The organism is Nostoc sp. (assembly GCF_036917395.1).
Classification (GTDB): Bacteria; Cyanobacteriota; Cyanobacteriia; order Cyanobacteriales; family Nostocaceae; genus Nostoc.
Genome location: NZ_JBALDI010000077.1, coordinates 115,218 through 172,888, shown reverse-complemented (window position 1 = coordinate 172,888; position 57,671 = coordinate 115,218). Strand labels below are relative to the sequence as shown.

At 42.8% G+C, this 57,671-nt stretch carries 37 protein-coding genes and 2 pseudogenes (1 of these 39 only partly in view); 21 read left to right on the top strand and 18 right to left on the bottom strand.

What is annotated here, in order from left to right; genetic code table 11:
- Nucleotides 1-726: the 3' portion of a hypothetical protein gene (locus V7K46_RS26325; protein ID WP_335118415.1), read on the top strand. It extends 21 nt beyond the left edge of the window; 726 of the gene's 747 nt are visible here — the last part of the coding sequence; the start codon falls outside the window, past its left edge; its stop codon occupies nt 724-726.
- Between the two features lie 213 nt (nt 727-939).
- Complete coding sequence (locus V7K46_RS26320; protein ID WP_335118413.1) at nt 940-1,176, top strand: hypothetical protein; 237 nt, start codon at nt 940-942, stop codon at nt 1,174-1,176.
- A 341-nt stretch (nt 1,177-1,517) separates the two neighbouring features.
- Here the strand turns inward: V7K46_RS26320 and V7K46_RS26315 are convergent, their stop codons facing one another.
- Nucleotides 1,518-1,922, bottom strand: a complete 405-nt coding sequence (locus V7K46_RS26315; protein ID WP_335118492.1) for a hypothetical protein — start codon at nt 1,920-1,922, stop codon at nt 1,518-1,520.
- 187 nt (nt 1,923-2,109) lie between these two features.
- Between V7K46_RS26315 and ppsA the strand changes: the two genes are divergently transcribed.
- From ppsA to V7K46_RS26300, 3 genes are all read left to right on the top strand, one after another.
- Nucleotides 2,110-4,605 carry a phosphoenolpyruvate synthase gene (gene ppsA / locus V7K46_RS26310; RefSeq protein WP_335118411.1) on the top strand — a complete coding sequence of 832 codons (2,496 nt, stop codon included), beginning with the start codon at nt 2,110-2,112 and terminating at the stop codon, nt 4,603-4,605.
- Between the two features lie 48 nt (nt 4,606-4,653).
- A complete protein-coding gene (locus V7K46_RS26305) occupies nt 4,654-6,396 on the top strand; it encodes an ABC transporter ATP-binding protein/permease (RefSeq protein ID WP_335118409.1) in 1,743 nt (580 codons plus the stop codon).
- Nucleotides 6,397-6,575: 179 nt separating this feature from the next.
- Nucleotides 6,576-8,084 carry a dolichyl-phosphate-mannose--protein mannosyltransferase gene (locus tag V7K46_RS26300; RefSeq protein ID WP_335118407.1) on the top strand — a complete coding sequence of 503 codons (1,509 nt, stop codon included), beginning with the start codon at nt 6,576-6,578 and terminating at the stop codon, nt 8,082-8,084.
- A gap of 298 nt (nt 8,085-8,382) precedes the next feature.
- On the opposite strand, the gene V7K46_RS26295 is transcribed toward V7K46_RS26300, so the two are convergent.
- Complete coding sequence (locus tag V7K46_RS26295; RefSeq protein ID WP_335118405.1) at nt 8,383-9,546, bottom strand: calcium-binding protein; 1,164 nt, start codon at nt 9,544-9,546, stop codon at nt 8,383-8,385.
- Nucleotides 9,547-9,850: 304 nt separating this feature from the next.
- Between V7K46_RS26295 and V7K46_RS26290 the strand changes: the two genes are divergently transcribed.
- Nucleotides 9,851-9,988, top strand: a complete 138-nt coding sequence (locus tag V7K46_RS26290; RefSeq protein ID WP_335118403.1) for a hypothetical protein — start codon at nt 9,851-9,853, stop codon at nt 9,986-9,988.
- Nucleotides 9,989-10,192: 204 nt separating this feature from the next.
- On the opposite strand, the gene trmB is transcribed toward V7K46_RS26290, so the two are convergent.
- Complete coding sequence (trmB, locus tag V7K46_RS26285; protein WP_335118401.1) at nt 10,193-10,846, bottom strand: tRNA (guanosine(46)-N7)-methyltransferase TrmB; 654 nt, start codon at nt 10,844-10,846, stop codon at nt 10,193-10,195.
- A gap of 740 nt (nt 10,847-11,586) precedes the next feature.
- Between trmB and gyrA the strand changes: the two genes are divergently transcribed.
- Both gyrA and lnt read left to right on the top strand, forming a co-directional pair.
- Nucleotides 11,587-14,193 (top strand): DNA topoisomerase (ATP-hydrolyzing) subunit A, encoded by a 2,607-nt coding sequence (gene gyrA / locus V7K46_RS26280; RefSeq protein ID WP_335118399.1) that lies wholly within the window; start codon nt 11,587-11,589, stop codon nt 14,191-14,193.
- On the top strand, nt 14,174-15,826 hold the full coding sequence (lnt, locus tag V7K46_RS26275) for an apolipoprotein N-acyltransferase (protein ID WP_335118397.1): 1,653 nt from the start codon (nt 14,174-14,176) through the stop codon (nt 15,824-15,826). The genes gyrA and lnt overlap by 20 nt, the downstream gene beginning before the upstream one ends.
- Before the next feature lie 117 nt (nt 15,827-15,943).
- Here lnt and V7K46_RS26270 read toward each other — a convergent pair whose 3' ends face one another.
- Nucleotides 15,944-16,465, bottom strand: a complete 522-nt coding sequence (locus V7K46_RS26270) for a GAF domain-containing protein (protein ID WP_335118395.1) — start codon at nt 16,463-16,465, stop codon at nt 15,944-15,946.
- Between the two features lie 777 nt (nt 16,466-17,242).
- Between V7K46_RS26270 and V7K46_RS26265 the strand changes: the two genes are divergently transcribed.
- The 8 genes from V7K46_RS26265 (at nt 17,243) to V7K46_RS26230 (ending at nt 33,056) form a co-directional block, all read left to right on the top strand.
- Entirely contained in the window at nt 17,243-18,997 is a 1,755-nt protein-coding gene (locus V7K46_RS26265) for a ShlB/FhaC/HecB family hemolysin secretion/activation protein (RefSeq protein ID WP_335118393.1), read from the top strand.
- 132 nt (nt 18,998-19,129) lie between these two features.
- The gene (locus tag V7K46_RS26260; protein WP_335118391.1) at nt 19,130-21,607 is read left to right on the top strand and encodes an S-layer family protein; all 2,478 of its coding nucleotides are present in this window, start codon (nt 19,130-19,132) and stop codon (nt 21,605-21,607) included.
- A gap of 71 nt (nt 21,608-21,678) precedes the next feature.
- On the top strand, nt 21,679-24,114 hold the full coding sequence (locus V7K46_RS26255) for an S-layer family protein (RefSeq protein ID WP_335118389.1): 2,436 nt from the start codon (nt 21,679-21,681) through the stop codon (nt 24,112-24,114).
- 254 nt (nt 24,115-24,368) lie between these two features.
- Nucleotides 24,369-26,915, top strand: a complete 2,547-nt coding sequence (locus V7K46_RS26250) for a CHAT domain-containing protein (RefSeq protein ID WP_335118387.1) — start codon at nt 24,369-24,371, stop codon at nt 26,913-26,915.
- 188 nt (nt 26,916-27,103) lie between these two features.
- Complete coding sequence (locus V7K46_RS26245) at nt 27,104-28,012, top strand: DUF928 domain-containing protein (RefSeq protein ID WP_335118384.1); 909 nt, start codon at nt 27,104-27,106, stop codon at nt 28,010-28,012.
- 256 nt (nt 28,013-28,268) lie between these two features.
- Nucleotides 28,269-31,043, top strand: a complete 2,775-nt coding sequence (locus V7K46_RS26240; protein ID WP_335118382.1) for a CHASE2 domain-containing protein — start codon at nt 28,269-28,271, stop codon at nt 31,041-31,043.
- Nucleotides 31,040-32,341 carry a hybrid sensor histidine kinase/response regulator gene (locus V7K46_RS26235; RefSeq protein ID WP_335118380.1) on the top strand — a complete coding sequence of 434 codons (1,302 nt, stop codon included), beginning with the start codon at nt 31,040-31,042 and terminating at the stop codon, nt 32,339-32,341. The genes V7K46_RS26240 and V7K46_RS26235 overlap by 4 nt, the downstream gene beginning before the upstream one ends.
- A 373-nt stretch (nt 32,342-32,714) precedes the next feature.
- Complete coding sequence (locus tag V7K46_RS26230) at nt 32,715-33,056, top strand: hypothetical protein (RefSeq protein WP_335118378.1); 342 nt, start codon at nt 32,715-32,717, stop codon at nt 33,054-33,056.
- 87 nt (nt 33,057-33,143) lie between these two features.
- On the opposite strand, the gene V7K46_RS26225 is transcribed toward V7K46_RS26230, so the two are convergent.
- From V7K46_RS26225 to V7K46_RS26205, 5 genes are all read right to left on the bottom strand, one after another.
- Entirely contained in the window at nt 33,144-34,148 is a 1,005-nt protein-coding gene (locus V7K46_RS26225) for a transaldolase (RefSeq protein ID WP_335118376.1), read from the bottom strand.
- 156 nt (nt 34,149-34,304) lie between these two features.
- Complete coding sequence (gene pyk, locus V7K46_RS26220; protein WP_335118490.1) at nt 34,305-35,735, bottom strand: pyruvate kinase; 1,431 nt, start codon at nt 35,733-35,735, stop codon at nt 34,305-34,307.
- A 267-nt stretch (nt 35,736-36,002) separates the two neighbouring features.
- Complete coding sequence (gap, locus tag V7K46_RS26215; RefSeq protein ID WP_335118374.1) at nt 36,003-37,046, bottom strand: type I glyceraldehyde-3-phosphate dehydrogenase; 1,044 nt, start codon at nt 37,044-37,046, stop codon at nt 36,003-36,005.
- A 251-nt stretch (nt 37,047-37,297) separates the two neighbouring features.
- Nucleotides 37,298-38,338: a DUF2891 domain-containing protein gene (locus tag V7K46_RS26210; RefSeq protein ID WP_335118372.1), complete on the bottom strand. Its 1,041-nt coding sequence runs from the start codon at nt 38,336-38,338 to the stop codon at nt 37,298-37,300.
- A 975-nt stretch (nt 38,339-39,313) separates the two neighbouring features.
- A complete protein-coding gene (locus V7K46_RS26205) occupies nt 39,314-40,297 on the bottom strand; it encodes a CHAD domain-containing protein (protein ID WP_335118370.1) in 984 nt (327 codons plus the stop codon).
- 287 nt (nt 40,298-40,584) lie between these two features.
- Here V7K46_RS26205 and V7K46_RS26200 point away from each other — a divergent pair.
- Nucleotides 40,585-41,193: pseudogene (locus V7K46_RS26200) on the top strand (DUF3616 domain-containing protein).
- A gap of 21 nt (nt 41,194-41,214) precedes the next feature.
- Here the strand turns inward: V7K46_RS26200 and V7K46_RS26195 are convergent.
- From V7K46_RS26195 to V7K46_RS26170, 6 genes and pseudogenes are all read right to left on the bottom strand, one after another.
- On the bottom strand, nt 41,215-41,619 hold the full coding sequence (locus V7K46_RS26195) for an NIL domain-containing protein (RefSeq protein WP_273768657.1): 405 nt from the start codon (nt 41,617-41,619) through the stop codon (nt 41,215-41,217).
- A gap of 322 nt (nt 41,620-41,941) precedes the next feature.
- Nucleotides 41,942-42,340: a CVNH domain-containing protein gene (locus V7K46_RS26190; protein ID WP_335118368.1), complete on the bottom strand. Its 399-nt coding sequence runs from the start codon at nt 42,338-42,340 to the stop codon at nt 41,942-41,944.
- A gap of 285 nt (nt 42,341-42,625) precedes the next feature.
- A pseudogene (locus V7K46_RS26185) lies at nt 42,626-43,282 on the bottom strand (actin-binding WH2 domain-containing protein); the annotation flags it as partial.
- A 120-nt stretch (nt 43,283-43,402) separates the two neighbouring features.
- Entirely contained in the window at nt 43,403-44,107 is a 705-nt protein-coding gene (locus V7K46_RS26180; RefSeq protein WP_335118366.1) for an actin-binding WH2 domain-containing protein, read from the bottom strand.
- 23 nt (nt 44,108-44,130) lie between these two features.
- Nucleotides 44,131-45,678, bottom strand: coding sequence for an FAD-binding oxidoreductase (locus V7K46_RS26175; protein ID WP_335118363.1), 1,548 nt, complete (start codon nt 45,676-45,678; stop codon nt 44,131-44,133).
- A gap of 171 nt (nt 45,679-45,849) precedes the next feature.
- Nucleotides 45,850-47,901, bottom strand: coding sequence for a pentapeptide repeat-containing protein (locus V7K46_RS26170; protein WP_335118361.1), 2,052 nt, complete (start codon nt 47,899-47,901; stop codon nt 45,850-45,852).
- 66 nt (nt 47,902-47,967) lie between these two features.
- Here V7K46_RS26170 and V7K46_RS26165 point away from each other — a divergent pair, with 66 nt between their 5' ends.
- Nucleotides 47,968-48,252, top strand: a complete 285-nt coding sequence (locus tag V7K46_RS26165; RefSeq protein ID WP_335118488.1) for a hypothetical protein — start codon at nt 47,968-47,970, stop codon at nt 48,250-48,252.
- A 526-nt stretch (nt 48,253-48,778) separates the two neighbouring features.
- On the opposite strand, the gene V7K46_RS26160 is transcribed toward V7K46_RS26165, so the two are convergent.
- Nucleotides 48,779-50,995 (bottom strand): hypothetical protein, encoded by a 2,217-nt coding sequence (locus V7K46_RS26160; RefSeq protein ID WP_335118359.1) that lies wholly within the window; start codon nt 50,993-50,995, stop codon nt 48,779-48,781.
- A gap of 542 nt (nt 50,996-51,537) precedes the next feature.
- Between V7K46_RS26160 and V7K46_RS26155 the strand changes: the two genes are divergently transcribed.
- Together V7K46_RS26155 and V7K46_RS26150 are read left to right on the top strand one after the other, a co-directional pair.
- Nucleotides 51,538-52,710, top strand: a complete 1,173-nt coding sequence (locus tag V7K46_RS26155) for a glycosyltransferase family 4 protein (protein WP_335118357.1) — start codon at nt 51,538-51,540, stop codon at nt 52,708-52,710.
- 63 nt (nt 52,711-52,773) lie between these two features.
- Nucleotides 52,774-53,931, top strand: a complete 1,158-nt coding sequence (locus tag V7K46_RS26150; protein ID WP_335118355.1) for a glycosyltransferase family 4 protein — start codon at nt 52,774-52,776, stop codon at nt 53,929-53,931.
- A gap of 392 nt (nt 53,932-54,323) precedes the next feature.
- Here V7K46_RS26150 and V7K46_RS26145 read toward each other — a convergent pair whose 3' ends face one another.
- The gene (locus V7K46_RS26145; protein ID WP_335118353.1) at nt 54,324-54,695 is read right to left on the bottom strand and encodes a hypothetical protein; all 372 of its coding nucleotides are present in this window, start codon (nt 54,693-54,695) and stop codon (nt 54,324-54,326) included.
- Nucleotides 54,696-55,301: 606 nt separating this feature from the next.
- Between V7K46_RS26145 and V7K46_RS26140 the strand changes: the two genes are divergently transcribed.
- The gene (locus V7K46_RS26140) at nt 55,302-57,143 is read left to right on the top strand and encodes a choice-of-anchor Q domain-containing protein (protein WP_335118351.1); all 1,842 of its coding nucleotides are present in this window, start codon (nt 55,302-55,304) and stop codon (nt 57,141-57,143) included.
- A 209-nt stretch (nt 57,144-57,352) separates the two neighbouring features.
- Here the strand turns inward: V7K46_RS26140 and V7K46_RS26135 are convergent, their stop codons facing one another.
- The gene (locus tag V7K46_RS26135; protein ID WP_069069307.1) at nt 57,353-57,622 is read right to left on the bottom strand and encodes a hypothetical protein; all 270 of its coding nucleotides are present in this window, start codon (nt 57,620-57,622) and stop codon (nt 57,353-57,355) included.
- Between the last annotated feature and the right edge of the window lie 49 nt (nt 57,623-57,671).

Sequence of the window (57,671 nt, the reverse complement as noted above, 5' to 3'; positions counted from 1 at the left end):
CAAAAAAATCAATTAAGTATTACAAAAACACTAAAAGTTAAAAATGAAATTTTGGCACGAGTTCAAGATAGAAAGCCAGAAACTTTAAATGCCGAAATGAAATTTTATAAAACTGAATTACTTCCCTATTTTATAAAGTTGAGCCAACATAATCCTGTTTTGAGTGTAACAGAACAATTACGGCTCTTAGTGGGTGTTTGGACACCAATCTGGTCTACCATATCGTTTCATGAAAGTTTACCAAAAAGAATACAAGATCAGTCCTTCCAAATTTTCCAGCGTGATGGTTACTGTGCCAGTATAGCTCGCTATATACTAGGAAAAGAGTCATCTTTATCCCAGAATTTTGAATCAAATTTACCAGCTTATGATTTCATGGTGATCCAAAAATATGGAGTTAAAAATGGTAAATGGCGTCTTCAAAATATTGATAGATTTCAGGCTTTTAAAAATAGAGAAATTCCTCTAACTTTAGAATCAGTCTATAGCTGGTTTACTAATGTAGTTAACACTAAAGTCAAATTGAATGCGTCAAAACTGGCTTTGCCTAAAGCTGTCGAATTAGAAAATCTAGAGATAAATCATGCTAATGAATTTCAAAAAACATCTTTAGCAACTTCTCAAGTGTTTGAGAATTTATATATAGATAATGACTGGCGACTTGTGAAAACTCAAACAGATGCCTCACATCTACCTAATTACACAATTGCTGTAAGGAGGCGATAAAGATAATAATTTCTGCAAATCGAAAAGTTTTTGGGAGATGCCAAGTAAAATACTCAATCTAAAAACAAGCAAAACTAAAAATCCTCCTCTTAGTTGAAAAAATACTTTATTGAAGCTGTAAAAGATGAGCTTTCTGAGTTAGGCAGTTAGGCTTTATTCCTTGGGATTTGTTAGAATGACGCCCAGAGGCTTGATAGCAAAAAAACCGAGTCTATGTCTATCCTCATTTCTCTTAGTCCAGAAGTAGAAGCACAACTTTATGAAAAAGCTGCACACGAGGGGCAAAATATAAGTGTTGTTGCTGTTGAACTGCTAACTTGTATTCTGGAGTGGGAGTTGCAAGACTCGGAAGAAGTTTTTGCAGGTATCCAGCCTAATTTGGATAATTTTGAGGCGAGAAGTTCCTGTTCATTTCAGGTAGTTTACCAAGGAACAACGCCACAAGGGTAATCTACCAAATACATTTGGCGAAAATATGGGAAAGTTTCTGTGACTTTGCTTTCAAATCCCCTTTTGGGCAAACCATCTGAATAAATACCTGATCTCAAATTTAATATCTAATTTTTTTGCTATGGTGATCCCAAAGGGATTATTAAGTACTTACGAGGTGTCAATCAGTTGATTTTTTGGTATATATATTAGACTTTAAGTATATACAGATAATTTATCTATAGCAATCAGAATTGAAACGTGAGAAAATACGAAGATTAAAAGTACCTATTTATAAGCATTTCAGCGATTTTATCTCTCACGAATGATTTAGGATTGCTATATAAAGTGCATCTGTTTTGTTACTTATTGGGTTGGGCAATACGCATTTCGATATCCTCCAAGGTTTGTAATAATAAACGAGTTGCCTGCAATTTCCAACCCCATTTCTGAATTCTGTAAGCTAATACAGTCCCAACTACAGATGCTAACAAGCCTATGGGTTGATTTAAAGAAATTCCCAGTAACAAACCCAATCCAGCAATTCCCCAAAATGGTAAGGCTACCGCTTGTCTTTGTTCTTTGACAATTTGGGTAATTATATTAGATTTCATAGTAGCAAGTAATGCTTCTTTGACTTGCTGCTGTTCTGTTGCTGATACTGTTAAACCTATTTTACGGCGCAGTTTTTCAATTTTACGGGCATCAGTGCTGTACTCAGTTAACTCATCTTCTGCCATTTTCAGCAGTCGTTCTAGTTGCACCATTGTGGATTGCTTCAGGTATTCAGATATAGCCATTATCTCGAATAATTGTTATTTCTAGACTATAGTTTGCAATTTAATCGCACAATCCAAAATCACCTCGCTGGCTGCAAAATCTAAAATTGAAGATAGGAAAAATATACTAGTGATTACGCACTGATCAAATTGAGTATAAACTTAAAAGGTAATTATGGCTACTGTATCTAAAAGCACTTTATCTCTATCTGCAAAAGAGCGATCGCTGATTCTGTGGTTTGATGAAGTTGGCATTGCTGATATCCCTGTAGTTGGTGGTAAAAATGCCTCACTGGGGGAAATGATTCAACAGCTAACGCCCAAAGGTATTAACGTTCCCACTGGATTTGCTACCACCGCCTATGCTTATCGTCATTTCATCCAATCAGCAGGTTTAGAAGCAAAGCTACGCCAACTCTTTGCTGACTTGGATGTTGAGGATGTCAAAAATTTACGAGAACGGGGAAAAAAAGCGCGATCGCTATTAATCCATACCCCATTTCCTGTAGAATTGCGAGAGGCGATCGCTAAAGCTTATCACAGTCTGGGTGAACGATACAACGCAGAGACAGATGTTGCAGTCCGTTCCAGCGCCACCGCCGAAGACCTCCCCGATGCTAGTTTTGCAGGACAACAGGAAACTTACCTCAACGTCGTTGGTGCTGAAGGAGTTTTAGCAGCTTGTCATAAATGCTTTGCTTCCCTATTTACCGATCGTGCTATTTCTTATCGCCACACCAAGGGATTTGACCACTTTAGCATTGCTCTAGCTGTGGGCGTGCAAAAAATGGTGCGCTCTGACTTAGCAACCTCTGGGGTGATGTTCTCCATTGACACGGAAACCGGTTTTAAGGATGCTGCACTGATTACAGCCGCCTACGGTTTAGGGGAAAATGTTGTTCAAGGGTCTGTAAATCCTGATGAATATTATGTTTTTAAACCAACTTTAAAAGCTGGTTTTCGCCCAATTATTGATAAAAAATTGGGCAGTAAAGAACTGAAAATGATTTATGATGACGGCTCAAAATTTACGAAAAATGTGTCTGTTTCGTCCAGCGAAAGAGGCAAATTTGCCCTAAGTGATCAAGAGATTTTACAACTAGCAAATTGGGCGTGTTTAATTGAAGACCATTATTCCAAAGTCCACGGCATTTTCACTCCAATGGATATCGAGTGGGCAAAAGATGGAATTACTAACCAACTTTTTATTGTGCAAGCACGTCCCGAAACTGTCCAGTCACAGAAGACGGGAAATGTGTTGCGGAGTTATCGGTTGGTATTGGGGAATAGGGAATGGGGAATAGGGAATGGGGAAAAATCTTCTCTCCCTGATTCCCAATCCCCAATCTCTCTTATTACGGGACGGGCGATTGGGGAAGCAATTAGTCAAGGGAAAGCACGCCTAATTTTAGATGTTCAGAAGCTCGAACAGTTCCAACCTGGGGAAGTTTTAGTGACAGAAAGAACTGACCCCGATTGGGAACCGATTATGAAACGCGCCAGTGCAATTGTCACCAATTCTGGTGGCCGCACATGTCATGCAGCGATCATTGCGCGAGAATTGGGTGTACCTGCGATCGTGGGATGCGGCAATGCTACAGAAATTTTGAAACCTGGTCAAGAGGTAACAATTTCTTGCGCTGAAGGGGAAGAAGGAAAAGTTTATGCAGGCTTATTACCTTTTGAAGTGAAAGAAGTCCCTTTAGAGAACTTACCCCGCACCCGCACTCAAATTTTAATGAATGTTGGTAATCCCCAAGAAGCATTAAGTTTATCGGCAATTCCTAACGATGGAGTCGGTTTAGCGCGGACAGAATTTATCATCGCTAACCAAATCCAAATTCATCCGATGGCGTTAATTCACTATGACTTATTAAAAGATGAATTTGTCAAAGCTAAAATTGCTAATATTACTGCACTTTACGACGAAAAATCCCAGTATTTTGTTGATAAATTAGCTCAAGGTATAGGTAGAATTGCGGCGGCATTTTATCCCAAACCAGTGATTGTCCGAACCTCAGATTTCAAAAGTAATGAATATGCCAATTTGTTAGGTGGGCGACAGTTTGAACCCCACGAAGAAAACCCAATGCTGGGTTGGCGGGGGGCGGCACGTTACTATGATCAAGGTTACAGGGAAGCTTTTGCCCTAGAATGCCATGCCATCAAGCGGGTAAGGGAAGAAATGGGTTTAACGAATGTTATCCCGATGATTCCCTTTTGTCGTACTCCCGATGAAGGGCGTTTGGTTTTGGCAGAGATGGCAAAAAATGGTTTGAAGCAGGGTGTTAACGACTTGCAGGTTTATGTGATGTGTGAGTTGCCCAGTAATGTTATTCTGGCTGAAGACTTTGCTGAGGTATTTGATGGCTTCTCGATTGGTTCTAATGATTTAACTCAGTTAACACTGGGGATAGACAGGGATTCAGCGTTAGTAGCGAGGTTGTTTGATGAGCGCAGTCCTGCTGTCAAGCAAATGGTGAAAATGGCTATAAAAGCTGCAAAAAAACATAACTGCAAAATCGGCATTTGTGGGCAAGCACCCAGCGATTACCCAGAATTTGCTCAGTTTTTGGTTGAACAAGGAATTGACTCAATCAGTCTGAATCCAGATTCGGTTTTAAAGACAATGCTGGAAGTGGCAAAAGTCGAGGGTGTTGAGTCAGTTTAATCGCCAGTATACTTCTAAAAAGAGTGAAAACTTCCCCCGTTATTCGCAATGAGTACAACGACCACTAAGCCGAAACAATTCAATCCTCAGCTATGGCAGCAATTTGTGAAAGTTGCTAAACCTTACTGGTTTTCTGAACAAAAGTGGAAAGCTAGAGGACTACTACTACTATTGCTAGTGCTGGCATTAGCGGTAAATGCCATTAATGTCAGTATTAGCTTTATTTTCCGAAATATTAATACTTCATTGGCAAATTATCCTCAAAGTCGAGATGCGACCATCTTTTGGAAATTCATCGCTATTTATGCTGGACTTTTAGTGATTGCAACTCCGATAATTGTGATGTTTGGCTATCTCCAAGACAAGTTGGGATTGCAATGGCGGGAGTGGTTAACAAATCATTTTTTGGATAAATATTTCCAAAATCGTGCTTATTATCGGATTAATTTTAATGATAAAATTGATAACCCAGACCAACGAATTTCTGAAGATATCAGGGCATTTACTCGCACTAGCCTGTCATTTTCACTGCTGATTCTGACATCAATTATCACTTTAATTTCATTCACTGGAGTTTTATTATCTATCTCAGTTTCTTTATCAATTGCCCTTGTGACATATGCAATTGTTGGGACGATTATCACTGCCTGGGTTGGTCAACGATTAATTGGAATTAACTTCAATCAGCTTAAACGAGAGGCTGACTTTCGTTATAGTCTGGTTCATGTTCGTGATAATGCAGAATCCATCGCTTTTTACCAAGGTGAAGCAGAGGAAACAGTTCAGCTAAAAGAGCGTTTACTGCGAACAATCCGCAACTTTGATTTGTTGATTAGCTGGCAGCGAAATTTAGGTTTCTTTACTCAAAGCTATAGTTACTTTGTTGCAGCTCTACCCTACCTGGTAATCGCACCTATTTACTTTGCAGGCAAAACTGAATTTGGGACATTTACTCAAGCAGCGATCGCCTTCCAACAAATTTTCAGCGCCTTATCTGTTGTAGTCAACCAGTTTGAAAGTCTGACAGCTTTTGCAGCAGGAGTTGAGCGGATGGGTGGCCTAGCTGATGCCTTGGAAAAGCCATCCCCAAAGTCCTCAGAAATGACAACTATCGCCGTGACAGAAGATTCGCAGCTAGCATTACGTCATGTCACCTTGCTGACTCCCAACTATCAACGCACCTTGGTTAGGGATTTACCATTCAGCTTGCAGCCAGGAGAGGGTTTGGTAATTGTCGGTAACAGTGGTAGTGGTAAGAGTTCTTTATTAAGAGCGATCGCTGGATTATGGAATGCGGGTACTGGTCAAATTATTCGTCCTCCGCTCTCGGAAATGATGTTTTTACCGCAACGTCCATATATGGTATTGGGTTCTTTGCGAAGTCAGTTGCTCTATCCCAACACCAATAGTGATATCAGTGAAACCAAGATGCGCCATGTCTTAGCACAGGTAAACTTAGCAGATTTACCAGAACGATTTGGAGGTTTTGACATAGAGCTAGATTGGGCAAATGTACTCTCATTGGGAGAGCAACAGCGCCTTGCTTTTGCGCGACTTCTGCTGAATACACCAAGTTATGTCATCCTAGATGAAGCTACAAGTGCGCTGGATCTTGCTAATGAAAAGAACCTTTATCAACAACTCAAAGCTAAACAAACTACATTAATCAGCGTCGGACACCGCCCTAGCTTATTACAGTACCATGAGTACGTATTAGAGCTAGATGGCAATTCTAACTGGAAGTTGATACCCACTGAGGAATATACTGTTAACCTCAATGCCTTTAACTAATGCTCAAAGCCTTCGATTAATCATCTCTCGTCATTAGAATGGTTGCTAGTTATTACTAATAAAACCAGCAGGAGTGATATGATTTCTGTCTAATTAATAGCCTAATCTCAAAAAACTACCTATGAGAGAAGAGAAGCAGGGGGAGCAGGGGAAAATTCTTAATTGTTGACTTTTGACTAATGAATAAAAAGTGGTTCCGAATTGGCATGGTGAGTATATTTATTCTCTCAGTTGCCTTACGATTTTGGGGACTGGAGAGATTCAACACTCTGGTGTTTGATGAAGTTTACTTTGCGAAATTCGGTAATAATTATCTCACGCATACGCCATTTTTTAATGCCCATCCGCCGCTAAGTCAATATATGATCGGCATCGGCATTTGGATTGGCAGTCACATTCCTTTTTGGCACGATACTGTCAATGGGCTGACAGGTTCAATGCGATCGCCTTGGACTTATCGGTGGTTAAATGCCCTCACAGGCTCATTTATTCCTTTAGTTGTGGCTGCGATCGCTTATCAATTGAGTTATCGTCGTAGCTTTGCAATCCTAGCAGGTTTGTTCACAGCTTGTGATGGTATCTTTCTGGTTGAGTCTCGCTACGCTTTAAGTAATATTTATATCGTCATCTTTGGTTTGTTAGGGCACTGGTTTTTCTTATTGGCATTAGATAACCAAAATCGGCGACGTTCATTTTGGTTAATTTTTGCTGGTATTACTTTTGGTGCGTCAGTCGGTACTAAGTGGAATGGTTTATGGTTTCTGTCAGGTGCTTATCTTATTTGGATAGCAGCTTGGGTAATTCGGGAAATGCATTCTTTTCCTAACTCCAAACTTTTTTTTACATCCCCCTCATTGAAAGAGGTAGAAAACAGGAGTCAGGAAGCAGAAGTTAGTACTTATTCTCCCTCATTTCAGACACCACTACAAAACTTGACTCAGCTAAATATTTTCCAGATGCTATTTTATCTAGGAATTGTCCCAGCTTTTATCTACAGCATCATCTGGATTCCTCACCTTCAACTAGATAAAACATATGGATTTATTGCAGTACATCAGCAAATTTTGAATTTTCACTTACATTTAGGTGGCAATAGTCCTAACGTGCATCCTTACTGTGCTGCCTGGTACAAATGGCCTTTGATGACTCGACCAATGGCATATTATTATCAAACGGCTGAAAGGATCACCGAACCATTACCTGTAATGGGGCCACCTTTACCAGCTGGTGCTGGACAAGTTATTTATGATGTCCATGCAATGGGCAATCCATTTTTATGGTGGTTTGGTGTCGCTGCTATATTGTTTTTAGTAGGGATGCTGGTGTCACAATTAGTGATTTTTGGGGTGAAGGAAAAGCGTTTTTCTCTGCCTGCAACTCTTAGTGTTGATACTTGGATTGCCTTGTATTTAGTTATAAATTATGCTGCTAACTTATTACCTTGGGTGAAGGTGACGAGGTGCGTTTTTATCTACCACTATATGTGTGCAGTAGTGTTTGTATTTTTAGCGATCGCTTGGTTTGTTGATCAGTGTCTTCGCAGTTATTATCAACAACTCCGGGCGGTAGGTGTCACCATTACTTTTATCATTCTGGTTGCTTTTATTTTCTGGATGCCCGTTTATTTGGGTTTACCTCTCTCCCCTAACGGTTATAAGCTGCGAATGTGGTTCAACTCTTGGATTTAATTAAAGGGGCATTGGCTAAACAGGGTATGGGGCATAAGGCATGGAAAGAATAATAACTCCTAACACCTAATCCCTTCCCGCGATAAGATTAACAGTAAACCAAAAAGTTTTTCCCAAAAGAGCTTTGACTGGTCGAAAACAAGGGGAAGAGAAACTGGGGAAGCTGAAGGAGTAAAGAAAATGATTCAGTTCTGGCTAAATTGGCAAAAATATTGCTTGCTCAATTGCCATCCAATTCCTCCCCTACCGAATATCTCTAAAAGTTACACCAAATGCTTTATTTTAGTGCTATTGGTTTTTAAACCAGTTGAATGTCTAGATTAGTTTGGAAACCAATAGGCTTATTTTCAATGATGGCAAATCTAGAATCTTGGAAGAACAGAGAACCATTTAGGGGATCATAACTGAAGTCGCTGATGGAAGTAGCGCCAAACCCTGCTTGAGAAATTTGGATTTTGTCACCTTCAGCAGCCTTAAAGTCTTTGATAATGTCAACACCCTCTAATACGTTGGTAAAAATAAATTTATCTGCACCTAATCCACCAGTCAGAGTATCGTTGCCGTTTCCACCAGTGAGTATGTCATTGCCATTCCCGCCAGAAATTATATCGTTACCGCCATTGCCAAATAACAGATTATTTTGCCTATCTCCAACAATGGTGTCACTTTGATTTGTACCTTTGACATTATCAAAGTTTATGAATGTGAACTTAGCTGTATTTCCGTCAGGAAGATTATTCACTACGAAACTTTGAGTTTCAAGGTTAGCGTTGACTGATGCATCTCCAATTAGAAAGGGTGCTGAAGGAGCAATTGAGGCGTCTATAGTGTTACTTTCAGCACTAGCATCAACAACAAGCTTTTCAAATTGACCAAGTAAATCTGTACCTAGTCCGCCACCTTTTTTAAGAGTTCCATCAATGAAAATGGTAGAGCTTACACCTATTTTGCTGTAATCAGCCGTATCAATTCCATCTCCACCAAGTAAGGTATCGTTGCCTGCGCTGCCTCTAATAATGTCATTGCCGCCACTACCAGATAATTGATTATCCTGATTATCACCAATAATGGTATCATTTTGACTTGTACCAATTACATTTACAAAATTCTTCACCTTAACTACTATTGGCGACGAACCTACAACTCTGATTTCTAGTCTTTCTTTAGATAAGTCAGCTACTATTGATACATTTGTGCTGTCAGAAATAGCATCAATACTGTTAATCTGTCCAGTGGCCCCAATCACGCCTTCAATAAAATCTTTAAAGGAGTCAGTTCCAATAGCACCTTTTTGAATAACTACTGGTTGGATTGTTATAGGTTGTCCTAAACTGCTGTAGTCAACAACATCGTTACCATTTCCACCCTTTATGGTATCATCACCTGCACTGCCGATAAATCTGTCATTACCGGCAGTTCCGATCAAAGTGTCGGCTCCATCAGTGCCTAGAATTGTTGCCATAATTTTGCTTCCCCGGTATTGAATTAACTGCTATTTAGTAACTTGATATTAACTATATTATATTAAAATTTGAAGAGCATCTAAATTTATTTTCAGAAAAGTTTTTTATAATTTTGCTACTTTCCAATGAGTCGGTAAAATCTGTTATTGTTAGTAACTCATTTAGGATTGCTATACCGGACAGCATAGTTCAATAGGGTGCTGTGCTTTTCGCCGCTGGACAGCTAACTGGCTTGGGAAACATCTAGCAAAAGAATTTGAGATTGAAGTGAGCGATCCCCACATTAAGTGACTGCTCAAATAGATGGGATTATCCACACTACCAAAACCTAACAATGCTGAACAAAACAGCACTGAACAGGCTCAAGGTTCCAAAATTTTGATTACTGACCTCAAATCGGCAGCTATTCCAGATAATACCGAATTTTTACCTATTAACTAAAACATTTATGTCACTAAAAGTTTGCTGTTTGCTGGCTGATAGGCAATGTTTAACGACAAGCAAATCTCGATAACTAACAAGGGTTAGTAATAAAAAGCTATAAAAGCTAATGTTGTTTGCATTTGTGCCTTCTGCCTCCATCATGCAATCTCTACAAAATCAAATCAAACTTAGCGTTTGTGGTGCTACATGAGCACGCTGTTACTACTCCTCATTCACAATTTCTCCCCTGACAAATAAAGCCCGATAAACAGGTTCACCCCGCGATAGGACGCTTGTTTCCCGTTCTGTGGGGACTGGGAGTGGGTTTTGGGCTAGCCATTCTCCTGCACCAATTTTCTGATAAGCTGGGTGAGCAGCAAAGCGATCGCGCATTTCCACAGCAACGAATTCCATATCTGATTGCAGAAATACAACTCCACCAACCGTAAGATAATTAGCTAAGTCTGCCACTAGTTCTGGTTGGACTACACGACGTTTAGCATGGCGGGTTTTAAACCAAGGATCGGGGAATTGAATTGTAACGCGTTGTAAACTTCCTGGAGGGAGGGAAGATAAAAGTGAGTGCAGTGAGTTATTCACATTGCAAAATAAGTAGTGCAGGTTTGTTAAAGCCAACTCAGAACATAACTTATTCGCCTCCACCACCAGCGGTTCCCGAATTTCTAAGCCAAGATAATTCCAGTTGGGTTCTATCTTGGCCATATTCACCAAAAACTGTCCCTTAGCGCAGCCAATATCTAAATGTAATGGTTGATTTGGCTTTGCATAAATGTTTTCCCAGTCAAGGGGACTTGCTGGTGTTTGATACTTTTTACCAAGTGGATTAACATGCTGACGAACTCGGACTGCTGCCAAAATTTGTTCTCCTTTACGTGAAAATATCCTGATGTACTAACTGTAAAACTCCTTTTCGATTGATCAACTGTCACAAACATTTGAAATTGGACTCAATTAGCAAGCGTAGCTTGCCGCTGTAGGCATCGCCTCATCGAAAAAAAGCCAGCGTGTGCTTGAGTGTTAAGGAAAAGGTCAAACCCTTATCGCCTGAGACTTTGAAGGAATTCTTGCTTGAGCGCAAAATAGTTAGTAATCTCTGTAAAAGTAAGCGGTATAACTTTTATTTATGCTCGGATTGGCTGTAATAAAGCGTTTAGGCTGCAATGTGAACTGTTAGCCTTTCTATATACGCAACGGTCACTCATACCAGGTATCCGAAAGTAGTCACCTATTTCTATTTGTTGGAAAGTCATTAGATCCTCAGAATTTTTGGTAAATAACGGTTATAAAAGTAAGAGCTTATAAAGCCAATTTAGATTGTTCTCTTAAATTTACCCCGTCATATTTCAAGTTAAGTAAATTTGCACTAAGCAAACTTTTAGTTCATTCCTCTCTTTAACTAGCTAATAGCCTTTTTACTGTGATTTATTATACCCTTCGTTAACTAGATATTTGGGTTAGTTATTCAGGCAAAAAAAGGCATTATATATGCTAGGATTGTATCAAATTATGGCAATTATTCAAGAGCAATTTAGAATAATTTTGCGCTTTATTGAGTAAAAAAGCTAAAATCTACGATTTTTGGAGATTTTTAGGTTATGACAACCTCACAGGAGAGGATTATCCCGATAGACTTGCGAACGGAAATGTCGCAGTCTTATCTGGAATACGCCATGAGCGTGATAGTGGGTCGGGCGTTGCCAGATGCCAGGGATGGTCTAAAACCTGTGCATCGTCGCATTCTCTACGCAATGCACGAGCTAGGTCTGCTCCACGATCGCCCGTTTAAGAAATGCGCCCGTGTAGTGGGGGAAGTGTTGGGTAAATATCACCCCCACGGCGACACAGCAGTGTATGATGCCTTGGTGCGGATGGCGCAGGATTTTTCCATGCGATCGCCCTTAGTTAACGGACATGGTAACTTTGGTTCGGTAGACAACGATCCGCCGGCGGCAATGCGATACACAGAATGCCGCTTGCAAGCTTTAACTAGTGCCGGTCTACTGCATGATATCGAGTATGAAACCGTAGACTTCGCCGATAACTTCGACGGTTCCCAGCAAGAACCGACAGTTCTACCAGCGCGGATTCCCCAGTTGTTGCTCAACGGTTCCTCTGGAATTGCCGTGGGCATGGCAACCAACATTCCCCCCCACAATTTGGGCGAATTGATTGATGCTTTGGTGGCTGTAATCCACAATCCAGAAATCACCGATCTCGAATTAATGCAGTATGTCCACGGTCCAGACTTTCCGACTGGGGCGCAGATTTTAGGGACATCTGCCATTCGAGAAGCTTATACCACCGGGCGTGGTTCCATTACCATGCGTGGTGTAGCTAACATTGAAACCGTTGAACAGCGGGGACGCCCAGATAGAGAAGCAATTATCATCACCGAATTGCCCTATCAAACCAATAAAGCGGCGCTGATTGAAAAAATCGCCGAAATGGTGAACGAAAAGCGGCTAGAGGGCATTGCAGATATCCGGGATGAAAGCGATCGCGACGGGATGCGAATTGTGATCGAACTCAAGCGTGATGCTTATCCCCGCGTCGTGCTGAACAACCTCTACAAGCAAACACCACTGCAAGCCAACTTTGGGGCGAATATGCTGGCGTTGGTGAATAGCGAACCCCAAGTACTCACCCTCAAGCAGTTCTTAACCGTCTTCTTGGATTTCCGCATCGAATCCATTGCCAGACGCACCCGTTACGAACTGCGGAAAGCCGAAGAACGTGACCATCTCCTGCAAGGATTATTAATTGCCCTGTCCCACTTAGATCCAATTATTGTCTTGATTCGCCAAGCTCCCGATGCGCCCACAGCTAAAGGTGAATTAATCACAACTTACGGACTTTCGGAAGTGCAAGCAGATGCGATTTTGCAGATGCAATTGCGGCGGTTGACTGCCTTAGAAGCAGACAAAATCCGTTTGGAACACGAGGAATTACAAGCGAAGATTACTGACTTGCAAGATATTTTGGCCCGCCGGGAGAGAGTGCTAGAAATCATTGAAACCGAAGTCGCGCAACTAAAAACTAGCTTTGCCACACCCCGCCGCACAGTAATTTTACCAGGGGAAGGGGAATTAGATGACCGTGACTTAATTGCCAATGAAAAAGCAATAATTCTGGTTACAGAGCAAGGCTATATCAAACGGATGCCAGTTAACACCTTTGAAGCGCAAAGCCGTGCTACCAGAGGCAAAGCCGCAGCCAAGGTGAAAGATGATGATACCATTGAGCATTTTTTGACTTGCTGCGATCACGATAGTATTTTATTCTTTAGTGAACGTGGTGTTGTTTACTGCCTGAGAGCGTATCAAATTCCAGCGAGTTCGCGTACCAGTCGCGGTACACCAATTGTCCAAATGCTACCAATTCCTAAAGAGGAAAAAATCACCTCAATTGTACCTGTTGACGAGTTTAGCAATGATGAATATCTGGTGATGCTCACTAAGGGCGGCAATATCAAGAAAACTGAATTGGCAGCCTTTAGTCACATTCGCGCCAATGGCTTGATTGCCATTTCCTTAGAAGAAGGCGACCAACTCCGCTGGGTGCGACGCGCCAGAGTTGAGGATAGTATAATCATTGGTTCTCGTAACGGGATGGCGATTAACTTCCGGTGTAACCACGAACAACTGCGTCCTTTAAGTAGGGCGACTCGTGGGGTGAAAGCCATGAAACTCAAAAATAAAGATGAACTGGTGGGTATGGATATTCTCCCCGCAGCAATTCTTGAAACTTTGGATATAGTTACAGAAACCGAAATTGAAGATATCGAAACAATCGAAACAGAAGATATCGAAATTACCGAAATCAATGAAGAGTCCGCAGAAGTGCCTAGCAATGGCATTGTTGGCCCTTGGGTGTTGGTAATTACAATGGGAGGATATGGTAAGCGCGTACCAGTTGCCCAGTTCCGCCTGCAAAACCGTGCTGGTCAGGGTTTAATGGCAACCAAGTTCAAAAACCGTAAAAACAAAGACAAGTTGGCAACCCTACGCATTGTCAACAACGATGATGATGAAATCATGATGGTGACAAATCGCGGTATTATCATCCGGCAAGCGGTAAATGCGATTTCTATCCAATCGCGATCGGCAACTGGAGTCAGAGTACAGCGTTTAGACGAAGATGATGCCATTACCGGAGTGGCAATAGTTCCACCTGATGCTGTCGATGCAGAAGAAGCAGAATAAAAAGCAGGGGGAGAGGTTAACCGCCTCACTCCCTTACTTGATTGCCTTAGCCAGCGGCATTTTAATGGGGCTAACCGTAGCCCCTGTAGGTGCATGGTTATTGGCTTGGATTGCCATAGTCCCCTTATGGGTGCTAGTTGTCACTTCAGCCAAAAGCAAAAACCAATTCCCCCCGGCTTTCCTCTGGGGTATCGGTTATCACGGTGTCGCCTTATTTTGGATTACGGGAATTCATCCGATGACATGGTTGGGTGTTCCTTGGTTGCCAAGTTTGGCAATTACCCTTTTTTGTTGGGGATTTCTCAGTGTATTGGGAGGGGTATTCGTTGCTATTTGGGCGGCTGTAATGGTTCGCCTGGGTGGACAAAAATCCTGGCTACGTATATTAATTGGTACAGCCGTCTGGTGCGGCTTAGAAAGTCTATGGAGTGCTGGGCCTCTGTGGTGGAGTTCTCTTGCTTACACCCAAAGTCCGCACAATCTCGTGATTTTACATCTGGGCCAACTCTCTGGGCCTAATACTGTGACAGCAGCAATAGTTGCCGTGAATGGCTTAATTGCTGAAGGATGGACGAACCGCAGAGACGCAAAGGGCGCAGAGAGAATTTCCTCTGTGTCGCGCCAGTTGCTTCAAGTCGGGGAACCCGCCCAACGCACTGGCTTCTCTGCGCCTCTGCGGTTGGTTAATAAATACTGGGTTATCGCCACAGGACTATTAATTACCTTACACCTGATTGGTTTTATCTTATATAGCCGTCCCATCGCCCAACCCTCAGAAGTAGCCTTGAAAGTGGGGATTGTTCAGGGTAACATCCCGAACCGACTTTTACGAAGTTCCGAAGGGTTTCGTCGCGCCCAAGAAAACTATACTAATGGGTATCTAACTTTAGCAGACCAAGGTGTAGATGCAGTCCTCACCCCAGAAGGAGCCTTACCTATTTTCCAGCGCAACTTGATGGAAACTGCCTTAGTCGCAGCAGTGAAGAAAAAAGGGGTAGTTGCTTGGATTGGGGCTTTTGGCGAACGGGGAGACAGTTATACAATTAGCTTGTTTACTTTCAACAGTAAGGGTGAAATTGTCAGCCGCTACGATAAAGCTAAACTAGTACCTTTGGGAGAATATATTCCTTTTGAAGGAATTTTAGGGGGGATAATCCAACGCTTATCGCCTCTGGATGCACACCAAGTTCCTGGTTCAGCAAATCAGATATTTGACACTCCTTTTGGTCGGGCGATCGCTAGTATATGTTATGAATCTGCTTTTGCTGAACAATTTCGCCGTCAAGCTGCTGCGGGTGGGCAATTTATCCTCAGTTCTTCTAACGATGCCCATTACACTGCATCCATGCCATTTCAGCACCATGCACAGGATATCATGCGGGCAATTGAAACTGATAGATGGTCAGCACGGGCAACGAATACAGGATATTCAGCCTTTGTAGATCCTCACGGCAGAACCTTGTGGATATCTGGATATAATACCTACGAAACTCATGCTGATACAATTTATCGCCGACAGACACAAACTTTATATGTGCGTTGGAATGATTGGTTAACACCTTTGTTGTTGATATGCTCTGGAGGAGCTTGGCTGGTAACTCAACTTAGTGATCCAAATAAAATAAGTAATTAGTAATTAACTACGTCATCCTAAGTTGCATTTACTGTTACTTACAGTTTAATCAATAGAGGAATCTGACTTGATTCTTGGTAATAAAAAATAAACCAGGCACCCGTTTAGCTACTCCTGTTAACTGACGATTTTCCGGCTAATGGCCTCTCCAATCTCCATCAGTGTCTCTTCCTCTTCCGGAGTAAATTTATAGGAAACCGGCTTGGCAATGCCCAAGGTACCATGTAATCGGCTATTCAGCATAAGCGGCACCGTGATCGAGCCTTTTACCTTGGTTTCTTTTGCCGAGGGCCTGGCCACTCCCAATTCATCGGTTTGCAGGTTGCAAATCTGTACGGGTCGCTTGCGTTCGGCGGCGACACCGGCCATCCCTTTGCCGATGGGAATTACCGTCATTTTAGGCAACAGGAATTCCGGAATGCCCTGGTAAGCCTTTAGGTGCAATAACTGGCTGTTCTGATCCAGGGTATGGATGGTACCTGTAGAGCAGTCAAAAGCGGCCAGGATTTCGGTCAGCAGCCCGTTCCAGTCGATGGCAGACCCTTCGTCAGCCAGGGGATCAAAAATGGGTTTGGTATCTGAAGTCATAGTGGTGGGAAATGGGGTCAAATGAACAATCGATGCTGTTGGCAAAGTCAAAATTAAACAGGTATCCGGTAGAGTCTCACCCTAAGATTGCCTGTGTAGTAAGTGTTTCAGGATTAGTATAACTTTCTGTAGGGTTGCTGATTTCACCCTCTTCTCTATGGGAGACGCCAAGAGCAAACGACAAATTTGTAGCAAGGTATTTACGGAGACAATCACTGCTCACATTTATCTTTGATCTACGCATTATATTAAAAAGCATTATTTATTCTTACTATGCAAACCCAGTATAAATTACATTTAAATACACATTCTTACTTTTTATCTCAGTATAAATATTTATGACAAAAATAATATTATCTTAAAGCTTCACAAAGTAATATTAACTTATTTAAGCAATTACACGTATTATTTTTGAGAGTTTTCAGTGCTATTCTTAACTTTTTGACTTGAAGTCCTGTTGTTAATTTTAATTTTTTTATTGCTTGTAGAGGTTATTAATTTACTTTCTTTATAAGTAAATTGACTGACAAAAAATTACTACATAACATAATTCAACTAGTTTTTAACCAAATTTATAGAAATTTATAAGTATAAAAAATTTGTTTTACTTAAGTAATGGCAAGCACACGCATTATCCATAGTTGTGCTTTATGAAATGGAGAAGGCAAGATGTAGACTGTCAATATTTGGCGTTTTCCTACTATGTTGGTAAAAATTTATTTTTACATGCTACATGGTTAAAAACTGGCATTCACTTTTTTTATATGTAGTTATAAAGTTGACATTCACTTTTTCAAATGCAAGAAATTAATAAAACATGGATAAAGCATGGCTATCATCAGACCTACACAAACACTAAACACATCTCTAAATTTTCTCGTTAGGCTAAAATCTCTGACGTTTGTTCTAGCAGGAGTATTATGCAACTATCAGGATGCGATTGCCCAAACTCCTGATCCTCAGATGTATCGGTTAGAAGATGTTCCTGTTAGACCCTTACGGTCGGATGTATTGCCGCAGCCATCAGATAATAATCAATTACTTCCTCCTCCAAAACTACTAGAGCAACCAATTTCAAGACAGGATGATCCTAATGCCAGATTTCAGGTCGATCGCATTGAAGTAGTTGGCAGTACAGTTTTCAAACCAGAACAGTTGACTGCTATCACAGCTCCTTTTGTTGGGCGGAAACTGACATTTATCGAGCTGTTGCAAGTCAAAGATGCGATCACGAAACTCTATGTTGATCATGGCTATGTAACCACGGGGGCGTTGATTGTACCGCAGACAGTAGAAGCTGGGGTGATCAAAATTCAGGTGATCGAAGGTAGTCTGCAAGAAATCAAGATTATCGGCAATAGGCGATTGCGTACCCAATACATTCGCGATCGCATCCTACTTGGTGCCAAAACACCCTTGAACGTGCCGCACTTACTAGAAAAACTACAACTACTCCGCCTCGATCCGCAGATTCAAAACTTGTCAGCCGAGTTGCAAACAGGTGTGCATCCCGGAACTAGTGTATTGCAAGTCGAGGTTGAAGAAGCTGATACCTTTAAGCTGATAACAACCCTAGATAATGGGCGATCGCCGAGTGTGGGCAGTTTTCGTCGGGGAATAGATTTGCAAGAAGCCAATTTACTGGGCTTGGGCGACACCCTCAGCGTCGGATACGCCAATACCGATGGCAGTAATACAATCAACCTCAATTACACACTGCCGATTAATGCCCGCAATGGCACTGTATTCTTTGGTTTTAACCAAGGATGGAACCGCGTTATTGAAAAACCATTCAGCGTCCTTGATATTCAGTCAAACACCCGATCTTACGAATTGGGCTATCGCCAACCATTAGTGCAAAAGCCAACCCAAGAGTTGGCGATCGGGCTGTCATTCTCACGTCAGGAAAGCCAAACTGAGTTGGGTATTGATAACATTGGCCCATATAAACTCTCACCTGGTGCGGATGCGAACGGAAAAACCAATATTTCTGCCCTGCGCTTTTTTCAAGAATATACTCAGCGAAGTAACCAGTATGTATTTGCTGCGCGATCGCAATTTAGCTTTGGCGTAGATTGGTTCGATGCGAATGTCAGTCAGGATGAACCCGATAGCCGCTTTTTCGCTTGGCGGGGACAGGCGCAGTGGGTGCGACAGTTAGCACCGGACACTCTATTTTTAGCTAGGGGCGATTTCCAACTAGCAGCAGATTCATTAGTGCCCTTGGAGCAATTTGGCCTCGGTGGACAGCTAAGTGTGCGGGGCTATCGCCAAGACTCATTAATCACAGATAATGGCATGTTGTTGTCGGCTGAATTCCGGTTGCCCATTATTCGTGCTCCCAAAATTGGTGGAGTGCTGCAACTGACACCCTTCATTGACGTGGGCAAAGGCTGGAATGTCAAGGGCGAAAATCCTTCGCCGAGTCTGTTGGTTGGTACCGGGTTAGGGCTGTTGTGGACACAGGGCAATAATTTCTCAGCCCGTCTGGATTGGGGCATTCCTCTGACATCAGTCGAAGGTGAAAAGCGATCGCTCCAGGAAAATGGGTTGTACTTCTCAATAGGTTATTCACCGTTTTAATCCAACAAGCTACTTCAGTAGTGCTGAGAGAGTTATCAGTCCTGAAGAAGCACTCATTGCTCGGCACTGTTTCGGTGAATCTTAAGAGCAATTTAGGGAACCCTAATTATTAAGTATAAATAGAACTTGACAATGCAAACGACCTCTGTTGCTTTAGGTTTGGTAAATGGAATATTGACAGCTGGGATGCTCCTCTGGAGCGGCTTTGCCAATGCCCAGGTGACTCCCGACGCCACCCTCAACACCACCGTCTCCCAAAGTGGTAATAACTTCACCATCACTAACGGTAGTGCCGCAGGTAGTAATCTGTTTCACAGCTTTCGTGAGTTCTCCGTGCCCACCAGTGGTTCAGCCACCTTTAATTTAATCAACACGCCCAATATCTCCACCATTTTCAGTCGTGTAACTGGGGGTAGTATTTCCCAGATTGATGGCGTAATTAAAACGATTAATAGCAGTAATCCCGTCAGCCTGTTTCTGCTCAATCCCAGTGGGATTATTTTCGGTGCAAATGCTCAATTAAATATTGGCGGATCGTTTATTGGCACTACTGCCAACAGCATTAAATTTGCTGATGGTGCTGAATTTAACGCAATTGGTTCTCAAGCCGCCCCGTTGTTAAGTATCAATGTTCCCGTTGGTCTGCAACTGGGCAGCAATCCTGCACCAATAACGGTTCAAGGTACAGGATACTCCTTGACCACGACCAGTGCATCGGCTCTGCTTCCCATCACTCGGATTCCCAGTTCTACACAACTGTCGGTACAGCCTGGAAAAACCCTAGCCTTGGTGGGTGGGAACCTAGATTTGAATGGGGCAACTCTGAGAGCCGAACAAGGGCGAGTAGAATTGGGCAGTGTGGGTAGCACAGGGCTGGTCAGCTTGATGTCAACCGCACAGGGCTATACGTTGGGGTATGGAAATGTGCAACGCTTTGGCGATATTCGTCTGGCAGGGCGATCGCTATTAGATATCAGCGGGGTGAATGCAGGTTCTGTGCAAGTTCAGGGTCAGCAAATTCAATTCACCGATGGCTCTCTGGTGCTGGCGCAGAATTTCGGCAATCTCCCTGGTGGTGACATTCGCTTTCAGGCTACGGAGGCAATTGATCTGATTGGTACAACACCCGATGCTAAGATTAAAGGTGGGGTGCGTAATGAAGCCTTTGGCATTGGAGCTAGTGGGAACATCAGCGTCATTACTCCCAGACTGACCGTCAAGCAGGGAGCGGCATTAAATAACTTAACATTCGGAGTGGGTCCCAGTGGCAATATCCAGATCGACGCAATGGCGATTGATATATCTGGCTTCTCACCCATTAATCCCGGTGTTGCTTCCAACATTAACACTACCACGCTAGGCACTGGGAACGCTGGTAATGTTTTTGTCAATGGTAATAGTCTAATGGTGTCAAGCGGTGGCTCACTGTCTTCGGCTACCTTTGGCAGAGGCTCTGGCGGGAAAGTGACGATTCGCAACACCAACACCACGGTGACGGGAGAAAGCCCCTCTGGAGTTTACAGCAACATTAGCTCAATTACATTTGCAACCGGAAATACCAAAACCTTGACACTAGATACTGCCAAATTGCAAATTCTGGATGGGGGAGTAGTTGCCGCCACCGCATTTTTTGCAGGTAATGGGGGAGATTTGAACATCAATGCTACCGAATCGATCGCAATCAGTGGTCGAGGTCAGACAAATAATAGCAGCATTAACGCGTCCAGCATCCGACTCGATCCGTCATTGCGGCAGCGATTCGGTTTGCCAGATATGCTAACAGCTAATGCAGGTACTGTGAGCATTACCACACCGAACTTAACGCTAACGGATGGCGGGACAGTCAGTGTCACCACTCAAGGCAGTGGAAATGGTGGCAATATTAACATCAATGCAGATACCATCCAATTAAAGAATAAAGGCTTTATCCAGGCACAAACAGAATCCGGTAATGGTGGCAATATTACTTTACAAACCAAAAACATGTTGTTTCTACGAGACAATAGCCTGATTACCTCAACAGCTGGTGGTAACGGTAATGGGGGTAATATCACCATCAATGCACCGATTATTGTCGGATTAAAAAACAGCGATATTGTTGCTAATGCAGTCCGAGGTCGTGGTGGTAATATTCAAATCACTACCCAAGGCATCTTTGGTCTGAAATTTCGTGACCAACTCACACCAGACAATGATATTACTGCAAGTTCACAGTTGGGTGTGAATGGTAATGTGCAAGTCAACACCATTGGTGTCGATCCAAATTCCGGTTTAATCCAACTGCCAGCGAATATAACTAATCCAGCGCAGCAAATAGCCACTGGTTGTTCTACAAACCAAGGCAGTCGCTTTGTGGCAACAGGACGGGGTGGTGTGCCGCAAAATCCCAATCAGCAAATAACGAGCGATCGCACCTGGGACGATGTGCGAGATTTATCTGCTTACCGAAAAACTGGCAATGTCACTCCCCAAACGCATGTATCACCAAAGGTTCTCGTTGAAGCCACTTCTTGGTACCGTAACGCTGATGGCAAAATTGAATTAATAGCGGCTCCATTTCCTACCTACGTGCAGCAATCATTAACCTGTGCTGCTTCAGCTAAAAGTTAACTACAAATAAGGTTAATTAACAATTCCATTTTGGGAAACCTAACTACATAGCTCAAAATGGAGGCGGGGTGATGAAAGTAATTTCTGCTAGGTTCGGTCTGCTCGGTGGAATATTAATATGTGGGATTTGGAATAGTTGTGCAAATGCTCAAGTAATTACCGATGGAACTCTCAACAGCACAGTATCCCAAAGCGGCAATAACTTCACCATTACCAACGGCAGTCGTGTCGGCAACAACCTGTTTCACAGCTTCAGCCAATTCTCTATTCCTAGCAATGGTTCTGCATTCTTCAACAATGCCGCAGATGTGCAAAATATTTTTAGTCGTGTGACTGGGGGCAGTATTTCCCACATTGATGGTTTAATTACAGCCAACGGTAGCGCCAATCTTTTTTTACTCAACCCTAATGGAATCATTTTTGGTGCTAATGCCCAATTAAATATAGGCGGTTCATTGATTGCAACGACAGCTAATAGCATCAAATTTGCTGATGGAACTGAATTTAGCGCCATTAATCCCCATAACGCATTATTAAGTATCAATGTTCCCATTGGACTGCAACTAGGTAATAATCCTTCAGCGATACAAGTCCAAGGTACAGGGCATTTAGATATTGAGAGCGATATTATTCCTACAATTCGCAATCCTAGCCCAACAAGATTGCAAGTACAGGCGGGAAAAACTTTAGCGTTGGTGGGTGGTAATCTGAATCTAAATGGCGCTACCCTGACTGCCGAAACAGGGCATATAGAATTAGGTAGCCTGGGAGGTGCAGGATTAGTTAGTTTAGTGCCAACCACTCAGGGATATAAATTGGAGTATGGCAACGGGCAAAGCTTTAGTGACATTCAACTAGCACAAAAGTCACTATTAGATGTCAGTGGGGTAAATGCGGGTTCAGTTCAGCTTCAGGGACGAAATATTCGCTTGAGCGATGGTTCGTTAGTTTTAGCGCAGAATTATGGAAGTCTTCCTGGTGGAGACATTCGTTTTCAAGCATCATCAGCCATCGATATGATTGGCGGAACATCCGCTACCACAATTCGAGGTGGGATTCGCAGTAACACCTTGAGCACCGGAACTGGTGGGAATATAAGTATCATCACTCCCCGGTTAACACTCCAACAGGGTTCAGGGATAGAGAACTCAACACACGGAGTAGCTGACAGTGGCAACATTCAGATTGAAGCGGCAGCAATAGAGATGTCCGGCTTCTCACCCCTGACGCCCATTGCAACAAACATTCTCACTGGCACATACGGTACTGGGTCAGCAGGTGATATCTCTATAAATGGGGATAGATTGGTAATATCTGGTGGAGCTTTATTGACTTCATATACATATGGCAGTGGCTCTAGTGGTAAAGTGACAATTCGCAATCAAAATACCACAGTTATGGGGAAAACCCCTTTTGAAATTGCTAGTAGCATTAGTATCAGTAGCTTTGCGAACGGAAATACAAAAGATTTGATCCTAGATACTGGGAAGTTACAAATCTTAGATGGAGGAGCAGTTGGTTCATTAGTATTTTATACTGGGAATGGAGGAAATGTCAGCATTAATGCTAGGGAGGCGATCACAATTAGTGGTGTCAGTCCTAACACTTACAGTAGCCTCGGTTCATCTGTCATCCGTTCAAGTCCACTACTACTTAAGTTATTTGGCTTACAGGATGTACTGACGGGAAATGCAGGTAATGTTAGTATTACTACACCAAATTTGACACTCAATGATGGCGGTGTTGTAAGCGTTACCAGCCAAGGTAGTGGAAATGCTGGCAATCTCAACATCACAAGCGATCGCATCCAATTAAAAAATCAAGGCTCAATCCAAGCACAGACAGAATCTGGTAATGGTGGCAACATCGGCTTACAAGTGGGAAATTTGTTGCTAATACGCGATCACAGCAATATTAGTGCTACAGCAGGCGGTAACGGTAATGGAGGTAATATCAATATCAATGCACCTATTATCGCCGGATCAGAAAACAGCGACATTATTGCTAATGCGGTGAAAGGTAGGGGGGGTAATATTCAAATCAGCACACAAGGGCTTTTCGGACTGAAGTTTCGTCCCCAACTGACACCAGAGAATGACATCACTGCTAGTTCCCAATTTGGGGTTAGCGGCACGGTTCAAGTCAATACCATTGGCATTGATCCAAATTCTGGCTTAGTCGAATTGCCAGCAAATGTAATTGATCCATCTCAGCAAATTGCTACAGGCTGCGCGGGTAGTGAAGGCAGTAGCTTTGTGGCAACAGGACGGGGTGGTGTGCCGCAAAATCCCAATCAACAAGTGACGAGCGATCGCACTTGGTCTGATATCCGCGACATCTCTGCATACCGCAAAACTCAGAAGGTACAAGCACAAATACCCCAATCTCCAGAGGTTCTCGTCCAAGCTACTTCTTGGCGACGGAATGCACAGGGGAAAATTGAGTTAATTGCAGCTCAACCAGCCCATGTAGAACCATCTTTAACCTGTGCTGCGGTGTCAAACTAATCAGTCCCGACGTTGGATAATGCATATTTCATTTTTGGAGATGTCTAATAGATCCAAGTTATAAGTTGGGCAATATAAGTTTACTCATTCTTTAAGCACTTGTGCTGTGACTGATTTTTCAAAAGCTGTTATGAATCTTGGTAATTATACCAATTTGAAAAAAGAATGCGACAGATACATACTCCCAAACCTTTGTTATGTCTGACTTTCTTAATTTTGAATTTTGAATTTTGAATTTTGAATTGGTATTACTTATGGCTTTCCGAATTAAACAAACTCATTGGCTATATGTCAGCCTCAGTATTTTAAGTTTGTGTTTAGCATTTACCATTACACCTGTAAAAGCATCTCTACCAGTAGCAACCACAGTTCTTTCTTCTTCCCAGCCAACCAATTGGCTAGAACAGGGACGGAACCTCTACCGTTCAGGACGCTTTGCAGAAGCAATGACAATTTGGCAAACGGTAGCACAACAGTACCATACCCAAGGCGATCGCCTTAACGAAGCCCTAAGCTTGAGTTACCTTTCACTGGCGCAACAGGAACTTAATCAGTGGGAAGCAGCCAGTCAATCTATTGAGCAAAGTCTGAAACTATTGCAAACCTCTATTCCCTCTGCTGATGCAATTCTCTGGGCACAAGCACTCAATACCCAGGCAAATTTGCAATTGCACAATGGCAAAGCTGAAACTGCCCTCGAAAGTTGGCAGCAAGCTCAAAAATATTATGAGCAGGCAGGTGACAAAATGGGCAGCTTGGGGAGTCAAATCAACCAGGCACAAGCTTTACAAAGTTTGGGATTTTATCGCCGTTCTAAAGTGCAGTTAGAGACGCTAACTCAAAAGCTCTTAGCAATGCCAGATTCGGAAATCAAAATCAGTGGGTTACGATCGCTTGGTTTAGCCCTACAAATGATTGGCGATGGAACAAATCAAGAGGTGTTGGAGCAAAGTTTAGCGATCGCTCGTAAAATTGAAGCCAAACCTTACTTGAGTTCTATCCTGCTGAGTCTGGGAACAACTGCCGTTGACTTGCAAGATCCAGAGGCGGCATTAGATTACTTTGAACAAGCAGAACAGCTAGCCACCAATCCAAGCGATGGCTTGCAAGCACGTTTAGCTCGTTTCAAACTTTTCCTCGACTACGACAAGCCTGAGTTTGCTACCCCATTGGCACCTCAACTAGTACAACAACTTAAGGAACTGCCCCCCAGTCACACCTCCCTCTACGCAGCCATCAATTTTGTAGCCACCCTGAATCGGCGTTCAACTTCTGACCAAATCATACCCTTGAAAGACCTGGCGCAACTCATGGCAGTCACAGTCAAGTCTGCACAGCAAATCCAAGATGCTCAAGCAGAAGCTTATGCACTGCATCAGTGGGGAAAACTCTATCGTCGTACACAGCAGTTATCACAAGCACAGGAGTTAACTCAAAAATCCCTTGATATTGCCCGTCAACTCCAAGCTAACGATATCATTGCTCAATCTGCTTGGCAGATGGGACAGTTGGATAAACAACAGGGCGATCGCTCAAAAGCAATTAGTGCCTATACCGAAGCTGTCAAAGCCTTAAAGTCACTGCGAGGGGATTTGGTTGCCATCAACCCCGATGTTCAGTTCTCTTTCCGCGAAAGTGTAGAGCCTGTTTACCGAGAACTAGTCGGTTTACTTCTAGATAATCAACCGAGCCAAGCTGCATTGGTGCAAGCCCGTGAATTAATTGAGGCACTCCAAATTGCAGAACTTGATAACTTTTTCCGGGAAGCCTGTTTAGATAAAACTCAGCAAATTGATCAGGTTGATCCCACTGCAACCGTCATTTATCCAATCATCCTGCCCGATCGTTTAGCAGTGATTCTTTCCAAAGCCGGGCAACCACTCGATTATTATATCACTTCTAAATCTCAAGCTGAAATTGAGCAGACTTTGGGCAATTTTTTAGTTGCTCTCAATCCTGTCTCAGATTCCAAAGACCGAAATCGATTATCCCAGCAAATTTATGATTGGCTGATTCGTCCAGCCCAAATCAATCAAGGATTCAAAGATACCAAGACATTAGTGTTTGTTTTGGATGGCCAGTTGCGTAACATTCCAATGGCTGCCTTATATGACGGTAAACAATATCTAATCGAGAAGTATGCAGTCGCACTCTCACCAGGATTGCAACTGATGGCTACGCGATCACTAAAGCAAAACAAAATAAATGCGATCGTGGGTGGTATTAGCGAATCTCGTGCTGGTTTTAATGCTTTGCCTGCTGTGGAATCAGAAGTTAAACAAATCTCAAAAGCGGTGTCGTCCTTTATATTGCTGAACCAGAAATTCACAAGTCAAGCCCTCGCTCAACGCGTGAAATCCAGTAATGCTGGTATTGTCCACCTAGCAACCCACGGACAGTTTAGCTCCCGCCTCGAAGATACTTTCTTGCTCACCTGGAATGGACAAGTCAACGTCAAAGAGTTGTCCGAACTCCTGAAAAATCGGGATGGTGATCCATCGAAAGCAATCGAGTTGCTGGTACTGAGTGCCTGTGACACAGCAGCAGGGGACGATCGCGCCGTCCTTGGGCTAGCAGGTTTGGCTGTCAAATCTGGGGCCCGCTCAACCATCGCCACTCTATGGCCAGTTAAAGATAAGGCAGCTGCGATGCTCATGACTCACTTCTATGAGCAACTGCGACAATCCAAAATCACTAAAGCCGAAGCACTACGGCAGGCACAAATAAACATGATTCAACAAACTGATTTCCATGATCCGTTTTTTTGGTCTGCTTTCGTTTTAGTTGGAAACTGGCTCTAATTAAGTAATAACACGTATTCCCATATAAGAAATTAATGTGTTTATTACATGTTTTTATTAACAAATAGTCTATATTTTAGGAGATTTTATCCCATTCTTACCGTGATTAGAGATATTCTATAAGTTACTTCCCACAGTCGCAATTAATGTATTTTGTATCACTTCTCAAGTAATTGAGGTATGACATTATGAAACGTCGATATTTAGCTAGTATATTGAGCGTTATCGCTCTAATTGCTAGCAGTGCCTGGACTAGCGCTAGTGCTGTGACATTTACCCCACCTGCAAAAAATAGCGCTCCTAGCCAAGCGACCGGGGGAGCTTCTCGCGGTAATATGTTTACCCCTGCTTCTGGCAAGGGTGCGCCCAGCCAAGCGACCGGGGGAGCTTCTCGCGGTAGTATATTTACCCCTGCTGCTGGGAAAGGTGTGCCCAGACAAGCGACCGGGGGAGCTTCTCGCGGTAGTATATTTACGCCTGCCTCCGGGAAGGGTGTGCCCAGGCAAGCGACTGGGGGAGCTTCTCGCACTGGTACTTACTACTTGAATCCATCGACTGTAGAAGCAAAAGGGCCAACAGCGCTAATCGCACTACTGCCCCAAAGCTTCTATGGCACAACAGTGTCTGAACGTCCCACAATTCTGGTGTATCTCCCTGCTTCCAATGCCCAAGAAGCTGTGTTCAGCCTCAAGGATGAAACTGGTAACATGCAGCATCAGATGAACATTTCAGTTGTAGGAAAAACTGGGGTGATTGCAATCAAATTACCAGCCGATGCACCCGCTTTAACCATTGGCAAAAACTACCAATGGTTCCTAGCACTCAAACTGGATGGGCAACTCAGTCCAAGTACGCCTTACGTTGATGGTTGGATTGAGCGAATCCAGCCCAGTGCTGATCTGGCAACCACAATGCAACAACAGGATGGGCTGAAGCGGGCAACTGGTTTGGGTAAAAACGGGGTTTGGTATGACTGTGTGGCAACACTTGCTGCACTGCACACCGCCCAACCTACCAATGCAACTCTCTCCAAGCAATGGGAAGAACTTCTGTCCTCAGTTAGTTTGAAAGAGATTGTAACAGCACCGCTAATATAGCACTTCTCAATTGAGTCGGAATACAGACCTAACCCCCCAGCCCCTTCCCTTATAGGGAAGGGGAGTAAATTCAAAGCCTCTGACGCCACGTGCTTCAAGTCGGCACCGCCGCCCAACGCAGTGGCTCCTCCTTTTAGGAGAGAGGTCAAACTGTATTAAGGAAAAGCGCTATGCGCTAACTAACATAATCAACAGGTGTTGGTGGGGTATTACTCCACCAACACTGACCAACATCAATGAACTGTATGGCACAAATATGTGGCACAGATTTCAGACTTTTATCCAACGCACTCGCAGCGTCTTGATCATTAGTCCCAGTGTTGCTCTGACAGTTATTGTCGGGCAGTCGTTGGGGCTTTTTAATTTACCTGAATGGAAACTTCGTGATGAATGGGTTCGTTTGCAATCATCAGACAAAATAGCCAACGAGATTGTGATTGTCACAATCGATGAGCGTGATATTCAATCGGTGGGTAAATGGCCAGTTCCAGACTGGGCACTAGCAGGATTACTCGATAAAATCCGGGCGCAACAGCCTCGATCCATCGGACTGGATCTCTATCGAGATTTGCCCGAAGGAAGTGGACATGAGCAACTCGGGCAAATTTTCAGCAGCACTCCCAATTTAATTGGAGTTGAGAAAATCATCGGTGAGCGCGTCAATCCGCCACCAGAATTGAAAAAAAGAGATCAGGTAGGATTAGCGGATTTGGTACTTGATGGCGATCGCTCCGTCCGTCGCGCTCTGCTCACGGCGGTGGATGCCAAAGAACAAGACACCATCAAAGCAGGGCTGGCAACCAGTGTAGCGCTCAAGTACCTCGAAGTTGAAGGGATTACCTTAGAAAGCATTGATGCCCAGCGGCAAAAGTTCCAATTGGGTAAGGAAGTCTACCAGCCACTGCAAAATCAAGAAGCAGGTTATGCTGATGGCGATTTAGGAGGCTATCAAATTCTCCTCAACTGGCATGGAACGGATGCAGCATTTCACACAGTTACCATGCGCGATGTGTTAGCAGGGAAAATTCCGGCAGATTTGATGCGCGATCGCATGGTATTTATTGGATCAATCGCCTCTAGTACCAACGATTTTTTCAGCACACCCTTCAGCTCCTCCTGGATATCTGCTCAAAAACCGACACCTGGTGTTGTTATCCATGCCAATATTGCCCATCAATTGGTACAAGGAGCTAAAACAGGAAAAACAACCCTCCACGGCGTTTCCAGCATTTCTCTGTGGCTCTGGATTGTTTTGTGGTCTATTATCGGTTCTACGAGTAGTTGGTGGTTAGCCAGTGCGCCTAGAAAGTTACAGATTCCAGGGGGCCAGATTCTTTGGATAACTGTAGGGATCAGTGGGATTTGCCTGGGGAGTGCTTACGGGATATTTTTAAATGGGATTCTGATTCCGGTTACACCAGCCTTAGCCGCGTTCATCATCAGTGTAATTGCGACAATGAATGCCTATAAACAGCAGCAGTTAGAAGAAGCGAATCGCCAACTGGAAATTGCCAACGATCAACTATTAGATTATTCCAAAACCTTAGAGGCAAAAGTCGAAGAGCGAACTCATGAACTGGTTGAGGCAAAGCAGGCTGCCGATGCCGCTAACCAAGCAAAAAGTGAGTTTCTGGCAAATATGAGCCATGAGCTACGGACACCGCTCAATGGCATCCTTGGTTTTGCACAGCTACTAGAGCGATCGCCAAACATGACAAACAAAAACCGCGAAGGAATCAATATTATCTCTCAATGCGGGACGCATCTTTTGATGTTGATCAATGATATTCTCGATATCTCAAAAATTGAAGCTCGGAAATTGGAATTGGTAGCAACTACTGTGCATCTGCCGAACTTTTTACATGGTGTTACCGAGATTTGTGGGATCAGAGCCGAACAGAAAGGGATTACTTTTAATGTCTTAATCAGCGATCGCCTTCCCCTTGCCATTGAAGCGGATGAACAACGGCTGCGACAAGTATTGATTAACTTGTTAGGCAACGCGATCAAATTTACAGACATCGGTAGTGTGACGTTCAAAGTAGAGGCACTGGAGACTGGGCAAGATTCTTCCCAATCCCCAACCACCAAGATTCGTTTCCAGATTGAAGATACAGGTATTGGTATGTTACCAGACCAATTAGAGAAAATCTTTTTGGCCTTTGAGCAAGTGGGTGAAGTAGGGCAGCGATCTGAAGGTACTGGTTTGGGATTGGCCATCAGTCAAAGAATTGCAGCATTGATGGAGAGCCAAATTCTAGTGCAGAGTCGCTTGGGTGAAGGAAGTATATTTTGGCTAGATTTGACAGTCCCATTGTCACTTTCCCATGACTGGCATGAACAGGCGATCGCCCCAACCCAGCATTCGATTACCATAACTTCGGGTAGTGCGCCTCTGGTTCTCATTGTCGATGACGATCGCAATCACTGCTCCGTATTGACGAGTCTGCTGCAAGAAATTGGCTGTCGAACCTTGGAAGCAACCGACGGTAAACAGGGGCTACAAATCGTAAAAGAATGCAACCCGGATGTGATTCTGCTCGATTTAGCCATGCCCAATATGGATGGTTTTGAGCTAATGATTCATTTGCAATCTGATCCAAAAACCCGTTCTATTCCGATCATCGTCTCTAGTGCCAGCGTGTTCGAGGAAAATCGGCAGCGAAGTTTAGAAGCAGGAGCAAAAGCATTCCTGCCCAAACCCCTCCAGGTTGACGAGCTATTCAATACACTGCGCTCGGTGCTAGAAGTTGACTTGAGCTATGCCCAATCTACACCTCAGCAGTCATCTCCTAAAGCTGAACCCGATAACGAATGGGTTCTGCCATCGCAAGATGTTTTACAACAACTTTATCATCTGGCAATGATGGGCGATATCGCGGCGATCGAGAAAATGTTAGAAGAGTTAATTGCACAAAACAGCCAGCTAGCTCCTTTCGTAGTTGAGTTAAACAAACTCACTGCCAATTTCCAAACCGGACAAATACGTAAATTTATAAAATCATTTGTAACAATGGAGTCACGGCAATGATGGCTGATTCTCTCTTGAAGCCAATACATATCCTTTTGGTAGATGATAATCCAAACAATCTCAAGGTGCTATCAGAAATGATTCAGGGATATGGCTGGAAAGCACTCATGGCAACGAATGGAGAGTCGGCGATCGAACAAACAGAATATGCCCTTCCCGATCTGATTCTTCTGGATGTGATGATGCCTGGTATTGATGGATTTGAAACTTGCCGCAGGCTGAAAGCCAATCCCATCACTCAGAATATTCCAGTCATTTTCATGACTGCCCTATCCGATTCTAAAGACAAGGTGAAAGGATTAGAAATTGGCGCAGTTGACTACGTTACCAAACCCTTCCAGCAGGAAGAAGTCATTGCCCGATTAAAGTTACACCTGAAAATCTCCCATCTCACATATACCCTAGAGCAAAGGGTACAAGAGCGCACCGCAGAATTAACCCAATCTCTACAGCAGTTACAACAAACCCAACTACAACTGATCCAAAGTGAGAAAATGTCTACTCTGGGACAACTTGTTGCAGGCATTGGTCATGAAATTAATAACCCGATTGGTTTTATTGAAGGAAATTTCTCCTATGTTACAGAATATACAAATAATCTTCTTCACTTGGTCAATCTCCAACAGCAGAAGCTACCGCATCCAGAACCAGAAATTGAAGAACTTCTCAATCAAATGGACTTTGAGTATCTAGCAGAGGATATTCCAAAATTGCTAGCATCAATGCGCCAGGGAATTGACCGCCTCAAGGGCATCAGCCTTTCTCTGAGAACCTTTGCTCGCTCAGATATTTCATCTAAGATGGAGTTTCAGATTCACGAAGGGATTAATAGCACCTTAATGCTATTGAAACACCGATTGCAAAACAAAGGAAGCCACCCGACAATCGAGGTTATCACCCAATACGGTAACTTACCTCCAATCAGTTGCTATCCCGGACAGCTGAACCAGGTATTCATGAATATCATCGCTAATGCCATTGATGCATTGGATGACCTCAATCAAAACCACTCTGATCAAAAGATTGCTGCTTGCCCAAACACTATCACTATCACTACATCAGTTAATTATCAGCAAGAAACCGTCATAATTTGCATTCAAGATAACGGCCCCGGTATGCTTCCTGAGGTACAAAATCGAATTTTTGAGCAATCTTTCACAACTAAACCCGTAGGCAAGGGAACCGGGCTTGGATTAGCTATCAGCTACCAAATCATTGTTGATAAACACAATGGACAAATCGACTGTTTGTCAATTCCTGGTGAGGGAACTAAATTTATTATTACTTTGCCGATTTAATATTTGATGTCGAGTTTATTACCTCAACTCAATCTACTGCCTTTTTAAATGTTTTATAAGATGAAGCAAATTGCAACATTTATGCTAACCTGTGGGTTCTCCATTCGCAGAGCATTTCCAAGAGTTGGAGTCCGCTTCATTCGCAATTGACGAGTAACAATTTTGCTAAATTTGCTTGGATTGAGATGCTCTCTTTTGCTAGACACTGACTATTTATATACATAGTTTGTTTTAATTTACAATCACCCTAAGACTGAAATTGAAATAGATAATTTTATACTAGATTAAGTTAAAAAAAAGTTTGTGAGCGATCATTTGTTGACTTTAAGGTGTTTAATAAAGTTATTACCAAAAGTCTAGTAGAAGCAAAAACATGAAAGGTTTCAGGAAGTTATCCTCAATAGCACTATTGCTATGTGCCTTTGTGTATCCGCCCTCATTAGCTGAAGCAAAGGATATTTCTTTAAGTAATGTTCGCAATGAACAGAGCGCTGCACCAGAGGCTAACCTAGTTGGAGATAAAACCGGAGAGCTTTTAATTGCTCGACGGCGGTCAAGAGGACACGAAAATTTCCGACGACGGCAGATTATCCGACGACGGGAACGTTTTAGACGATACGAAAATATCCGGCGACGGGAGCGTTTTGGAGGATATGATAATATCCGACGACGGGAGCGTTTTGGAGGATACGATAATATCCGACGACGGTATTGATGACTGCTGATCCAACTAAGCCAATTATTAATGGTTAGTGGTTATTCAAATAACCACTAACCATTAAATAATGACTATCGCTACGTTTTAATGAGTTGCTACTACCTCTCCTTCAAGGCGAACCAGTCGGTCTGCCAAAAGTTTTTCAAGGTCTTCTAGTGCCTTGGTGAAACCTTTGATGCCCTCGTCTAGTTTGTCAAATGCCATGCGGTCAGCAGCGTGCATCTTGTCAAAGGTAGCTTTGTCAATGGATATCTTTTCAATTTCCAAGTTTGCTACCTTGGCGGGGTCAAGTTTGCGTGGTAGTTCTCCAATGGTTGCCTGTAATTCACCCAAAAGTGACGGCGAAATTGTCAATAAATCGCTACCGGCAAGTTCAGTAATTTCACCAAGGTTGCGGAAACTAGCTCCCATGACTTCGGTTTTATAGCCGAATTTCTTGTAGTAGTTGTAGATTTTGGTGACAGACAAAACTCCTGGATCTTCGGCTGCTGGGTAGCTATCCCGTCCGGTATCTTTTTTGTGCCAGTCGAGAATCCGACCGACGAAGGGAGAAATTAGGGTAACACCAGCATCTGCACAGGCGATCGCTTGGTGAAGACCAAACAACAAGGTAAGGTTACAGTGAATACCTTCTTTTTGCAGGATTTCTGCTGCACGAATGCCTTCCCAGGTACTGGCAATTTTAATTAGCACGCGATCGCGCCCAATTCCAGCGGCTTTGTACTGAGCAATTAATTCCCGTGCCTTACTCAGGGTAGCTTCGGTATCGTAGGACAGGCGAGCATCCACTTCCGTAGACACACGACCGGGAATGATTTGCAAAATCTTTAATCCAAAGGCTACTGCCAAACGGTCAAAAGCTAGAGAAACTATCTCTGCTTGGGTGGCTTTGCCTCCAGCATCTTTCTTCGCCTGGAGTAAAGTTTGATCGACAACTTCCTGATATTCCGGCATCTGCGCCGCAGCAGTAATCAGAGAAGGATTGGTGGTGGCGTCTTGGGGTTTGAACTTTTCAATTGCCTGGATATCCCCCGTATCTGCAACCACGACAGTCATTTTCCGCAATTGTTCCAGTAAACTCTTAGACATAAAATGCTCCGTGATGAATGTTACAGGATTTACTTATTCCCCAGTTTTTTACACTCTCTACTATTCCTTCAATTCTGAATTTTGGCAATTTTTCTAAATCATTGCCCAATTTTGCTTACTATCTTAAGCCACATCCACAGCCCTATTCTAGGTGGGTTATGCCGAAATTGGCTGTCCAATGGAATGCACTTTGATTAAACTAGTTGTTCCTGATTTACCAATTGGAACGCCAGAGGTAATAACTACTTTATCGCCCTTATTCGCTAGACCCATGTCTACAACTGTGTTTACCACATTGGTAAACATCTCTTCGGCATTGTGGACTGGTGGAATCAGTAAAGGTTCCACACCCCAAGAAAGCGCTAGCTGGCGATAAGCAGTAACGTCAGGGGTTAGGGCAATAATCGGAGAAGTTGGCCGATATTTAGACACCATTCTGGCTGTACTTCCTGAGGAAGTGTTACAGAGAATTGCCCGTGAGCCTGTTTCATAAGCGATGCGACATACGGATTCTGCCACAGATTCGGTGACGCTGAGACTGCCTGCTTCATGACACCAGGCATGTCTACTAGCCTCATCTAGAGCCTGTTCTGTCCGCACGGCGATATTGTGCATCATCTGGACGGCGGCGATGGGATATTGTCCGACAGCGGTTTCACCAGAAAGCATTACTGCATCGGTACCATCTAAGATAGAGTTGGCAACATCGGTTGCTTCGGCGCGGGTGGGGTCAGGGGCGCTAATCATCGACTCTAGCATTTGCGTGGCTGTAATCACCGGCTTACCAGCACGATTGCAACGGCGAATAATATCTTTTTGAATTAGGGGTACTTCGTGAATTGGCACTTCCACCCCTAAATCGCCACGGGCAATCATAATCGCGTCGGCAACTTTCAGAATGGAGTCAAAGTTTTCTATTGCCTCTGCTCTTTCGATTTTGGCAATTAAGCGGATGGAAGCGCCAGCGGCTTCAATCATTCGCTTGGCGGGTTCTAAGTCTTGTGGCGATCGCACGAAGGACACCGCTACCCAGTCTACACCCAACTGAATCCCAAAGCGCAGATCCAGCAAGTCTTTTTCGGTGATCGAACTAACAGGTAAAGGAGTTTCTGGCAGGTTTACTCCTTTGTGCGTAGAAATTAACCCGCCAATTTTCACCTGGGCCCGAATGCGATCGGCATCGCGATCTGTAACAATCAACTTGACGCGACCATCATTAATCAAAATCGGTTCGCCTGGTCGCATCATTGCAAACAAAGTCGGCAATGGTAGGGGTAGTTCCTCAATAGTCTCACCCTTTTCTTGCAAAACAAAGGTAACTTCACTACCAGCTTCTAAATTTAACCCTTCCGGTGGTAAAACTCCCAAGCGAATCTTGGGACCACACAGGTCTTGCATAATTGCGATCGGCTTTTGCTGCTCAGTACTAATTTGCCTGAGATAGTGAGCCGTTTTGGCGTGGAATTCATAAGCCCCGTGGGAAAAATTCAGCCGCGCCACATTCATTCCAGCTTCTACTAAGGCTTGCAACCTTTCAGGTGCAGATGTAGCCGGCCCAACAGTACAAATGATTTTGGTTCGACGCATAGGGATTGGGGGTTGAGGAGTAACTTGCAAATTTGGATGCTTTGAGCGATCGCCCAAAGCATCCAAATTTACACGTGCTTCATATCACTGGGTTGCTAAGTAAAGATACTAAATGACGTTTTACTTTCGGGGTATTTACCATTTGACCCAAATCCCAAATTTGAGGCTGGGGACTGGGGACTAAGAATTTTGGATTTTGGATTGATGATTTTAGATTAAATTTCAATCTAAAATCCAAAATTGAATTGCCCCATCTCCAACAACTAATCAAACCGCAGCAGCTGTCGGGGCGAGCTTTTCATTTTGTGACATAGACAACATCAGGTCAATCACGCGATTCGAGTAACCCCACTCGTTGTCATACCAAGCAATTACCTTGAAGAAGTTGGAGTTTAACTCAATCCCAGCACCTGCGTCAAAGATACTGGAATGGGTATCGCCTTGAAAATCTGTGGAAACTACTTCTTCATCTGTGTATCCCAAAATACCCGATAGTGAGCCTGCGGCAGCCTCCTTCATGGCAGCACAGATTTCTTTATAACTGGTAGCTTTGGCAGTTTTGAAAGTTAAATCAACTACAGAGACATCGGGAGTCGGAACTCGCAATGCCATACCAGTCAACTTACCCTTCAATTCTGGTAAAACCAGTGCTACGGCTTTAGCTGCGCCTGTGGAGGAGGGAATAATATTCTGGCTTGCACCTCGACCACCCCGCCAGTCCTTTTTGCTGGGGCCGTCTACAGTTGGCTGGGTAGCAGTCATAGCATGGATTGTGGTCATCAACCCTTCAGTCAACCCAAAGTTGTCATTGATCACCTTAGCTATGGGAGCTAAACAGTTTGTAGTGCAGCTAGCATTGGAGACAATGATATCCTTGCTAGAGTCAAACAAGTGATGATTGACACCCATTAGCAAGGTAGGAACTCTATCTGGATCTTTAGTGGGAGCGGAAATTACCACTCGCTTTGCACCTGCCTTCAGGTGGTTTGCGGCTCCTTGGTAATCAGTGAAGAGTCCCGTAGATTCCACGACATAATCTGCACTTAATTGTCCCCAAGGTAACTCTGCTGGATTTCTCACCGACACGCAAGGAATAAAATGCCCGTCAATGAGGATGCCATCTTCCTTGGCTTCAACCTTTTGCTTTAATTTGCCGTGGGTTGAGTCGTACTTCAACAGGTAAGCGAGGTTATCTGGTGGTACTAGATCGTTAATACCTACAAACTCGATATTGGGGTTATCGATACCAGCGCGAAGCACAAGTCGCCCGATTCGACCGAAGCCATTGATACCAACTTTCAATTTAGTCAAGATTAAACCTCCCGTTGTGGAAGTTGAACAAAAGGAGAAAGTTAAAAGTCAAAATAGATTGCCTTTTACTCTTTACTTTCTGATCCTGACAGCCTCGGTCGCCTAAGGGATATTTACTTGGCATCTTTTAAGGTTTGGGACATTGGGGATTAGGAATTGGGAAAACCCTGATTTAATTTACTACTTATCTGTTTGAGCTAATTGTTCGAGTTTTTACAAAGTCTGACAGGTTGTTAGATCGTCTAGACTGTTCAAATAATTTGCCCTTGCAATCCCCGATTCGTTAGCAGGTAAACAGCAAAGGTTCCTAGCCAGTGACTAGCAGCATAATGTTCAATGACAACATCTAGTCCATTGTGCCGATGGTGAACGGCAGTAGAGCGAAAGGTTTCTATGCGGCGATCGCTATTTGCCAATCCAGAGATGATCCCCTCAAGCATCCAAGCGCGACTGAGATTAAGACCCCAGAAGTGGGATTGCGTATAATCTTGAGGATTATCTACTTTGGCTGGTTCTAACCAATTTGCTGAATTCTCAATCGGTATTTGGGGAAGAAAATCGGTTAACCACTCAGTGAAAGCTGTTGTTGGGAGGACTCGCCGCATCAGGTCTGCTTCAGCAAGGCCAGGAGAGAGAAAATCGTAGCCAAGCGGCTCGAATTGTAAGGAATAATTGCGATCGTTGAGATAGAATTGCCGTGCCTTGTTCTCTACTAACTGAGTGAAGTCGGTATTTTCGGTAATCCGTGCCCAATCTAGCATCAAACCAAGTGCAAAAGCTGTTTGGTTATGCATCCCTGTGCGATTTGGGAGTTTCAGTGCCTCAATCCAACGGTGTAAGTTAGCTGCAATCAACTTTTCTAGCGGTTCTAATACAATCCGCCATTCTTTCGCTTGAGGATGATTCCACTCGTGAAGTTCCGCAGCCAGTTGCAGAAGCCATGCCACACCATAAGGAAATTCATAAAAGGGTAGCCGTTGGAAATGGGCAATCTCTCCTTGAATCTTCTCTGGTGTTAAGCTCTGCTCAAGTGCTTGCTTTGACGCTAGATTGAAAGAGGCTTCAGGAAAGTAACGCATGAGACGTACTAGTAACCAATGACCATGTACGGCTGAATGCCAATCTAAGCAGCCATAAAATGCAGGAGTCAATTCACGCGGTGGTTTTATATCCTCGTCGCTATCAGCCCAATACAGATTACTGTTAGGATACTCCCGCCCGATACAATCCAGCACTAATTGAGCAAATTGTGCCGCAGTCGTTTCATTAATCTCCAAATTATCGGCTGGCATGGTCACTTAGTACAGTTTTGCGTAAAAGCGTAGCGTTTTTAATGCAGGCGAACGCATTAACATTGTATTGCGACGCATTGGCATTGTAAGGGGACGCATTGGCATTGTATTGCGACGCATTGGCATTGTCAGAGGATGCATTAACATTGTATCGGGATGCATTGGCATTATCAGGGGACGCATTAACAATGCGGCCAACGCATTAACATTGTATTGCGATGCATTGGCATTGCAAGGGATTTAGATCCCGACTTTTTGAAGAAGTCGGGGATCTGGGCGGCAACTTTTGCTTAAGTACCATTCCACCCAACAATTTGTCTTAACCCAAGCCTATTGTGATCTGAGTTATTATTTTAAACTTCTACTATGACTAATTTAGACAAAGCAATATTTTTTGAGAGCAATTATTATTGCTTTCAGACCAGAGAGGACTCAAAATTGCTCAATGAGTGCGAGGAGTATGTAGACGCGCAGTACAAATCCAAAGACTCCGAAACTCCAGGCTTGTCGTCAGACATCACAATTTCCGGAAATCCTCAAACATGCATAGGTAAATAATTTAGCTGGAAATAGCAGGACTCTTAAGACGGTTCTAATATCTGTTCTTTTTATGACTTGGCAAATTGGCAACTATCAGAAAATTAACTGTGTTATTTTCAATACTATACAAGGTGTATTTGCACTTTCAAGCTATTTAGACGGGCTGCAACCCGTCTTTATTTATCGCCAGACCGCTATCTCGTAAATCTAGTTTCCAGGTAGAACCTGGAAATGGACTTCAAAGCGGCTCTGCCGCGAATTCGGGAGGCAGAGCCTCTGTATGGGCATTCCCAGTCGGAGACTGGGAACGAGGCAGTGTGCTGAAAATACTCGTATTGTCCAGATTCCCCAGAGCAGTGTTTATGTTTTGTCGCTGAAGGCTCCTATTCAACTGTCTGCTCGTTAGTCCAATCCTTGCTTAATAAAGAGAAACTTTTAATTTATTACTCCAGAAAGCGGGTGCAGTATTGTTAAATGAAAGCTATGCCTGGTGTCAGCTTTCAGATAGCGTTCTTGCAAGGGTTGCCATTGCTGCCACGACTGGTAACGATTTTCAGTTAACAAATTAGCAAGGGTGGGCAATTCAGTTTGAATTTCTGACTTGAATACATCTGTAAGCCAGTCAGTTAAGACCGCACTATCTTGCATCGTACCCAAAATTTCTTGGATACTTTTCACTTCTGTAAGATAAGCTGTGTAAGACTCGCCATATAAGTCAGTAAATAACTCCATTTGGTAGCGTATACGTTTAGCTTCTTTTCGCAAGCTATGAACAATTTCACCTTCTGTTGTCAATTGTTTTTCTATCTTTTCTGGTTTCCAGTTTTTCTGGATTTTCACTTCTGATTCCACAAATTGAGTGCCAACTAGCCAACCCGGATGCAGTAAAAAGCTACTCAATTCTGGTAAAAGTAAATCTGGTAGCACTTGCTGGATAGCGACAGATGCCAAAGGTTGATAACTGGGTTTCTCTAACCATTTCTCTAATGCCTCTTTTAGAGACTTGTAAGATTCATCTTTTAAGGTTTTCTGTACACTCGATAGGACATCTTCACGTTGTTTAGCCAAAGCTGTGAAAACTGTTTGTAGAGATTCCTGCTCTTTGCAGGGTAAGTTTGGTTTATAATTATTTTCCAAACTTTCTTTGAGTACGTCTAAATCTCGCAGACTACCGAGACGACGGGCTATTTTACCAATATTTTTATCACTGACTGGTTTTGACACATCTAAGGCTAGCCCAAACCTAGTTACAGCCGTCCGTAGGCGACGCATTCCCACTCGCATTTGGTGCAGCGCTTCTGGATCTTCATCTTTCTTCACTGATTTTTCCCACTTCAAGGTTTTCTTAAAGTGTTTTTCAATCGCTTGATACGCGTAGTCCCCTAAAGTTTTTACCGTGGGTTGTGTGGCTAATTTCATAATTGGTCTTAATGACTACCTAATTAGGTTCTTGCATAATAGCATTAGTTAAAAGTTTGCATCTACTACTTTTGATATTGTTTTATTCAATGAAAATGGTCAAGTCTGATTATGATTATTGATATTTACATACTCTTCTAGAAATAAGCTATATCTATCAAAGGGTTGAAAAGCAGATTTACCTTTATCATTTAATATTATTTATTGTTTAATATTTTGCATAAATTAAATGATTTATTATCATAATATCAGAATAAAGATTTTCGCAATCATAAAAATAGTTTAAAATGTCAAGCTCATATTTATTCAATCAAGTTTTATTAACTTTTATAAATAATTTTAAAGAACATAGAGAAGACTTATCAGCAGTGTTGTTGACACATTAGAAGTATTTATGGTTAGGGTTAGATGAAACCTCAACTATTGAACAACTCTCTTTGGTTGATCCTGATAAATTTACAGAGCATAAACAATTTTGGGTAGCAGAATTTATCAGTTTACCTGCATCAAAAGAGGAAGGAATAGGCATTTACCAAAACCGTATTTTTCTGGGTTTGCGTGACCCTGTATTGCGGGGTTGGGCTGTTGTTCTGGAAATAGAGTTAGAAAATTCTAGTCCTAGACTCTTGAAGCTGGGGCCAATTGGGGAAGCAAAAGAGTTATATAAAAAGCATTTTCTCTGGGTGAATGGTGTGAATTCACAAGAAAATGTCTTCAGCAATCCAGATTTAGTGCAAGATATTCCCTATGGAAATCGGGAAGAACACGCTGAGGGAATGACGCTATTTAAGGATGTAGCTGGCATACCTTCGCTATTGGTAGTTTATGACTCTCCAGCAAAAACTAGATTGGTGGGTGATATTGGTGTAATAGCGGATGTGTTTAAGCTGGGATAAGCAATTTCGGATTTTGGATTGTTAAAGGTTAGTGGAGATTGCTTGTACGGGACAGCTGGGGATACACTGTTCGCAGACGATACAGCGCGATCGCGTGAATGTCAATTTATATGTTTCTGGGTGGAGGGTGAGGGCTTCGGTAGGACAAACCCCAGTACACAAGCCACAGTGAACACAGACATCAGGATCAATCGCAATTTCGCCTAATGTATAAGAAACGCTAACATGGCGCGATCGCATCCACTCGATCGCTGCATCTAGTTGATCGATATCTCCCGATAGTTCCACTACCAGTTTGCCAATTTGATTTGGGGCAACTTGAGCGCGGATAATATTGGCAGCGACGTTGAACTCTTTGGCCAGTACATAAGTCACTGGCATTTGCACGGCGCGTTTTGGGAAGGTGAGTGTTACTCGTTTTTTCACAGGTTTAGCAGAGAGTTTTTTCTGTTGTAACGTATTGGGAGTTTTATCAGTTCTTCTCTACAGGACGCTGTGCGAACTGCCCAATGTGGTAGCCAGACTAAAAATCGTTAGTATCTGTTGTTGTTGTTTCATTAGACATCTCCAGAAATTAAATATGCGTAACCTGAAACCCTTGTAGAGACACGAAATTTCGTGTCTCTACATTCATTTTCGGAGATGTCTGTCCTCTCTGCTTTCATCAAATGAGATACTTCGGGCTGGGAAATGCCAAGAAGTTCGCTGATTTCGCGATCGCCCTTTCGGAGGTCGGTTTTACTTCGACTCAGGGACTGCTGGTATACTTCAGATTACCTTCAATATTTTCAATTCCTTGTATGACTGTTGAAGTCCACTGAAGTGTGCCATCTCTTCTTTTACAAGCAGCTTTTAAATAGTTTCCTCTGATGCGGATATGCTGGCAACTGAACTGATAATTGCTAGCTTTACCAGGGTCAGTCACTTGTAAAGTGCCGTTAATATTTTCAATCCCCTGTAATTCTATTGAAGTTTTGTTGAACGAACCATTGCTTCGGCTACAACTAGCTGAGAGAATGTTGCCATAAACTGAGATGTGGTTACAGCTTTTCTGATAACTGCTAGATGTAGCATTAGCAGGGGTATTAATCCCGACTAAAGTAGATGTTGCTAAAAGAGCAATTACACTAAATAAATTTCGCTTCATGATTTTGTTTCTCTATGCCGACAAATTGTTCTACATCTTCAAATAAGCCGATTTCGGATAGCAATCCCATAATTTTTTGACTTTAGATGGGGTAGTTCACGCCCAAACATTGTTGGCGAAAGTGTTACAAGTCATCAGAGAAATTTTTTACTCTAGTTAACCCTATCTAGTAAATGCAGTATTACCCAAGTCACTCATGATGTCCTCTGTTAATGCCGTCCCCAGTTTTCGCGCCCAAATGTCAAAAATATCACTAACACCAAGCGTATTGGTATAAATCTTAGATTAGCGCAAACCTAAAATTTCGGAAATCGCCGCTACAATATCTAGATAGAAGTTGCCTTTGACTGTGCGAAACAATTCAAATTTCGAGTCAGGGGCACCAAAAAACGGTCTGAGAAACCATCCTAACTGCATACCAACAAAGGCATAAAGCAATAACCAGGATCTTAAAATAGTGGTGCGGGTTTTTTTGCCAACTTCATCTTGTTGAGAAAGTAATTGCATTCCTTCATAAAGGAATTTAACCCCAAAGATGCCTGTAATTCCAAAAATTAATACATTCAAAAGTTTAAAAAATTGATAAGAATCGGGTGTAGTAATCAGAAAAAATAGCGTGACTGGTGCCAAGCTGAATAAAAGCACACTAATCACCGATACAGATGTAAGCAACACAACAAAATGTTGTTGAATACTACTCCGGGAACCAAACAAAACATTAAAAAGGAATAAAGTTGGGAAACAAATAATCAGTGTTAATAAATAAAATGCCGGAAGTTTAATAGCACCAGATAATGCCTGTGCCCAACTGTTAGATGCACCGATAATTGCGCTATAGATGGCAAAGAAAATAGAACTAGTTACGAATAGAGAACTGATTTTATTTTGTAATCTGATTCCCTGACGAATTTCTTCTAAGAATGACTGGCGATGTCTGACGACAAGCCGCTACGCGTCTACGCGGAGTAAATTAACCAAAACTCAAAATTCTTGAATTTCGCGACTTGGCTTTTTCAGCATAAATTTATATTTTCTATATTTGGTTAAATTACTAATAACTAATTAACGGATTCCCAAAAGATAGCTAATAGCTTTAATCACACTCAAATAGAAATTACCTTCTCTTTCGCGGAATAGTTCAAAAGCAGAACCAGGTGTGCCAAAAAACGGTCTGAGAGTCCATCCTAACTGACTGCCTACGAAAGCGTAAAGAAATAGCCAAAATTGTAAAATCTTCTGGCGTGTCTTGCTACCTTCATTATCTTGTTCTAAAACTAAATTTGTAGCTTGATATAAAGACGAAACACCAATAAATCCAGTTATGGCAAAGATAAAGACATTTAACAGAATTAAAAATTGGTAATTATTCGTGGTAATCAAGAAAAACAGTGTGATTGGAGCAAAGCTAAATAAAAGTACGCTTGTAACTGAAACAGCAGTTAAAACTAATGCTAAATGCTGTGCAAAAGTTCGCTTTGAACCAAAAATAATATTAGCAAAGTACAACGTCGGGATACAAATCAGGAGTGTGATTAAATAAAGGGCTGGGAGTTTAATGGCGGAAGACAAAGCTTGCATCCAACTATGGTATGCACCAATAATTCCGCCATAAGCAGCGATAAATAAGGAACTACAAACTAGCAGAGAAATGATTTTATTTGGTAATCTCGTACCTTGGCGAACTTCCTCTAGAAATCCTTGGCGATCGCGCAGGAAACCAATCAGCACTGCAAAGTATTTTATTCCTAAAGATTTCCGTTCAATCATATTCTCCTCACACAGGTAAAATTCTAAGTTTCATCTGAGTAATCACCGCCAGAACCATACTTCCAGGCATCAACCAAACGATGCCAATAATATTGTTGTTCATTTGGTTGATTCTTAATCCATGTTTCTAGCATTGGACTCAACCAAAACAAGGCAGTGTATACACCTAAATTACTGTAATGTAACATCCAATCTAACAAACTTGCCAAACCTACTTGCGGAATTATTTTGGCGACTAATATCGGATGGTATAAACCAGTTTTTAACAGTGTTTGCGTTAATGCCGAAAACTGCACTATATCTTGTAAAAATGGTTTTAGCACTGGTGTACCCAACTGTTGCATTTCTTGAAATACTGCTGAGAGGAGTTGATTGATTTGATCTGGAGCAATTTTCTGATTTATACCAACACTCATCGCCCTTTGAAACAACCAGGTAACAGTCAAACTTGGCTGATAGGGTTGCAGCAGTGTTAAGGCTTTTGCAGATAATTGTTCTGTTTCTAGCGCTTCGTAAATGCCATAAGTTAAACGCTTCAGATGACGCACCATTGCCCCAAAACCACCAAAACTTAAAGGAGATTGACTACCACTGCTATCTCCGGCTGGTAGAATGCGACTCCAAGGGGTTTTTAGGGGACTTTGGCGATAGGTAGGAAAGAAGCCAAATAGCGCTCGTTGAAATTTCAGCTTGCTCAATTCCACTCCCTGATATTCTGGTAAAAGACGCAGATATTCTTCAAATAGAGCTTCTAAACTCAAGCGTTGGGGATGTGCATCCATGTAAGTAAACAAGTAAGTGGTTCTGCCATCCCTGGCTGGGAAGGCTTCCCAAAAGTATTGACATTGATTTTGCAAAGATGTAAATGATAATAACAAGTCGCCTGAGTTGTTTTCTGGAAAACCTTGGGCGCAACTTCCCACAACCAAGCAAAGGGCATCTGGTTTTTTTCCTTGGCGTGCTTGTTGAGTGATGGGTGAAAGATGTCCCATCGCGTCGATTAATAACCGAGTTTTGAATTGATTATTTACCATCACCCCATCTGGATGAACCACCGCTTCAGTAAAAGGTGTATTTTCTAACAACTTTCCGCCAGCCGCGAGAAATCGGGTTTTCAAAGTAGCTAGTAAATAAACCGGATCTACGCCGATATTCAAGACATCCTCTACCCAAACTTCTGTACCGCCAGCAAAACTAACTCGTGCTGGGTTATATTTAGTAGCGATCGCACTTGCTAATTCCTCCTCAGTTAGCAAGTTCAATTCCACAAACACATCTAATTCTTTGCGAGAGATATTCCACTCTTGATCCCTCCCCCGCAAAATTCCCCGTTCCATCAACGCCACCCGCAGTCCCTTCACCGCCAAGGCGCAACCAATTAAAATGCCTAAAGTGCCACCGCAGATAACTACATCGAAGTCTACGACGCCTAAAGGCTGTTGACTTTCTTTAACTAAGGTTGGGATAGGTGCGGTGTTTTCTCGCACAGATGTGAGGATGCGATCGCCTTGGCGCAATCCTCCTAAAACATCGCCGGGTAATTGGGAAAGGATTTCTTCAGTTAAAGACATTTTGGAAAAACTAAACTCTACATTCCAAAACTACCTGAGAATGAAGAAAGTAGCTGAATAAAAAGACCTCTCTCTGGTTTTACTACCTAAAAACGTCCGTCTCCAAGTCGGAGAGGGACAGACTTGAACTTTAGTTTAAGACAGGGAGAGGTTTGTTGAACTCACGTTAAATTATCCCAAACCGAATAATTTTGCGATCGCAGGCAATAATTTATTACCCGCTTCCACCACCGAGGCGATCGCAGGTAAGCCTGTAAATATCCCTTTCAACATGGTGATTGCAGTTTTTGCCGTCTTCTGCTTGGTGGATTCTTGGGGACTTTTCCCCGCTTCGGCCAAAGTCTTCACCTGTTCTAGCGCCTCAGCCTTCTCTTCTTCTGGCAAATATGTGGATTGTATGATTGCATCTTGCAACTGCGACAATAATTCTTTAATTCCCGGTTTCTCGGCATCCGGTGAATCAGGTAACTGAGTGAGGGCAATACTTACATTACCGCTGATGGTTCCTAGATTAGCAACAGAACTATTGCCAGCGATACCGCTGACATTACTGCTGCCTTGAATGTTGATGCCGCTGATATTAGACATGATGGTATTTCCTTGTGTATAAGATTTAGGATGCCCAAGTGCAGTTGTGATCATATTTTTTAAATCACTAATATAACTATCTTTTTCTATCAGCAATAATTGCTGACTCTGGGATAAAGCTTTGAGTTGATTATAATCATCAAAATATTCGGCACTCATCTGAGATTTATCGCTACCTGGGGCGGTTTTGGCTCTAAGCAAGATTTCATCATCGCCGCGTTTCTCCATTGCGACGATTTCTAACTCGGCTTCGGGATGGTTTTCGGCAAGGTTTTTGAAGGCGATAGCAACAGCGCGGGGGTCAACGCCTTGATTATGGTAAAGGTCGAGAGTGTCAAAAATTGGTTTGATAAAATCGGCAAAATCCCCGTCTGCAAATACCTCTTGATTATTATCAGGTTTGCGGAGGGGGTCGGGGTCTTTTTTTGTGGGTACGCACATGAAGACATATTCACACCTCACCCCATGCAATTTAGTTGTATTTGTAATGCCCCAATCTTCGATGTACGCGCCGGTGAGGGTTGTACCTGTTAAATCTGTGCCGTCTAGTTGTGTTTGCTTCAGTTTTGCTCTTGACAAATCGGCATCCTGCAAATTAGCTTCACTGAGATCAGCGCCAATAAAGCTGGCATCCGCTAGGTTAGCTTCTTTTAAGTTGATACCTCGGAGGTTTTGACGGTCAAAGTTTTTGTCCTGTCCCTGTCTTGTTACCAGCAGTTGACGTACTTGTGAGTTTTGCAGATAAGTTGAACCAGGACGAACACGGTCAAGCATTTTGGCTTGATGCCAACAGGTATTAGTAAGCATAGCCTTGCGGAAATCTGTACTTTTGAGCGTAGCTTGGGTGAAATCAGCACCTGTTAAGTCAGCGCCACGAAAACTTGTACCTCCTGTTGCAGCAAAGGTAACAGCGATATTACGAATCAAAAAGTGCTTTTCGTCTCCTTTCATGGCTCGCCAACCGATGTAGATGCTAAGTAACGTTCCGACTCCGGCTCCGGCGAAGGCTCCGGCGAAGGCGACGGCGACGGCGACGGCGACGGCGAAGGCGACGGCGAAGGCGAAGGCGATGGCTAAGGCGAAGGCGATGGCTCCGACTCCGGTGAAGGCTCCGGCGACGGCGACGGCGAAGGCGACGGCGAAGGCGAAGGCGACGGCTAAGGCTAATGCGAAGGCTCCAGCGACGGCTAAGGCTCCGGCGAAGGCGAAGGCTAAGGCTAAGGCGAAGGCGATGGCGAAGGCGACGGCTAAGGCTAATGCGATGGCGAAGGCTCCTAAACCAGCTGCTACTCCTTGGCGAATTATGACGAAGAAAAAGGCAATTAATACGATTAGGGCAGTCCAGCCGGCAATCTGATTGTTTAATTGGTAATTAAATATTAGTGACACCAAATAACCGTTGAAAGCCCATAATAATCCTGACAGTCCCGACAACAGCCACGAGACAAGGACTAGGAAAATTGCCCAACGGCGTTGCAGTCCAGCTTTGGCATGGCTGAAGTTTGCACCTGTTAAATTAGCATTAGTGAAATTTGCCCCTCGGATGTCGGCATAGCTAAAGTTCGCACCCGCAAGGTCTTGTCTACCTTTGAAGTTGCGTCCTCGGAGATTTTGACCGGAGAAATCTAAAGCCATGTTGCACTTTACAGAGGTGAGCAAATTTTACTACACGCTCACCCCTGTAAATTCAGGAATGGTTAGATATTTTTCATTAATGGAGTTAAAAGACTCGTTCACGAGTATAAAAGACTCGTTAACGGAGTTCAAAGACTCGTTCACGAGTATCAAAGACTCGTTGACGGAGTTCAAAGACTCGTTAACGGAGTTCAAAGACTCGTTAACGGAGTTCAAAGACTCGTTCACGAGTATCAAAGACTCGTTGACGGAGTTCAAAGACTCGTTGACGGAGTTCAAAGACTCGTTAACGGAGTTCAAAGACTCGTTAACGGAGTTCAAAGACTCGTTGACGGAGTAAATCTTAAGTAGGGTGCGTTATGGCTTCACTCTAGATAATTTAGATTATGCCTATTGTGCCTATCCCATTGCAGACGGGCACAAATTTTCTTTCTAACCTTCCCCATCCCCCAACATTTGAGGTACGTAAAAAGGCTTGCTCTAATTCCCTCCTTATTACTGTAATATCATGTCTGCCAAATTACCCATAATAAAAGAACCTTTCCCCACAGTCATACGGTGTACACACAAGTCGAATTACCCCCCTTAATCCCCCCTTGGAAAGGGGGGAAACAAGAGATTCTCATTCCCTCCCCTTTACAAGGGGAGGGTTAGGGTGGGGTAATTCGAGGATTGGTGACTGGTAGTGATTCGATAACTTGTGTGTACACCGTAGCTAATCTTCGGGGGGGGAAACAATAAATCTAGTTCCCTCCCCAATCTTCGCGGGGGAAAACAAGATTTCTTGTTCCCTCCCCTTTCCAAGGGGAGGGTTAGGGTGGGGTAAAACTGACGCTAAGGGGTTTAATAACTAATCAAGCGGACATAATATAAATACTCACCCCGCCAGCCGATACATAATCACTTTTCCTTTCCAATTTTCTTCCACAAATACCAGATACTCACCATTGGAACGCCGAAAAGCGCGGATACCGTAGGGGATATCAATCCAGCCACTTTCGCTACCAACTTCTGGGCCTGGTTTTAACTGTTGGACTTGCACTCCCGTCTTGGCATTATAGACATATACCTCTGCGGTTTTAACTGTCACCGCAAATACATGATCTCCCGCCACACTCATTGCAGCCGTAGACACTTCATGTTTGCCAGTGGTGTCGTAGGGAATTACAATCCGCCATTTGGGAGTACGATTACCTTTACTCCAATTGTCAAAACGGGCAATCTCAGAACCGACAACTCCAGTATCGTCACCGAATGCAGGGTGATCTACTGTGAAGCCTGACAAATACATGGTATCTGTTTCGGGAAAATATTCGATCCGCCGCAAGTCGTTAAATATCTTGGGAGTAGTTTGCTTCTGCATCAAACTATAGTTGTAGATGGGGTTGCCTTTAGCATCTATTCCCTGTAAAGGATAGTGGCGAATGCCATCTTGGGTTCGCAAAGCTTTCCAAACATCTCCTTTGCTGTCTACCCACCATCCGCCGATATAGGGATAATCTTTGCTGGTATCATATTCGTTCTTTTCAAATTTGCCATTACCGTTGCGATCGCGCCAGATCCATTCCCCTTTTTCTGGTTGATGCGGTGGCCAATTCCCGGTGAGAAATGGTTTATCTCCGCTATTGGTACCGACAAACATTCCGGCTGGGATGGCAATTTTGCCATCTGTGGCTGGATTAAAACGATATATTTGCAGAAAGCTGCTATACATATCTGTGAGGTACAAAAACGGCTTCCCTTTGATGCGGCGAACAAAGGTTCCATCTGGCGATGTATGCAGACGTGGATCTTGAGGATATTTGAAACCATTTAAAGTGTAGGCTTTGTAAGTCCATTGCTTACCAGCAGGCTTACTGTAGTTCATCAGATAGTGTTCTTGTTTGGTGAATAAATCTACACCATCAGTTTTAGGATCGGCATCTGCATTATCGACGAATATCAATCCCAGCGATCGCCAGATTAGTTTTCCCGATGGCGAAAATTTCCGCAAATCTGTTCCTGATTTGTTGAAACCATCACTATTTATATAGATATTACCGGAAGTATCTGTACCGACTCCGGTAAGTCCGTAAAGTTTCAAATCTCGAACTTCACCAGCAACTCCTGCATAGATACCGCCTTTAGAGCCAAAACTACCCACCTGCACTGGCTGATCTTTGATATCATAAATCAACATTTGCTGACGTGGCCCATTCTCTGCCACTAACAGCTTACCTTGATGATCAATTGCGATCGCAGTTGGTTCAACGATATCTGCAATCTGTTGGGGCAATTGCTTTCCAGTTTGGGAATAATGGAGAATCTTCGCAGGATTACCACCATTTTTGCTTTGAATAATCCAGAGATTTTTTTGTGGAGCAATAGTTATTGCTCCCGGATTAGCAACGGTAAAGCTGCGGAGTTCCTTCATCGTATCAGTATTATAGACACGAATCTGATTAGCAGTAAAATCACTCACATACAACTCGCTTTCCACAGTTGCTAATCCAGTGATTTCACTTTTAGTGCTGGTAATTAACATACTTTTATCCCAGCCACGCCCATTGGGAAACGGCGCAGGTTTTCCCGACAAGTCATAGCGTCTAACGCAATGCCAAGTTGTTCCTTCAGGTGGGTAATCTTCATCTGTTTTGCCCCTCGAACCCTGAGTCATGGCAATGTAAATATATTTACTATTTGCTGTTACAGCTTTGCCACCGCCACGACTCCAGCCGTGAGTATCCCCAATAGCACCAATAACTTTACCATCTTTATATATGGCTGCCTCCATTCCCGCCTCATCCCAATGACTGTTTGTATAAACTGTGCCATCAGGGGTAACATACATTGCCTCAATATTGTTTTGTACCCGCAGGTTTCCACTGCCAAAAGTATTACCTATCCACGATGTTTTGTACGTGAGTGTGGGTGTTCCAGTTATCGCCCAGTCTGTTGTAATTCCAATGGTAGTAACAATTACTCCAGCAGTCAGACTGAGTAAAAAATTGAAAGTTTTATTTCTTTGTAAATATCTAATATTAGATAACTTTTTGATGTGCTGATTGAGGTGGTGACGAAGTTTTACTAACTGCGTCGCTAATTTGTTTTTCATATAAATTTTAAGCTTTTAATTATTTATATACAATCACTATTTATAAAATCCGCACAAAATCTAAGTTATTTAGTGACACAATATCTGATTAAATATCAATAATAAATAATCTAGACTACCAAAATCATATTCACATAAACTTTATCAAAATAACATTATTTTAGCAAATATATTCAGTAAGCTTTTCTATGTATTAATATTTACTTTAATCAAAACTAAAGCTGTAAATATTAATACATAATTCTTTATTCATGAATTAGCTGATATTGGTTATATCATTTCCCTGTCTACGACTCAGCTTGTTGACTTGCAGGAATCATCTATATTGTAGTCAGTGTTCTTTAGTTAATAAAAACACAGGTTTAAATTCATTGTTGACGTTCGCATATAAATAGTTTATAAATTGGTGTTCTAGAAAAAACTCTTATTTGTAATGTGTATTCGTAAATTCTAGTAATTCAGGTTGGGATATAACAAACACGCTATTAGGACAATTCATGAATTGTCCCTACTGTTTTAATATATTTATAGGAGACACATTGATGGAAGGTAATCAAGAAACAAGTTTTACTTCATCATCTGCATCTATTCTCACCCTCGGATTAGGCTGGTTTCCCAAAAGTCCTGGAGGATTAGAAAGGTATATTTATGAATTAACTCATAAATTAGCAGCAAATAAAGACGAAATTGAATTATGTGGAGTCGGTCTACCAGAGGCTGAAATAAATTCAACGATTAAGCTGACTAACTTGGCTTCTGTTGATAGTGCTATTTGGCAAAGATTATGGTCGATTCGCACTAACTTCCAAAAAACAAGAACAAGCAAACCAGATGCTATTAATTTGCACTTTGCATTATATAGCTTTCCTCTTTTAGATATTTTACCAAAGGGTGTACCAGTTACTTTTAACTTTCATGGGCCTTGGGCTTCTGAAAGTCAGCAAGAGGTAGTTAATAAAAATCTCAGTCTTTTGATCAAACACTGGCTAATAGAACAAAACACTTATAATCGCTGCGATCGCTTCATTGTTTTGAGCAAAGCATTTGGTAAAATTTTACATGATAAATATCAAGTACCGTGGAGCAAAATTAATATTATTCCTGGTGGAGTTGATATTAACTGGTTTCAACCAAACTTATCACCCCAGGAAGCTTGTACAAAGCTAGGCTGGCCTAGTAATCGCCGGATCATATTTACATCCCGCCGCTTAGTACATCGAACGGGAGTTGACAAATTATTACAGGCACTGGCTATAATTAAGCCCAGAATACCAGATGTTTGGCTAGCGATCGCAGGTCGTGGTCACATCCAAGCTGCACTACAACAACAGGCTAGAGAATTAGGACTAGACGATAACGTTAAATTTTTAGGTTTTCTCCCTGATCAGCAATTACCTATAGCTTACCAAGCTGCTGAATTGACTATTATGCCTAGTCAATCTTTTGAAGGGTTTGGATTAGTAATAATTGAGTCTCTAGCTTGTGGTACTCCTGTTTTATGTACCCCAGTTGGGGGAATGCCAGAAATTCTATCAGAATTTTCACCCGATTTCATTACTACTTCAACAGAAGCTTCAGCTATTGCTGAAAAATTAGAACAAGTGCTTTTGGGAAATATCCCCATACCTTCACGATCAGCCTGTCGCCAGTACGCCACCACACACTATGACTGGAATCAAATCGCCCAACAAGTACGGAATATTTTATTAGCTTAAACAAGTGATTGTAATAGATGTTAAAGGTGCTACGTGAGTCAAATTAGATAAATTAGAGGTTTTATGAGAATTCTTTTCTTAGACCAAAGCGGTAAACCAGGTGGTGCCGAATTATGTTTAATAGATATTGCTAAACCATATGGCGCTAGCGCTTTAGTAGGTTTATTTGCAGATGGCCCATTTAAAGATTTACTACAGCAAAATCATATCCCAGTAGAAGTTCTCGCAACTCAAGCAATCCAAGTTCACAAAGAAAGCAGTTTGGTACAAGGATTAAAGAGTCTGGGACAACTTGCACCTTTGATTACTAAGGTAGTTAAAAAAGCGCGTGAATACGATTTAATCTATGCTAATACCCAAAAAGCATTAGTTGTAGGAGCATTAGCAAGTTTTTTCAGTCGTCGCCCTCTAGTTTATCATTTACATGATATTCTTTCCACAGAACATTTTAGCCAAACTAATCTTCGTATTGCTGTTAACTTAGCTAATCGTTTTGCATCATTAATAATTGCTAATTCCCAAGCTAGTAAAACAGCGTTTTTGCAAGCAGGAGGACGCCCAGACATCATCGAAGTTGTCTATAACGGCTTTGATCCAAAAATTTATCAACCTGATGAGTCTGACATTAATAAATTACAGCAACAATTAGGATTGTCAGGAAAATTTGTAGTCGGACACTTTAGCCGTCTTGCTCCTTGGAAAGGGCAGCATATTTTAATTGATGCCCTTGGCAAATGTTCGCAAGAGGTGACAGCAATTTTAGTCGGTGATGCACTGTTTGGCGAACAAGATTACGTCCAAAAGTTATACCAACAAGTTGCTGAACTGGAACTAGAAAACCGCGTCAAATTCTTAGGATTTCGTTCAGATATTCCCCAGTTAATGGCAGCTTGTGACTTGGTGGCACATACCTCTACTTCCCCAGAACCCTTTGGTAGAGTGATTGTAGAGGCGATGCTATCTGGAAAACCTGTAGTTGCAGCAAAAGCTGGGGGTGTAATGGAATTAGTAGAACACGGACTTAATGGTTTTCTAGTGACACCAGGAGAACCCCAGGAACTTGCACAAGTAATTATCACCTGTCTTCAGGAGACGGAAATAACTGCAACTATTGCCAATAACGCCAGGACTACGGCTAGTCGGCGTTTTGACGTTGCAATTATTAATCAGCAAATTGCCCAACTGCTGTCTCACAGATTACAGCATTTTTCAGGTACTTAGACCACAGATGAGATGGGGAGTAGCGAGTGGTATAGTTCAATTACTTGAAAAGCGCTGTAAGTCCGCCGAAATAACAAATGAGTTCGCCGAAATAACAAATCTCTTGGCGTAGCCCGCCGCAGGCATCGCCATGATTGCAACAATTTAGCATCGCGCCAGCCTCCCCTGCCTGCCTTAACAGATAGATTTACTTAACTGAATTGTATTGCACCGTAGCCTACAAGGAGAGGGAACAAGAGTAAGATTTAGGAGCGGCCCACGGGCGGCGTACCACCCGCTACGAATGAAATAAACAAGTCAAATCCTCTTCCCTTCTGCCTTGTTTCTTGAAAGAGAGGTTAAAGTGTATTTCAGGATAACCCCAGATTTTAATCCGGGGTTTATGGATGTGATTACAAACCAACTAATTCACGAGATTCTAAATCAGAGAGTTGTTGAGCGATCGCTAATCTTGCTTCCAACTTAGCTACACTAAACTGGTTACGCAGATATTCCAAATGGGCGATCGCATTTGCTTTATCGAGAGTTAATCGAATTTGGGTGTCTATTGACTTTTGATATTCCTGATTCACAAGCAGCACCTCAAAACGACGAGCCTTGCGTTGAGCATCATTTTTCAAATCCATCTCAAAAGCGGCGGTGCGGTCTGCATTGCCTTCAAATCGGTTAACTTGGTGCTGCACTGCCATCAACTGAGAGTCTATTTCATTAGCCCGTTGGGCAGCTTGTGCGATTGCAGCTGGATAAAGACTCAGTTGCATCATTTAATAATTTTCCTCTCATGTCAAGAATCTAGTGTTTAAGCATAAGACCAACCCTGGAATCCATTTTCCAAAAGGCTGTCACAGAGTAGTTTTACACTTAACCAAGCTGGGTGGATGCTATATATCTATTATAGTCCAAATGTACTGAATTAGGGGAAAAAAGGCTATGTTTGAGGTGCAGATATAGCGATCGCTATCCACCAAAAACTTACAGTAACTTTACTGTATCCCAACAAAAATGAAGTTAAAATGAACTCTCAATAAATTTTCAATTAGAATCTGCTATTTGTATATAATGTTTGCTAAACAACTGTTTTGAGTTTAAGTATATTTTCATAACCCTCCAGAGTTTGAGAGGGTAATTCCCTAGAGATTTGGCTTTGAGAATCAATAGTTTTGGTTGAGTAGTCGCAAAACCCAATTCTATTTTGGGCAACGTACCTCACCAAATCCTGTGACTGATTTCTTGCACACTTGACACAGCGCTGTTTCCGGCAGTGTACTGGTTTTTAGTGGTTCCTAAAATACTCGAACCGCTACAAGTGCGAGTTTTTAGCGGCATCTTTTAATTCCCCAGAAAATGAGAAGAAAATTGGAGTAATCTCAATGTCTACATTTACCGTCACTAACACCAACAACAGCGGTACTGGTTCACTACAACAGGCAATACTAAATGCCAATGCTCTAACAGGAAAAGACATCATTAAATTTGGTGGGTTGTTTACTGATGCGATCGCTGATACCATCACCCTTGGTGGTAGTAGTCTAAGTATCACAGATGACCTGAAGATTGACGGTACAGGGGCGGACTTGCTCACTATTAATGGTAATAATGCTTCTCGTATTTTTGAGATAAGCAGTCATGCCACTGTTGAAATCAAAGGATTGACTATCACCAAGGGCAATAGTTATAGTGATAATTCTGAAATTCTGGGGGGTAGTGGCATTTACAATAAAGGCACCCTGACGTTAAGCAACGCCAGCATCAGTAGCAATAATGGAGACACAGGGGGCGGTATTTACAACACTGGCAGCCTTACGGTGAGCAACAGCACCATCAGTGAGAATACAGCGGGTTTCCGCGGCAGTGGCATCTACAATACTGGCACTCTGAAAGTGAGTAATAGCACGATCAGTGACAACACGGCAAGTTTCTATGCTGGCGGCATCTACAATGATGGTGGTACTCTCACAGTCAGCAATAGCACCATTAGTGGCAATAATGGAGGATCTTCTTACTACTCAGACGGCTTCGGCGGCGGCATCTACAATAGTGGCGGCACAGCGACCGTGAGTAACAGCACTATTAGTAACAATGGTGGAGGCAATGGAGGTGGCATCTACAATAGTGGCACTTTGTTGGTGAATAACACCACCATCAATGGCAACTCTATATTCGCTTTCGTTGGTCACAGCGACATCGGTGGCGGCATCTATAACAGTGGCATTGCAACAGTAACTAACAGCACCATCAGTGGCAATAAAGCACACTTTGGCGGTGGTATTTACAATAATGGTGGCACCTTAACGGTGAGCAACAGCACTATCACGCTTAATACCGCTTTCGGGGTCGAACTTATACATTATAGTGGTTACGAGTATGGCGATGGTGGCGGCATTTACAACTCTAACTCTGGCACCATCACAGTGAAAAACAGCATTGTCGCTGGCAACTTTGACACCCCCAACGACGATCCAGCTAATGCTGTCAACCTTGATCTAGTAGGTAAATTCATTAGCAACGGCTATAACCTCATCGGTAGCCTCGGTAGCAGTACAGGCTTTAATGCTAGCGAACAGTTAACTGTTGCCATCACAGAAGTTATCGATACTACCTTGCAAAATAACGGCGGCCCGGTTAAAACTCACGCCCTAGTCACGGGTAGCCCTGCCATCAACGGTGGCAAGAATGCAGACGTACCTCTTGATACCACAGATCAGGATGGTGACGGCAACATCACTGAACAAGTACCATTTGACCAACGTGGTTCTGGCTTCGTTCGCATCTCTGGCGGTAAGGTAGACATTGGTGCATTTGAGGCAAAAGTCAATGTCATCAATGGCAACTGTGGAAGCAATACTCTCAATGGTACTGCTGGCGATGACATTATCACTGGCTACCACGGGAAAGATACGATCACAGGTGGTGCAGGCGCAGACTCGTTCGTTTATACAAATATCCAGGATGCAGGTGATACGATCACTGACTTTAAAAAAAGTACTGACAAGATTATCCTACGGCAACTTTTCCAAAATTCTGGTTTAGCCAACCTGAATTTTGCCAGTGCGATCGCTGGCGGCTATTTGCGCTTCGAGACTAAGGGAACTAGTGCGATCGTTTTAATTGACCCAGATGGTTCATCTGGAAAAGGTCATGCTGTCAACTTTATTACCGTTAGCAATGTGTCTACCGCTGCTTTGAACAACGCCATTAATTTTGCCTTCTAAGATTACAGCAGAATTCAAGTATTTGAACCACATCTGTCGTAGGGGCGCAAGGCCTTGCGCCCCTACCGCGTGGTCTATTTACCTGAAAATAGCTGTAAGTCCGCTCATATACCCATGATTTCGTTAGCCGTCAGACTGAAGTCTGCGGCTACACGAAGTAAGCCTGCTTATACAGGCTAATTATTCTCTACTAAACTCTGCACTATAGCTCAAGCCGCTTCCCGCAGTTGTGGTTGTGAGGGCACACTCACCTCTGGAAATGAAAGCGAGAGTTGTTCTGCTTGAGGTACCGCCGCTTGCTGCAAAACTTGAACTTCGATATTCACGCTCACTAAATAACTGCCTGTATCAGCACCAACCGCTTCAGCAATTAATTTGGCAATGTCTGGACGTTTTGCAGTCAGCGGGTCACGTAAAATACACCGATCCCATTCATGCTTGGCAGTCGGATTGAGGTTGAGAATGTAATGCTTCATCATCGAACTAACCCTTGAATCCATCTTCCAGAAGGTTTTCACAAAACCGTTA

Bases quoted from the DNA above. Each gene is read 5' to 3' on its own strand.
- V7K46_RS26320 (WP_335118413.1), top strand. From the start codon at position 940: ATGTCTATCCTCATTTCTCTTAGTCCAGAAGTAGAAGCACAACTTTAT.
- V7K46_RS26315 (WP_335118492.1), bottom strand. From the start codon at position 1,922: ATGGTGCAACTAGAACGACTGCTGAAAATGGCAGAAGATGAGTTAACT.
- ppsA (WP_335118411.1), top strand. From the start codon at position 2,110: ATGGCTACTGTATCTAAAAGCACTTTATCTCTATCTGCAAAAGAGCGA.
- V7K46_RS26305 (WP_335118409.1), top strand. From the start codon at position 4,654: ATGAGTACAACGACCACTAAGCCGAAACAATTCAATCCTCAGCTATGG.
- V7K46_RS26300 (WP_335118407.1), top strand. From the start codon at position 6,576: ATGAATAAAAAGTGGTTCCGAATTGGCATGGTGAGTATATTTATTCTC.
- V7K46_RS26295 (WP_335118405.1), bottom strand. From the start codon at position 9,546: ATGGCAACAATTCTAGGCACTGATGGAGCCGACACTTTGATCGGAACT.
- V7K46_RS26290 (WP_335118403.1), top strand. From the start codon at position 9,851: ATGGGATTATCCACACTACCAAAACCTAACAATGCTGAACAAAACAGC.
- gyrA (WP_335118399.1), top strand. From the start codon at position 11,587: ATGACAACCTCACAGGAGAGGATTATCCCGATAGACTTGCGAACGGAA.
- lnt (WP_335118397.1), top strand. From the start codon at position 14,174: ATGCAGAAGAAGCAGAATAAAAAGCAGGGGGAGAGGTTAACCGCCTCA.
- V7K46_RS26265 (WP_335118393.1), top strand. From the start codon at position 17,243: ATGGCTATCATCAGACCTACACAAACACTAAACACATCTCTAAATTTT.
- V7K46_RS26260 (WP_335118391.1), top strand. From the start codon at position 19,130: ATGCAAACGACCTCTGTTGCTTTAGGTTTGGTAAATGGAATATTGACA.
- V7K46_RS26255 (WP_335118389.1), top strand. From the start codon at position 21,679: ATGAAAGTAATTTCTGCTAGGTTCGGTCTGCTCGGTGGAATATTAATA.
- V7K46_RS26250 (WP_335118387.1), top strand. From the start codon at position 24,369: ATGGCTTTCCGAATTAAACAAACTCATTGGCTATATGTCAGCCTCAGT.
- V7K46_RS26245 (WP_335118384.1), top strand. From the start codon at position 27,104: ATGAAACGTCGATATTTAGCTAGTATATTGAGCGTTATCGCTCTAATT.
- V7K46_RS26240 (WP_335118382.1), top strand. From the start codon at position 28,269: ATGTGGCACAGATTTCAGACTTTTATCCAACGCACTCGCAGCGTCTTG.
- V7K46_RS26235 (WP_335118380.1), top strand. From the start codon at position 31,040: ATGATGGCTGATTCTCTCTTGAAGCCAATACATATCCTTTTGGTAGAT.
- V7K46_RS26230 (WP_335118378.1), top strand. From the start codon at position 32,715: ATGAAAGGTTTCAGGAAGTTATCCTCAATAGCACTATTGCTATGTGCC.
- V7K46_RS26225 (WP_335118376.1), bottom strand. From the start codon at position 34,148: ATGTCTAAGAGTTTACTGGAACAATTGCGGAAAATGACTGTCGTGGTT.
- pyk (WP_335118490.1), bottom strand. From the start codon at position 35,735: ATGCGTCGAACCAAAATCATTTGTACTGTTGGGCCGGCTACATCTGCA.
- V7K46_RS26210 (WP_335118372.1), bottom strand. From the start codon at position 38,338: ATGCCAGCCGATAATTTGGAGATTAATGAAACGACTGCGGCACAATTT.
- V7K46_RS26205 (WP_335118370.1), bottom strand. From the start codon at position 40,297: ATGAAATTAGCCACACAACCCACGGTAAAAACTTTAGGGGACTACGCG.
- V7K46_RS26190 (WP_335118368.1), bottom strand. From the start codon at position 42,340: ATGAAGCGAAATTTATTTAGTGTAATTGCTCTTTTAGCAACATCTACT.
- V7K46_RS26180 (WP_335118366.1), bottom strand. From the start codon at position 44,107: ATGATTGAACGGAAATCTTTAGGAATAAAATACTTTGCAGTGCTGATT.
- V7K46_RS26175 (WP_335118363.1), bottom strand. From the start codon at position 45,678: ATGTCTTTAACTGAAGAAATCCTTTCCCAATTACCCGGCGATGTTTTA.
- V7K46_RS26170 (WP_335118361.1), bottom strand. From the start codon at position 47,901: ATGGCTTTAGATTTCTCCGGTCAAAATCTCCGAGGACGCAACTTCAAA.
- V7K46_RS26160 (WP_335118359.1), bottom strand. From the start codon at position 50,995: ATGAAAAACAAATTAGCGACGCAGTTAGTAAAACTTCGTCACCACCTC.
- V7K46_RS26155 (WP_335118357.1), top strand. From the start codon at position 51,538: ATGGAAGGTAATCAAGAAACAAGTTTTACTTCATCATCTGCATCTATT.
- V7K46_RS26150 (WP_335118355.1), top strand. From the start codon at position 52,774: ATGAGAATTCTTTTCTTAGACCAAAGCGGTAAACCAGGTGGTGCCGAA.
- V7K46_RS26145 (WP_335118353.1), bottom strand. From the start codon at position 54,695: ATGATGCAACTGAGTCTTTATCCAGCTGCAATCGCACAAGCTGCCCAA.
- V7K46_RS26140 (WP_335118351.1), top strand. From the start codon at position 55,302: ATGTCTACATTTACCGTCACTAACACCAACAACAGCGGTACTGGTTCA.
- V7K46_RS26135 (WP_069069307.1), bottom strand. From the start codon at position 57,622: ATGATGAAGCATTACATTCTCAACCTCAATCCGACTGCCAAGCATGAA.